General features: G+C 58.0%; 53 protein-coding genes and 2 pseudogenes. 31 read left to right on the top strand and 24 right to left on the bottom strand.

Annotated features, from left to right (window positions below; all coding sequences use genetic code 11):
• Nucleotides 1–138: 138 nt before the first annotated feature.
• A pseudogene (locus QZ268_RS00540) lies at nt 139–233 on the top strand (IS5/IS1182 family transposase); the annotation flags it as partial.
• Nucleotides 234–436: 203 nt separating this feature from the next.
• Here the strand turns inward: QZ268_RS00540 and sigJ are convergent.
• The 6 genes and pseudogenes from sigJ to QZ268_RS00510 form a co-directional block, all read right to left on the bottom strand.
• Entirely contained in the window at nt 437–1312 is an 876-nt protein-coding gene (sigJ, locus tag QZ268_RS00535; protein WP_295446692.1) for an RNA polymerase sigma factor SigJ, read from the bottom strand.
• A complete protein-coding gene (locus tag QZ268_RS00530; protein WP_295446690.1) occupies nt 1309–1851 on the bottom strand; it encodes a hypothetical protein in 543 nt (180 codons plus the stop codon). The genes sigJ and QZ268_RS00530 overlap by 4 nt, the downstream gene beginning before the upstream one ends.
• On the bottom strand, nt 1848–2234 hold the full coding sequence (locus QZ268_RS00525; RefSeq protein ID WP_295446688.1) for a hypothetical protein: 387 nt from the start codon (nt 2232–2234) through the stop codon (nt 1848–1850). The genes QZ268_RS00530 and QZ268_RS00525 overlap by 4 nt, the downstream gene beginning before the upstream one ends.
• A 159-nt stretch (nt 2235–2393) precedes the next feature.
• A pseudogene (locus tag QZ268_RS00520) lies at nt 2394–2771 on the bottom strand (transposase); the annotation flags it as partial.
• Between the two features lie 140 nt (nt 2772–2911).
• A complete protein-coding gene (locus QZ268_RS00515; RefSeq protein WP_295446686.1) occupies nt 2912–3424 on the bottom strand; it encodes an ATP-binding protein in 513 nt (170 codons plus the stop codon).
• Nucleotides 3425–3455: 31 nt separating this feature from the next.
• A complete protein-coding gene (locus QZ268_RS00510; RefSeq protein WP_295446685.1) occupies nt 3456–3878 on the bottom strand; it encodes an ABA4-like family protein in 423 nt (140 codons plus the stop codon).
• 86 nt (nt 3879–3964) lie between these two features.
• Between QZ268_RS00510 and QZ268_RS20140 the strand changes: the two genes are divergently transcribed.
• Both QZ268_RS20140 and QZ268_RS00505 read left to right on the top strand, forming a co-directional pair.
• Nucleotides 3965–4411, top strand: a complete 447-nt coding sequence (locus QZ268_RS20140; RefSeq protein WP_353399175.1) for a MarR family transcriptional regulator — start codon at nt 3965–3967, stop codon at nt 4409–4411.
• A gap of 376 nt (nt 4412–4787) precedes the next feature.
• Nucleotides 4788–5033, top strand: a complete 246-nt coding sequence (locus QZ268_RS00505; RefSeq protein WP_295446683.1) for an EF-hand domain-containing protein — start codon at nt 4788–4790, stop codon at nt 5031–5033.
• Between the two features lie 241 nt (nt 5034–5274).
• Here the strand turns inward: QZ268_RS00505 and QZ268_RS00500 are convergent, their stop codons facing one another.
• A complete protein-coding gene (locus QZ268_RS00500) occupies nt 5275–5823 on the bottom strand; it encodes a TetR/AcrR family transcriptional regulator (protein WP_295446681.1) in 549 nt (182 codons plus the stop codon).
• 70 nt (nt 5824–5893) lie between these two features.
• Here QZ268_RS00500 and QZ268_RS00495 point away from each other — a divergent pair, with 70 nt between their 5' ends.
• From QZ268_RS00495 to QZ268_RS00445, 11 genes are all read left to right on the top strand, one after another.
• Nucleotides 5894–6940 carry an alcohol dehydrogenase family protein gene (locus QZ268_RS00495; protein ID WP_295446679.1) on the top strand — a complete coding sequence of 349 codons (1047 nt, stop codon included), beginning with the start codon at nt 5894–5896 and terminating at the stop codon, nt 6938–6940.
• A 46-nt stretch (nt 6941–6986) separates the two neighbouring features.
• A complete protein-coding gene (locus QZ268_RS00490; RefSeq protein WP_295446677.1) occupies nt 6987–7373 on the top strand; it encodes a nuclear transport factor 2 family protein in 387 nt (128 codons plus the stop codon).
• A 494-nt stretch (nt 7374–7867) separates the two neighbouring features.
• Complete coding sequence (locus tag QZ268_RS00485) at nt 7868–8830, top strand: ABC transporter substrate-binding protein (protein ID WP_295446798.1); 963 nt, start codon at nt 7868–7870, stop codon at nt 8828–8830.
• A gap of 1 nt (nt 8831) precedes the next feature.
• Nucleotides 8832–9863 (top strand): iron chelate uptake ABC transporter family permease subunit, encoded by a 1032-nt coding sequence (locus QZ268_RS00480; protein WP_295446675.1) that lies wholly within the window; start codon nt 8832–8834, stop codon nt 9861–9863.
• Nucleotides 9860–10876 carry an iron chelate uptake ABC transporter family permease subunit gene (locus tag QZ268_RS00475; RefSeq protein WP_295446673.1) on the top strand — a complete coding sequence of 339 codons (1017 nt, stop codon included), beginning with the start codon at nt 9860–9862 and terminating at the stop codon, nt 10874–10876. The genes QZ268_RS00480 and QZ268_RS00475 overlap by 4 nt, the downstream gene beginning before the upstream one ends.
• Nucleotides 10877–11659 carry an ABC transporter ATP-binding protein gene (locus tag QZ268_RS00470; protein WP_295446672.1) on the top strand — a complete coding sequence of 261 codons (783 nt, stop codon included), beginning with the start codon at nt 10877–10879 and terminating at the stop codon, nt 11657–11659.
• Between the two features lie 9 nt (nt 11660–11668).
• Nucleotides 11669–12721, top strand: a complete 1053-nt coding sequence (locus QZ268_RS00465) for a siderophore-interacting protein (protein WP_295446670.1) — start codon at nt 11669–11671, stop codon at nt 12719–12721.
• Entirely contained in the window at nt 12718–13809 is a 1092-nt protein-coding gene (locus QZ268_RS00460) for a MotA/TolQ/ExbB proton channel family protein (protein ID WP_295446668.1), read from the top strand. Before QZ268_RS00465 ends, QZ268_RS00460 begins: the two co-directional genes overlap by 4 nt.
• 4 nt (nt 13810–13813) lie before the next feature.
• Entirely contained in the window at nt 13814–14191 is a 378-nt protein-coding gene (locus QZ268_RS00455; RefSeq protein WP_295446666.1) for a biopolymer transporter ExbD, read from the top strand.
• Between the two features lie 8 nt (nt 14192–14199).
• Nucleotides 14200–14583 carry a biopolymer transporter ExbD gene (locus QZ268_RS00450; protein WP_295446664.1) on the top strand — a complete coding sequence of 128 codons (384 nt, stop codon included), beginning with the start codon at nt 14200–14202 and terminating at the stop codon, nt 14581–14583.
• Complete coding sequence (locus tag QZ268_RS00445) at nt 14580–15434, top strand: energy transducer TonB (RefSeq protein WP_295446662.1); 855 nt, start codon at nt 14580–14582, stop codon at nt 15432–15434. The genes QZ268_RS00450 and QZ268_RS00445 overlap by 4 nt, the downstream gene beginning before the upstream one ends.
• 93 nt (nt 15435–15527) lie before the next feature.
• Here the strand turns inward: QZ268_RS00445 and QZ268_RS00440 are convergent, their stop codons facing one another.
• The 7 genes from QZ268_RS00440 to QZ268_RS00410 all read right to left on the bottom strand — a co-directional run bounded on the left by QZ268_RS00440 (nt 15528) and on the right by QZ268_RS00410 (nt 23990).
• On the bottom strand, nt 15528–17627 hold the full coding sequence (locus QZ268_RS00440) for a TonB-dependent siderophore receptor (RefSeq protein ID WP_295446660.1): 2100 nt from the start codon (nt 17625–17627) through the stop codon (nt 15528–15530).
• A gap of 249 nt (nt 17628–17876) precedes the next feature.
• On the bottom strand, nt 17877–19847 hold the full coding sequence (locus tag QZ268_RS00435; RefSeq protein WP_295446658.1) for a TonB-dependent receptor: 1971 nt from the start codon (nt 19845–19847) through the stop codon (nt 17877–17879).
• 155 nt (nt 19848–20002) lie between these two features.
• The gene (locus tag QZ268_RS00430) at nt 20003–20755 is read right to left on the bottom strand and encodes an ATP-binding cassette domain-containing protein (protein ID WP_295446656.1); all 753 of its coding nucleotides are present in this window, start codon (nt 20753–20755) and stop codon (nt 20003–20005) included.
• Entirely contained in the window at nt 20752–21696 is a 945-nt protein-coding gene (locus QZ268_RS00425; protein ID WP_295446654.1) for an iron chelate uptake ABC transporter family permease subunit, read from the bottom strand. Before QZ268_RS00425 ends, QZ268_RS00430 begins: the two co-directional genes overlap by 4 nt.
• Entirely contained in the window at nt 21689–22645 is a 957-nt protein-coding gene (locus QZ268_RS00420; protein WP_295446652.1) for an iron chelate uptake ABC transporter family permease subunit, read from the bottom strand. Before QZ268_RS00420 ends, QZ268_RS00425 begins: the two co-directional genes overlap by 8 nt.
• 3 nt (nt 22646–22648) lie before the next feature.
• Nucleotides 22649–23548 (bottom strand): siderophore ABC transporter substrate-binding protein, encoded by a 900-nt coding sequence (locus tag QZ268_RS00415; RefSeq protein ID WP_295446650.1) that lies wholly within the window; start codon nt 23546–23548, stop codon nt 22649–22651.
• A 124-nt stretch (nt 23549–23672) separates the two neighbouring features.
• Nucleotides 23673–23990 (bottom strand): DUF2218 domain-containing protein, encoded by a 318-nt coding sequence (locus QZ268_RS00410; RefSeq protein ID WP_295446648.1) that lies wholly within the window; start codon nt 23988–23990, stop codon nt 23673–23675.
• A 94-nt stretch (nt 23991–24084) separates the two neighbouring features.
• Here QZ268_RS00410 and QZ268_RS00405 point away from each other — a divergent pair, with 94 nt between their 5' ends.
• A complete protein-coding gene (locus QZ268_RS00405; protein WP_295446646.1) occupies nt 24085–24564 on the top strand; it encodes a MarR family winged helix-turn-helix transcriptional regulator in 480 nt (159 codons plus the stop codon).
• Nucleotides 24565–24607: 43 nt separating this feature from the next.
• Here the strand turns inward: QZ268_RS00405 and QZ268_RS00400 are convergent, their stop codons facing one another.
• From QZ268_RS00400 to QZ268_RS00390, 3 genes are all read right to left on the bottom strand, one after another.
• Entirely contained in the window at nt 24608–26578 is a 1971-nt protein-coding gene (locus tag QZ268_RS00400) for a TonB-dependent receptor (protein ID WP_295446644.1), read from the bottom strand.
• A 407-nt stretch (nt 26579–26985) separates the two neighbouring features.
• Entirely contained in the window at nt 26986–27567 is a 582-nt protein-coding gene (locus tag QZ268_RS00395) for a hemerythrin domain-containing protein (RefSeq protein WP_295446642.1), read from the bottom strand.
• Between the two features lie 184 nt (nt 27568–27751).
• Nucleotides 27752–28639, bottom strand: a complete 888-nt coding sequence (locus QZ268_RS00390; RefSeq protein WP_295446640.1) for a LysR family transcriptional regulator — start codon at nt 28637–28639, stop codon at nt 27752–27754.
• 113 nt (nt 28640–28752) lie between these two features.
• On the opposite strand from QZ268_RS00390, the gene QZ268_RS00385 reads away from it, so the two are divergent.
• From QZ268_RS00385 to QZ268_RS00365, 5 genes are all read left to right on the top strand, one after another.
• Nucleotides 28753–29910 (top strand): ABC transporter ATP-binding protein, encoded by a 1158-nt coding sequence (locus QZ268_RS00385; RefSeq protein WP_295446638.1) that lies wholly within the window; start codon nt 28753–28755, stop codon nt 29908–29910.
• Nucleotide 29911: 1 nt separating this feature from the next.
• Nucleotides 29912–30892, top strand: coding sequence for a sugar ABC transporter permease (locus QZ268_RS00380; protein WP_295446636.1), 981 nt, complete (start codon nt 29912–29914; stop codon nt 30890–30892).
• Nucleotides 30892–31854, top strand: coding sequence for a carbohydrate ABC transporter permease (locus tag QZ268_RS00375; protein ID WP_295446634.1), 963 nt, complete (start codon nt 30892–30894; stop codon nt 31852–31854). Before QZ268_RS00380 ends, QZ268_RS00375 begins: the two co-directional genes overlap by 1 nt.
• Before the next feature lie 122 nt (nt 31855–31976).
• Nucleotides 31977–33224: an extracellular solute-binding protein gene (locus tag QZ268_RS00370; RefSeq protein WP_295446632.1), complete on the top strand. Its 1248-nt coding sequence runs from the start codon at nt 31977–31979 to the stop codon at nt 33222–33224.
• Nucleotides 33225–33287: 63 nt separating this feature from the next.
• A complete protein-coding gene (locus QZ268_RS00365) occupies nt 33288–34118 on the top strand; it encodes a metallophosphoesterase (RefSeq protein ID WP_295446630.1) in 831 nt (276 codons plus the stop codon).
• A gap of 102 nt (nt 34119–34220) precedes the next feature.
• Here the strand turns inward: QZ268_RS00365 and QZ268_RS00360 are convergent, their stop codons facing one another.
• Entirely contained in the window at nt 34221–34802 is a 582-nt protein-coding gene (locus tag QZ268_RS00360; RefSeq protein ID WP_349376360.1) for an SDR family oxidoreductase, read from the bottom strand.
• A 441-nt stretch (nt 34803–35243) separates the two neighbouring features.
• On the opposite strand from QZ268_RS00360, the gene QZ268_RS00355 reads away from it, so the two are divergent.
• The 3 genes from QZ268_RS00355 to QZ268_RS00345 all read left to right on the top strand — a co-directional run bounded on the left by QZ268_RS00355 (nt 35244) and on the right by QZ268_RS00345 (nt 38890).
• Nucleotides 35244–36656, top strand: a complete 1413-nt coding sequence (locus QZ268_RS00355) for a deoxyribodipyrimidine photo-lyase (RefSeq protein ID WP_295446628.1) — start codon at nt 35244–35246, stop codon at nt 36654–36656.
• Nucleotides 36657–36873: 217 nt separating this feature from the next.
• Nucleotides 36874–37659: an HAD-IIB family hydrolase gene (locus tag QZ268_RS00350; RefSeq protein ID WP_295446626.1), complete on the top strand. Its 786-nt coding sequence runs from the start codon at nt 36874–36876 to the stop codon at nt 37657–37659.
• A gap of 10 nt (nt 37660–37669) precedes the next feature.
• The gene (locus QZ268_RS00345) at nt 37670–38890 is read left to right on the top strand and encodes a glycosyl transferase (protein WP_295446624.1); all 1221 of its coding nucleotides are present in this window, start codon (nt 37670–37672) and stop codon (nt 38888–38890) included.
• A gap of 17 nt (nt 38891–38907) precedes the next feature.
• Here the strand turns inward: QZ268_RS00345 and QZ268_RS00340 are convergent, their stop codons facing one another.
• Complete coding sequence (locus tag QZ268_RS00340) at nt 38908–40656, bottom strand: sugar phosphorylase (protein WP_295446622.1); 1749 nt, start codon at nt 40654–40656, stop codon at nt 38908–38910.
• Between the two features lie 404 nt (nt 40657–41060).
• Between QZ268_RS00340 and QZ268_RS00335 the strand changes: the two genes are divergently transcribed.
• Nucleotides 41061–41936 carry a hypothetical protein gene (locus QZ268_RS00335; protein ID WP_295446620.1) on the top strand — a complete coding sequence of 292 codons (876 nt, stop codon included), beginning with the start codon at nt 41061–41063 and terminating at the stop codon, nt 41934–41936.
• Nucleotides 41937–42039: 103 nt separating this feature from the next.
• On the opposite strand, the gene QZ268_RS00330 is transcribed toward QZ268_RS00335, so the two are convergent.
• On the bottom strand, nt 42040–42360 hold the full coding sequence (locus tag QZ268_RS00330; RefSeq protein WP_295446618.1) for a hypothetical protein: 321 nt from the start codon (nt 42358–42360) through the stop codon (nt 42040–42042).
• A gap of 260 nt (nt 42361–42620) precedes the next feature.
• Between QZ268_RS00330 and QZ268_RS00325 the strand changes: the two genes are divergently transcribed.
• Both QZ268_RS00325 and QZ268_RS00320 read left to right on the top strand, forming a co-directional pair.
• The gene (locus tag QZ268_RS00325; protein ID WP_295446616.1) at nt 42621–43610 is read left to right on the top strand and encodes a hypothetical protein; all 990 of its coding nucleotides are present in this window, start codon (nt 42621–42623) and stop codon (nt 43608–43610) included.
• Nucleotides 43611–43801: 191 nt separating this feature from the next.
• The gene (locus tag QZ268_RS00320; protein ID WP_295446614.1) at nt 43802–45094 is read left to right on the top strand and encodes an O-acetylhomoserine aminocarboxypropyltransferase/cysteine synthase family protein; all 1293 of its coding nucleotides are present in this window, start codon (nt 43802–43804) and stop codon (nt 45092–45094) included.
• 81 nt (nt 45095–45175) lie between these two features.
• Here the strand turns inward: QZ268_RS00320 and QZ268_RS00315 are convergent, their stop codons facing one another.
• Nucleotides 45176–45892, bottom strand: a complete 717-nt coding sequence (locus tag QZ268_RS00315) for an SIMPL domain-containing protein (protein ID WP_295446612.1) — start codon at nt 45890–45892, stop codon at nt 45176–45178.
• A 173-nt stretch (nt 45893–46065) separates the two neighbouring features.
• Here QZ268_RS00315 and QZ268_RS00310 point away from each other — a divergent pair, with 173 nt between their 5' ends.
• The gene (locus tag QZ268_RS00310; RefSeq protein WP_295446610.1) at nt 46066–48798 is read left to right on the top strand and encodes a hypothetical protein; all 2733 of its coding nucleotides are present in this window, start codon (nt 46066–46068) and stop codon (nt 48796–48798) included.
• A 188-nt stretch (nt 48799–48986) separates the two neighbouring features.
• Here the strand turns inward: QZ268_RS00310 and hppD are convergent, their stop codons facing one another.
• Nucleotides 48987–50087 (bottom strand): 4-hydroxyphenylpyruvate dioxygenase, encoded by a 1101-nt coding sequence (gene hppD, locus QZ268_RS00305; RefSeq protein ID WP_295446608.1) that lies wholly within the window; start codon nt 50085–50087, stop codon nt 48987–48989.
• A gap of 158 nt (nt 50088–50245) precedes the next feature.
• On the opposite strand from hppD, the gene QZ268_RS00300 reads away from it, so the two are divergent.
• From QZ268_RS00300 to QZ268_RS00290, 3 genes are all read left to right on the top strand, one after another.
• A complete protein-coding gene (locus QZ268_RS00300; protein WP_295446606.1) occupies nt 50246–50701 on the top strand; it encodes an Lrp/AsnC family transcriptional regulator in 456 nt (151 codons plus the stop codon).
• 62 nt (nt 50702–50763) lie between these two features.
• Nucleotides 50764–51984 (top strand): PAS domain-containing protein, encoded by a 1221-nt coding sequence (locus tag QZ268_RS00295; RefSeq protein ID WP_295446604.1) that lies wholly within the window; start codon nt 50764–50766, stop codon nt 51982–51984.
• Between the two features lie 199 nt (nt 51985–52183).
• Nucleotides 52184–54067, top strand: a complete 1884-nt coding sequence (locus tag QZ268_RS00290; RefSeq protein WP_295446601.1) for a cation:proton antiporter — start codon at nt 52184–52186, stop codon at nt 54065–54067.
• Nucleotides 54068–54155: 88 nt separating this feature from the next.
• Here QZ268_RS00290 and cobT read toward each other — a convergent pair whose 3' ends face one another.
• On the bottom strand, nt 54156–55172 hold the full coding sequence (gene cobT, locus QZ268_RS00285) for a nicotinate-nucleotide--dimethylbenzimidazole phosphoribosyltransferase (protein ID WP_295446599.1): 1017 nt from the start codon (nt 55170–55172) through the stop codon (nt 54156–54158).
• Between the two features lie 100 nt (nt 55173–55272).
• On the opposite strand from cobT, the gene cobS reads away from it, so the two are divergent.
• Entirely contained in the window at nt 55273–56031 is a 759-nt protein-coding gene (gene cobS, locus QZ268_RS00280) for an adenosylcobinamide-GDP ribazoletransferase (protein WP_295446598.1), read from the top strand.
• A gap of 81 nt (nt 56032–56112) precedes the next feature.
• On the opposite strand, the gene QZ268_RS00275 is transcribed toward cobS, so the two are convergent.
• A partial coding sequence (locus QZ268_RS00275; RefSeq protein ID WP_295446596.1) for a CarD family transcriptional regulator occupies nt 56113–56489 on the bottom strand: 377 nt, incomplete at its 5' end.

The following is a 56489-nucleotide window of genomic DNA, read 5'->3' as shown; positions in this document are numbered from 1 at the left end:
ACCTATTAGGATTTGGTTGAAAATCCTGTCGCAAATCCCAGTCGTTTTCTGTTCCACGACGGCCCACCACAGGATGGCTTTGTCGCACAAATTCCGGCAGGGATTCATTTTGTGAATCCAACGTGATAGCTGGGAGAGATGAGCAGCTGGTCCCTGACGAAGTATCAGACAAAGAACTGGCCCTCCTACAACGCTGCGCGAAAACCGCTCGGTCATTTTCAATCTGGTTTGACTCAGCCATGATTTGGGTGCCACCGCCAAGCGGTCTCATTCCACGACCGCTATACCGCCTTTGGCATTCCCATCACAAAAGCCGTAGACCAAATCTTGGCATGTCTCCGATGTTAAATTGTCCTTTGGGCAGCACGGTCATTGCTTTCATATCCATGGCATCCATCGATTAGAGCGTTCTAATCAATTGCTTTTGACGGGTCAGTTATGGGGCGCCCAGACCTAATTTGTCAGGGTTTCTCATGATATAGAGCCAGGCAATCTTGCCGTTTTGGTCCGGGGCAAGCGTTGTGATGGAATCCAAAACGCCAAACTGGCTGCGCAGGATCGCGGGCTTGGCGTTCACCATCGACACCTGGGTTGTCCAGCCCTGTTCTGCTTTTGCCTTTTCGTACAGCGCACGGAACACCTGTATGATTTCGCTGCCGCCAACCAACGGGCGACGCGCGGCTCTTTTATTGGCCCCACCATCTGACAGCGCAACAGAATTGGGTGTAAGAAGCGACAGCGCCTGATCGAAGTCTTCCGACATAACCGCCGTGAAAAAGCGTTGGCTCAAATCGGCAACATCCTCTGGGGAGGCATCGAACCGTGGTCCAGAGGTTTGTAGTTTCTTCTGGGACCTGCTGACCAGCTGGCGACAGGCAGCCTCGCTTGTGCCAAGCGTGTCCGCTATTTCCGAATAGCTGGCATCAAAGGCTTCTCTCAGAATGAAGGCTGCGCGCTCGCGCTCGGTAAGGCGCTCCATGGCCCAGAGCAATGCCAACTCACACTCCTGCGCCAGCTCAAAATGGTTGCTTGGATCCTGAACCTCCATTTGCAAGAGAGGTTCAGGAAGCCATGGACCCACATAGACCTCGCGCTGTCGATGGGCTGAACGCAAGGTGTCGATGGCAATATTAGTCGCGACGCGCCGCAGCCAGGCCGATGGATTTTCAATTCGGCTGGTGTCTGCCGCCGCCCATTTCAGCCAGGTGTCCTGCACCGCGTCCTCGGCGCCTGCACGTTCGCCAATCATGCGATAACACAGGGAAATCAGTTTCGAACGCTCGAACTCAAAAATATCTGTGGCCACGTTCATGTTTGATGCCGGACCCGAATGGTCGTGCTGTCAATCTGAACACTTTGACAGGTTTGCCCATGTCCCAGACCGCGTTTCAATACCGGAAAAATTCGCCCGCTAGAAGCTGCGAATGAGGCCGCAATTAGCGCCGTTGCGCCGAACCGTTCTTCAATCGTTTCTCGCAGCTCGGCCAAGTCAGGGGTATCGGCGATGGCGGCCTGCGCAAACCTATACCCAAGGCCGACGTCACCTGCCCTACCGGCGTTGCCTTCAAGGCAAAGTACAATCAGCTTTGCTGGTACATTCGATTCAAGCGCCATATCAACGACCAATTGCACGCATGGCCCACAGTCCCCCTCTTGCGTCGATCCAAGCATCGCCCCAGCCCAGACGTCGCGGGCCTGTTTTGGGCCGCGAAACTGACTGTAGAGCGGTAGCGTAGATAGTCGCAGGCCCGCTGCCGTAGAGGTATCAACAATATGCGACATGTAAGCCGTATCATAGTTGTAGCGTTGCGCGAACCGTCCGGCGCCCATTTTTAACAAAGCGCGTATCATGCTGTTGCCCTTTCTGTTGGAGCGCTGATGGTCGCCCACATCGCCAGAAAGGCAGGCACTTGAATGCCAGTCAGGTTTGTTAAGGCAACAACGTCCATGGGGCTACCGCGATGTATCCAGATCCAGATGTGAAATACCGCATGAAGCACAAGCCATGACGCGCCACATACGCCTGCTGACCTGTCATGTTTCACACCTGCCCAAATCAACGCCGCACCACTAGCCAGGTAGGCAAGCGCGACATCCCTGGCAAAGTGAAAATTGAGCGGTCCGGTCAGTGATACACCGGGTACACTGGTATACCAGTGATTTGTGGCGGTCCAAATGTAGGCAGCTGTTCCAAGGGAAAGCCCGCCAACGGCTATCAGAACGGTGTGTCGCATATCATCTCCAAAGGTAAGTGTTCAGTGATATGACGATCCGCATGCAGAGTTTGTGACGAACTCGGGCAAAAAACAGACTTTGGCACACCTAAAGGGAACTTACACTCAGTTCGCTCATTCGCCATTGTCACTCGGGCCAATGGCGTGACCTGGCTCATTCTCGAACAGGTGCCGCAGTAGTTCGCTGTCGCGGAAACGGCCGTGCCGGTTCTTGGAAAAGGTCGAGTGGTCAGGCGCGCGATCGCTGAGATCGAGACGGCAGAACCAGCGATATGCCAAGTTCAGATGGACCTACACGCAAAGCCGCCGCTCTGACCGGATACCAAAGCAATACCCCACCAGCAGCATGCGGATGAGGAGCTCAGGATCGACGGAAGGCCGCCCTGTATGTCTGTAGAAATCGGCAAGGTAGCTGCGGATGCCGGACAGGTCCACGAACCGGTCGATGGAGCGAAGCAGATGGTTCTGCGGGACATGATCCTCCAGCGAAAACTCGTAAAACAGCGCTGGCCGCGCCTCCTGCTGCGGTCCTGTCATCGCCAATCCTCCCACCCTGTACTGGAATTGAATCAGCCGACGGCCCTTCGAGCAAGGGCGAGTTTTTCAACAAAATACGCCCAAAGTGCATGATGCAGCATGCTGTACGAACGACCGCTCTATGAAGTAATTGATAGACGCTAATCCAAATCTGCCAGTGATATCGAGGCCACCTCATCATCGCTGGGCAGTTCCCAAGTCGTTTCGATATAGTCAAACATGCCGCGTGTGATTTCCATATGGAAGCTCTCACCCTGGTGAGTATTGCGCGCCTCAATACGTTTCCACCGCTCTGAAGCATCGACATTCAGGACATGCAGCTTTGCCGTAAACTGAGCCTGCTTCGCGAGTCTGCCATACTTCTGACGGTGTTCTTGCCGCTGAAACCCAAAGTCTAGGATCGACGGAACGCCCAACTTGCCAAGCTGCAACGCCATTGCCCACATTTGCGTCTCGCAACGATGGACGCGTGGGAAGATCCATGCGGGGTCCAAGGCGTCCGGTGCGTCCTCCCCAAACAAGGATACCATCCATTCATCAATCGAGAATACAACACCGCCGTTGCGGTTGGCCAACGCGCGGGCATATGTCGTCTTACCCGCGCCCGTTGAGCCGCAAATCAGGTGAACTTGCTGTGTGTCATCGTCCTGCATTGGGAAAATCTTTTTTTTAGTGTGAATCAGTTTAGGCCGCTTTTTTCGGCGCAAAGATGCGAACGATTGAAAAGGCAAGGAAACCCGCTGGACCAAAAAGAAATGTGACTGGAAGGCAGGGCGCGACCAGCCAGAAGCTAAGTCCATCGCGCCTTGATGTTCTGCACATCCAGGCCCCGATCAACAAGTCAAACGCCAGATAATGCACCCACCCGGCCATCATCGCATTGGGGTTCGCAAACAGGTCGATAACTTCGGCGAGACTACCAAATCCGCCCCCGCCGTTTGATGGAAAAAACAGAATGAGAGTAACGTAACCTAATGAGAGCAAGGTCGGAATGACATAACCAGCAATCAAGTCAGACCAATGTGGAATGAGCGGAGATGCGAGCAAAACAAGCCAGCCTGCCATCGCAAGTAAGCCAGCAATAGAGAAAATAACTTCAAGGTCCATGACGTCACCCATTGTTGATCAGGATAATTCGCGCATCAGTATTGCAATGTACTTGCAGATGCAAGCAATGTGAATACAATGTCCACATGAATGATTTATGCCTCACAAATACTCTTCGCCTTCTACAATCAGCGGACCAGATCAAAGCACGACTTTCGGGCGATTTCGCTTCGGTCCACGGTCTCTCGGTGAACGAGGTTTTTCTCCTCATGCACTTGGAACAGGCGCCTCTACATCGCCTGTCCCGTGTCGAAATTGCAAAGCGGATGCACGTGAGCGCGTCGACGGTAACGCGTATGGCAGCGCCCTTGGAGAAGATCGGGGTGGTAGCGCGGCAAACGGACGAAAGGGACGCAAGGTTGGCATTTGTAGTCCTGACAGAATCTGGGTTGGAGAAAGTTCACGAGGCGCGTGTCACATTCACAAAACAGGCAGGCTATGTTTTTCGTGACCGCTGGACCGAGGGAGATTTGGAGCAGCTTTCCGGCCTGCTTCATCGCTTGATCGCAGATGCCCCTGGTAATCTGACTTAGAAGTCGGCCTTTGCTAAGCAGCCATTGGCGCAGCCGAAGCGAAAGCTCACTTTGTCCGCTCAGCCGCCTTTGGCGTCACAGACTCGCTGAGTTTCCCTACCAGACTTGTCGGGTGTCCGCTCTGAGCCCCAAAGGGAGCTGCATCGGCAGGAAGACGCGGGTTTGGGTGGGGAGTGTCGGCGGGAAAAAACTCAATTAGAAAGAGTGGCGGCAAAGCGCACACAATGGATGGCTGTTTTGGCGGCACGGCGCCGGAAATCCCACCTTTGCCACCTTGGGCTGGAGGCGCGCGAATACTGGGCCTATCCCTTGTTCACGGCTCGCCGAGATGAAGGCGCACCGCAGAAAACACAGTAAAATGAATGGAGTGTACAACATGACCAAGATTTCCCTGACAGCCGTTGCCCTTGCAGCTCTGACCGCATCCCCCCTTGCAGCACAGGCAGCAAGCGCTGTGGATGCTGACGGAAATGGCACCTTCTCCCTGGCGGAGCTTCAGACAGCCTATCCAGACCTTACCGCCAAAGATTTTGTCGAGATTGACACCAATGCAGATGGCAATGCTGATCTGGCAGAGGTGCAGGCGGCCCAGGAAGCAGGTATTCTGCCCACGGCAGGCTAACCAGCGCCCCACTTACCGATTACCACTCACGAGAACGCCCTAGCCCTGCAGACGCAGGGCTAGGGTCCTATGTCGGCGACGGTTGGTTTTGTCCCGCACTTACCAGTTCGGCGACGGCTCTTTTTTGCACCCACAGCGAATAACGGCAAAGCGGGTCGCGGCTGCAGCATATGACAGCCGCGCTCACGGTCGGCTCTCAGCCCTTTGTGCCAGATGCTGCGCACCAAACCCATGTCCGCTCTTACGAAGTCTCAGCCTCTGCGCTACGAACATGCCCCTCGCCCAGCAGCGCACACAGCGCCTTTGCCGCTCTCACCGACTCATCGCCGCGCAAGGGCCAGCTTTGCATCAGCCCCTCGATGATGAGCGAGATTTCACTTTCCTGGCCGTGCAAGCCCGACGCCTTGGCAGCACGGTCGGCCATTTCTGCCTTGTGACGGCCCAGAAGCGCGCGCAACTCTTCATCCTGCGGTGCTGAGGCGACTGCCGCGTGAAACAAGCAGCCATGCGTGGTCTCTGCCTTCATCCAGTGCGCAACGCGATCAACGATGGTCGCCAAAGCCACTTGGTCCGCTTTTTCGGTTTCGGGAAAAACTTGCACCATATAGCGGCGATGTCGATGCTCCAACGCCCGAAGGATCATCCTTTCGCGTGAGGGAACATATTTGTAGAGGGTGCGAAGGCTTACCCCCGTCGCTTTGCGAAGCGTTTCAATATTGGGTTCGGCGAAACCATGTTTTGCAAAAGCCCGCTCCAACCCGGCGTCAATCTGGTTCTGTAAATCAGTCATTCTTGACTCAGTAGAGTGGTTCCTCTACCCCGGCAAGTAGAGTTATCATTCTACCCATAGGAGCCCACCAATGCCACTGCCTAGCAAAATGAGCGGTGTCGTGTTGACCGGACACGGCGGACCCGAGAAACTGGAATGGCGCGACGACCTGCCCGTCCCGACGCCCGGCGCGCGGGACGTCGTCATCAAGGTCAGCGCCGCCGGTGTCAACAATACCGACATCAACACCCGAACGGCCTGGTATTCGAAAGGCGACGGCGAAAGCGACGATGCCAGCTGGTCGGGCAAGGCGCTGTCCTTTCCGCGTATTCAGGGTGCCGACGTCTGCGGCCATATTGTTGCTGTGGGCGATCAGGTTGATGCCGCGCGTGTCGGCGAACGGGTGCTAATCGAACCCTGCATCCGGGAAGCAAACGGCGAGATTTTGGAAACGCCCTGGTATTTTGGTTCCGAATGCGATGGTGGCTTTGCTGAGTACACGCGGGTCGCGGCGCGACATGCCCATCGGGTGGAAAGCAACCTTACCGATATCGAACTGGCTTCCTTCCCCTGTTCCTATTCGACGGCCGAAAACATGCTGACACGTGCTGTCGTCAAATCAGGCGAAACCGTGCTCGTGACCGGGGCTTCCGGCGGGGTGGGATCGGCAGCCGTGCAATTGGCGTCGGCACGTGGCGCAAGGGTTGTCGCGGTCACAAGCGCCAACAAGGCAGACAAGCTGAAAGCCCTTGGTGCGGATGAGACCCTCGACCGGGATGCAAATTATGTCTCGGCCCTCGGGGCGGGACAGGTTGATGTGGTCATTGACCTTGTCGCCGGTCGGAAATGGCCGTCACTGCTGGATGTCTTGCGCCCCGGTGGGCGCTACGCCGTCGCGGGCGCAATTGCAGGGCCGCTGGTCGAACTGGACGTGCGCACGCTCTACCTCAAGGATCTGAGCTTTTACGGATGCACCGTGCTGGAACCAGAGGTCTTTGGAAACCTTGTCACGCGGATTGAGCGTGGCGACATAGCCCCGCTGGTCGCCGAAACCTATTCACTCCACGAAATCGGTGCTGCTCAGGACGCCTTTGGCAGGAAGGGTCACATCGGTAAGATCGTTCTAAGTTTGTCTTGATCCACCAGCGTCAGGATCGCGAAAGCTTTAACAGGAAGGATAAGATATGACCCGCAGTTCCGAGGCCGACAAGGCAAACGTCATCGCATTTTACGAGATGATGTTCAACGACTGCGACCCGGCGAAGGCCATCGCGCGCTATGCCGGGGACGACTACATCCAGCACAACCCCCATGTCAGCGATGGCAAAGATGGGTTCATCAGCTATTTCGAACGCATGGCTACCGAGTACCCCGGTAAACGCGTCGAGGTGAAACGCGCCATCGCCGAAGGGAACCACGTCGTGCTTCACTGCCACCAGATCTGGCCCGAGGGTCTTGAATACGCGGGCATTGACATCTTCCGGCTTGATGATGCCGGAAAGGTCGTTGAGCATTGGGATGTGTTACAAGAATTGCCTGGCCACAGCAAAAACGACAATGGGATGTTCTAGTCTGCCAGCGGGAGAGCGGACATCTAGGGACGAAAGGGCCATATCCGCTTCGTCCGCAGAGCTGCCCTCCCCGCCGAAATCTTGCTGTAAACCTCACCGCTGATCGGTCATTACGCAGCCGCGTAGCGTTTCAGGCCGTGCTTATAGCGAGATTGCCGGGCGTTGCGGAGGTCGCTTTCCAGAGCAGCCCAGTTTGAGAGAGTTTTGAGCCAAATGAATTTTGAATTCTGTGTCCATCACAATTCTTGACAAAACTCGTAAGGAAAAATATGGGTCCGTCCTATACCTTTTCCTCGAAGCAAGGTGTTGTGGAGTCTCCCTCCTCCTTAACGCCCAGCCATACCATTCAATAGCTGTGTAGGTTCGCGCCTTTCGCAGCGCGTTGGAGCAGTATGGTGCGCACAAGCTTCGTCTCAATGACACCTCTCTTTTCCGCCTTGGCGTGTTGGTGTTTCCCAAACCGGCGCTGTTGCGCAGGCCTGTTGGCCGTATTTCTGGCTGTGGCAACCACGCCAGAAGATGCACAGGCCGATCGCTTTCCGGTGTTGATCCAGCATCAATACGGCAAGACCACAGTTCAAAGCGAACCAAGCCGCATCGTTTCTCTCAGCTTTATTGGCCACGATTTTTTGTTAGCGCTGGGAAGACCACCGCACGCGCTGCGCAAATGGTTTGGCCCGCATCCTTATGGCATCTGGCCCTGGGCGCAGGAAGCTTTGGGAGAGGCCACGCCCATCGTCATGCAGGGCGAGATCGATATCGAGGCCATCGCGGCCATGCAGCCGGATCTGATTGTTGGCCAATGGTCTGGAATGACCAAGCGCGAATATCAGCTGTTGTCTCGAATTGCGCCAACTGTTCCGCCGCAATTGCAGTATGGCGACTATGGCACCCCCTGGCAGGAAATGTTGCGGACCCTAGGGCGCGCCACGGGACGTCTGGATCAGGCTGAAGAGATCATCGCCGGAATTGACGCGCGTTTTCACGGCATTCGTCAGGCCCACCCGGAGTGGCAAGGGGCCAGTTCCGTTATGGTCTGGGCAGGTCAGAATGGCGCCTATTCCGCCCGTGACATCCGCGGCCAGTTTATCCAAGCCCTAGGTTTCGAGGTGCCGGATGCCATCAATACCCGGGCGTCCTTCAACAATTACTACGTGCTGATCCCCCCGGAAGACCTCTCCCCCATCGATGTTGATGCCCTCATTTGGCTGGACGCGGGTGGCTCAATCAGTCGGCTGCAACGGATGCCGCTGCGCCCAACCCTGCGCGCTTATGCCGAAGGCCGCGAGATCTATGCCGATTTGCTCCTCTCGGCGGCCCTGTCACATTCCAGTCCACTTAGCCTGAACTATGCGCTGGATCGCCTGGTGCCCTTGTTGGAGGCGGCCATAGATGGCGACCCCGCCACCACTGTTACCAGCACCGCCAAGGCTGGCCTGCTGCCCGAAGGCTTCTGACATGACCATTCTCGAGGCTACATCTCCCCGCTCTGACCACCGTGCATCAGCCCGCCAGATCTGGCTGCTGACGGTCGTCCTAAGCCTGCTATTGCTGTCGGCCCTGTCGCTGCGTTTTGGCCTGCGCCCAATCAGCTGGCATAGCATCTGGGATTCCTTTGTGGCCTATGATGCCACAAACGCCAATCATCTGGTCCTTCAGGGGATGCGACTGCCCAGATTGCTGGCTGCCTGGCTGGCCGGAGCTGCCCTGGCCGGTTCCGGGGCTTTGATCCAGAGCCTGACAAGAAACCCACTGGCGGACCCTGGATTGCTGGGCATCAATGGCGGGGCGTCGCTGGGGGTGATCCTCTGCATCTTCCTGCTGGGCATTTCCGACCCGGCCTCCTTTGTCTGGGTTGCCATGGGCGGCGGGTTGATCAGCACGGTTCTGGTTTTCTTCCTGGGCGGCGCCGGTCAGGGCACCCCGCTGCGGCTGATCCTGGCAGGTGCCGCCCTCAGCGCGCTGTTCCTGGCACTCGGGCGAAGCCTGTTGCTGATCAGCCAGCGCAGCCTGGATGTTTATCGCTTTTGGGTGCTGGGCGGTCTGGACGGGATTGAGATGGCAACCCTTGCGGCTTTGCTGCCCTTCTTTGCCTTGGGCGCGGCGCTTGCCGCGGTTTCTTCCTTTAACCTGAACGCCATGATGCTGGGCGAGGACACCGCCCGCAGCCTGGGCCTGCGGGTTGGGCTGGCGCGGGGGCTTGCCGTTTGTGCCATTGTCTGCCTCTGCGGTGCCACGGTGTCGATGGCCGGGCCCATCGCCTTTGTTGGCCTGATCGTGCCCCATATGGCGCGGCGTTTTTCGGGCGCAGATATGCGCTGGTGCATGTTGTTTTCCGCACTTTTAGGGGCGGGGCTGATGATCCTTGCCGATCTCATGGGGCGCTTGCCGGTCTTTGGCGGCAATATGCAGGCCGGGGTTATGGCAGCACTCCTCGGCGGGCCAGCTCTGGTCTGGTTGATCCGCCGCAATGGGCGAGCGGCGCTATGAGCTGGAGCCTACGCCTGCCCTTCCTGTCCCTGTCCGTCTCACGGCGCGCCGTTGCTATCGGCTCTGTCCTCATGCTGCTGCTCACCCTGGGCGCGGTTCTGGCCCTGCGTCTTGGCAGCTATACCTTCACCGAGACCAGCTGGCTCAGCGTGTTGCTGGGCGCGGGCTCAGACATTGACAGAATGATCCTGATGGATCACCGATTGCCACGGATCCTGACAGCCCTGGGGGCTGGTGCTTGCTTTGGCCTGTCCGGGGCGATGTTTCAAACCATGATGCGCAATCCGCTGGCATCGCCGGATGTCATTGGCTTCAACGCAGGCGCCAGCTGCGGCGCGCTGCTGGCGATCATTTTGACCGGCGGCAATGTGTTGCTGGGCGCACTTGTTGGCGCGCTGTTCACAGCAGTTCTGGTTGTAGGCCTCGCCTGGAAAGACGGCTTGCATCCCCAGCGCCTGGTGCTGATCGGGCTCGGCATTGGCTTTGCCCTGGCGGCCCTGTCTGATTTACTGCTGAGCCGGACCGATGCCCGGACCGCCGCCGATATGGCCGAATGGCTGATTGGCACTCTGAACGCGCGCGATTGGCAGGATGTCTGGCTTGTTTGGTCCGGGTTGCTGCTGTTGGCTCCGGCGGTTTTCTGGATCCATTTCCCCTTGGCCCGGCTTGGCCTGTCGGATGATCTGACCAGCAGCCTGGGCCTGCGGCTATCGCCGCTGCGCCTGGGGATCACGGGTCTGGGCATTCTGCTGGCGGCCCTTGCCGTCTGCACCGCCGGCCCCCTGCCCTTTGTGGCCTTTGCCGCCGGACCAATTGCGCGCGCCCTGGTGCCCAATGGCAGGCCAGCCCTGCTGGGCGCGGCCGTGATCGGCGCCCTGCTGGTGCTGGCAGCAGATACGGCCTCCCGCTTGGTTCCCAGCATTCAACTCCCCGCAGGCGTCTTTACCGCCCTGATCGGTGGCCCGGTGATGATCTGGCTGCTGATGGTTCAATTTCGCAAAGGAAAGCTCTGAATGACCGCCCCTGCCCGCCTGCACGCCAAAGCCCTGTCGGTTGCCTTTGCCAATACGCCCATCCTAAAGGCGCTGAGCGCCGATATTCCGGATGGCAAGATTACCGTCATCGTCGGACCCAATGCCTGTGGCAAATCCACCTTTCTCAGATCCCTGGCGCGGCTGCAAAAGCCCGGCAGTGGTGAGATTTTTCTGGATGGCAAAAGCATCCATAAACAGGCCAACCGCTCGGTTGCGCAACGCCTGGCCATCCTGCCGCAATCACCCAGCGCCCCCGAAGGGCTGACCGTTCGGGATCTGGTGACGCGTGGCCGCACACCACATCAATCGGCGCTGCGGCAATGGTCCCATCAGGACGCCGAGGCCGTTGGGCGCGCACTGAAACTGACCGGCATGGCCCCCCATGCCAACCGCCCCCTCGAAGCCCTGTCTGGCGGTCAGCGACAACGGGCCTGGATCGCAATGGCCCTGGCACAGGACACCGAGATCCTGCTGCTGGATGAGCCGACGACCTACCTGGACCTGCCACATCAGATCGAGCTTCTGTCCCTGATCCAGTCGCTCAACCAACAGAGCAATCAAACCGTGGCCATGGTTCTGCATGACATCAATCTGGCCGCCCGCTTTGCCGATCACATCATCGCCCTGCACGCAGGCGCAATCTTCACCACGGGCAGCCCCGCCGAGGTCGTCACCCGAAACAATATGGAACAGGTCTTTGATCTGAAATGTCAGATCATCTCCGACCCGGTGCACGGCACCCCACATGTCATCCCCGAATAGGACTGTAGCATGACGATAAACCCAAGTTTCCCAATTGATGCCACAGCCCTGCTGACCGGCCTGTCCCATGCCGCCATGCGGCAGGTGATGCTGCACCAGGCCCAGGAGCACGAACTGCGGGTCGTGGAGGACAGCGAAAGCGCTGTCAGCATTGAGGTGCCCTCCTTTGGGCAATACCGTTTTGAACCCGCAGAAGGTGGCATCCACATTCGGATTTCAGCGGCGCTGCCGGACCGCTTGTTCATGCTCAAAGACAGTTTTAGCGAAACCCTGTCCCAGCTGCTGCCCGAGGCGGCAAAGGACCTGCGTTGGTCGGATAGCGCAACCCTGCCCAACCGCCCGCCAAATCTGCACTTCACCCGTGTTGTCTCTGTCACGCAGGTGGGAACCACCTTTCTTCGGGTGCGCATCCAAGCCGATGATCTAAGCAGTTTCCAGGATGACGCCATCCACTTCCGCCTGCTCTTGCCCGCCCCGGATTGCACCAAACCGGAATGGCCCAGCCTTGCGGAAAATGGCGCCACGGTCTGGCCCAAAGGCGAAAAGGCGCTGCATCGCCCAGCCTATACCACCCGCTGGATCGACCGGCAGGCAGGGTTGCTGGATTTTGACGTTTTCCTGCACGACGGGGGCCGCGTTACCAACTGGGTGCGCGGCGCCAGCATTGGCGATCTGTTGGTCATCGCCGGGCCAGGCGGCGGCGGCATTCCAGAAGGTTCCAAGATCTGCATCTTTGCCGATGAAACTGCTTTCCCGGCGGTCGCGCGTATTCTCGAAGCCCTCCCCGCCAATAGCACCGGCCAGGTGACCCTGATCGCCGCACAGGGCGCCGACTGCGCCTATCCCATCACCGCGCCTGCAGGGGTCACGCTCACCTGGCTCACCCGCGAAGAGGCCCAGGATGTACCGCGGCAGGCTTTGGCGGCGCATCGAGAACACCCGGATCACTTTTTGTGGCTGGCGAGCGAAAAGTCAGATGTGACGCCAGTGCGCGAAGCCCTGAAGGCCGACAAACCAGCCCCCGGAACCAGCTACATCGCCGCCTATTGGAGCAAGCCATGACCCTGCACATCTCTCTTTCAGCTGTCCTGTTGTTGGCCGCGACGTCCTATGCCGCAGCGCAAGAATCCGCCCAGGCCCCTGCCCCTGCGGCCCCCGTCCTTGCCGCGCCCACTGTGGACAGCACGGGCAGTGGCCTGGTGACGCCCCCTATGGCACCAACCGATTTGAATGCGGCGCGTCCGGCCCTGTCCCCCCCGGTCGAGGGCGCAGCGGCGGAAGCCACCGCGCCGATGGCAGCACCTGCGACACCTGTTTTCGAGGCAACAGCCAGCGACAGCCCTACCACAGCTGCGCCACCTTCCACCTCTGCAGTCTCGCAAGAGGTCTCGGACCCCGCCGCAGCACCTGCCGAATTGGGCGATGGGGCCGCCCCAAATGCAGCTGTTGAACTCCCCGCCCTAGAACCACTTAGCCGACAGGAAGAAATGCTGCAGCTGGCAGAAGAGACCTCTGGCAAAGCGATGAAATTCCTGCGCGACGGCGGGCCTTCGATCTGGGCTATCGCGGCGCTTTCGGTGATCACCCTGGCGCTGATCCTGTGGAAAATCTGGCGCCTGGCGCTGATCGGCGCCTGGTCCCGTGGCAAGGCCAGCAAAGCGGTCTTGGCCTATGAGGCCGGTAATCCAGCGGCGGCTCTGGCCATTGTTGAGGGCCGAATGGGCATTCGTTCCAAGGTGGTCAGCGCCGGGTTGACCGCCCTGCGTCAACTGCCCGAAGACCGCGCCCGGGAAGAAACTGCTAGAATTGCCAAAAAACATCTCGCAAAGGCGGGCACCGGGCTGGGCGCGCTGGAGCTGATCGCGACAATTGCACCGCTTCTGGGTCTGCTGGGCACGGTTCTGGGCATGATCGCTGCCTTCCAGGCGCTGCAACAGGCCGGCTCCAAGGCCGACCCTGCGCTGCTGGCCGGGGGCATATGGGAAGCCCTGCTGACCACGGCTGCAGGCATGGCTGTGGCCATCCCGGCTTCGGCGGCCCTTACTTGGTTTGAATCGGTCATCACCGGCATCCGTCAGGATATAGAAGACAGCGCCACCCGGCTGTTTGTAGCCGAGGTTCCCCAAGACCTCCCCATGGCGGCCGAGTAAGGTGATGCAATTCACCCAAGCCAGGCGCCCAAGGCGCAAACCCAGCCTGACCCCGATGATCGACGTGGTCTTCTTGCTGCTGGTCTTTTTTATGCTGGCATCACGATTTGGCAGCGATGCGGTGCTGGAACTGCCCCTTGCCGGGCGCGGCGGTGAATACACCGGACCGCCACGGCTGGTGGGGATTGGGGCGGGTAATCTGGATCTGAATGGCGTTCCGATCGCCGCCAGCCACCTGCCCCTGGCGCTGGCGCCGCTGATGTCCTCGCCGGAGGATATTCTCATCCTGCGCGGCCGCGATGGGGCCGATCTGCAACGTATCATCGACGTGACCACCCTGCTGCGCGACGCCGGGCTGGTCAACGTCGTACTGGTGGAGTGAGACGCGCAATGGACCTGTCCCCTGCTGTGAAACGCCCTCGCGCGGAATCCATTGTGCCGATGATCAATGTGGTGTTTCTGCTGCTGATCTTCTTTCTGATGACCTCGCATCTGGCGCAGCCCGAACCCTTTGAGGTCACGCCGCCCGGTGCCAATCTTGAGGCAGAAGCCGAAGCTGAACCTGTGCTCTACATAGATGCCGAGGGGCGGATGCATTTTGACGGGGCCGAAGGTGAGGCCGCGCTAGAGATGCTGGCGCGCGTGAGTGCCGACACTCCGATGGTGCTGCTGCGGGCTGACGCCAAACTGGAAGCCACCACTCTGGCGGGTATTCTGAAAAAGCTGGCGGCAGCGGGGCTTGCCCGTGCCGAATTGGTGGTGACACCACAATGAAACGTACCGCAGAAATAACCCTGTTTGCAGGCCTGGCCGCGCTTATCCATGTCAGCCTTTTTGCCTCGGCCCCGAAATCTGGCGTGCAGTCCAGCGGCGCCGGGGGCGAGGCCATGGTCTCAATCGAAGCCGCCAGCGCCACGGTTGCTGAAATGGTCGAGGCCTGGGAGCGCCCGCCGCCGCGTCCGCAGATGGTGAAACCGGACCTGGAACAACCGCGAACACCAACAGATGCGCCGCAGATGCCCCAGTTTGAACTGACCGATGCCCCCCGTGCCGCTGTGCTTGTGGCCCTAGAGGAACCAGAAGAGGCGGATGTGGTGGAGATTGATCAGTCAACGCCTCCCCCACCCCCGCCGCCAGAACCGGAGCCCAAACCCGAACCAAAGCCGGAACCAAAACCGCGCCCCAAGCCAGCGCCCAAACCGGTGGAGACGCCGCCAACAGCGCAGACCTCCAATCAGACCTCTGCTGGCCGCGCAGCACAACGTGCTGCCGGATCTGGTGGAGGGGCTCAGGCCGGCGCCGCGGGCGGTGCCACAACGGCCACCAGCTCCGCAGGGCAAAGGGCAAAGCTTCAGTCGATCTGGGGGGCAAAGATCCGCTCCCGGATTGAACGGCGCAAACGCTACCCATCCGGGACACGCGGATCTGGCCGGGTGGTTTTGCGCATTACGGTGGCCGCCAACGGTACGCTGGTCAACTACCGGGTCGCCAAATCTTCGGGCGTTGCCGCCTTCGATCAGGCGGCGCTAAAGGCCGTCAGCCGGGCCGGAAAATTTCCCAAAGCTCCCAAGGGTATTGGTGCCTCTCAGTTCACCTTCAACCTGCCGATGAGCTTTGCCAAGTAGCGCCACGCCCTTCCCCCAACATCACCCCACAAGAAACCCCGCGCCCTATCAACAGGGCGCGGGGTCTTTGTTTACGTTGCATCTGGGATGGTTTTAGAATTTGGAGGTCAGGGTCAGGGCAACATTTCTGCCTTCGCCAAAGTAGCAAGAGCCGGACTGGCAGGTTGCCATGTAGCGCTCATCTGTGAGGTTGCGTAAATTCAGCGCCACCAGCCAATTGTCCCGGCCGTAGGATACTGCCGCGTCATAAAGCGTATAGGACGGCGTCAGATAGGTGCTGGCACCACCCCAGGCCTCGCCGTTGTAGCGCATCCCCGCGCCCAGCTTCCAGCCCGCCATCGCTCCATCCAGCGGTTCGTAGTTCACCCAAAGCGAGGCTGCGTTTTTAGGCACCTGAGCAATGTAATCCCCGTCGGCATCCTCGGTATCGAGATAGGTATAGGCAAAATTGACCAAAACATCGCCAAAGCGGTGAAATGCCTCAAATTCAAAGCCCTTGGCACGTGCCTCTCCGGTTTGCACCTGAAAGCCGGGGTTGGCGGGATCTGCCACCGTCAGATTGGATTTGGTCAGATCAAAGGCCGAGACCGTCAGCAGGGTATCTGTGCCCACAGGTTGGTACTTCAGACCCAGCTCGACCTGCTCTCCCTCGGTTGGCTCGAAGGGGGTACCATTGACATCCGCCCCAATGGCATCCTGCCGGAAGCTTTGAGCATAGCTGAGGTAGGGCGCCAGCCCGTTATCAAAGCGGTAGAGCACCGCCGCGTTTCCGCTCCAGGCGCTGTCCTGTGCCGCCACTGTTGTGGCACCAAAGCTGCCATTGCTGGTGCCGGTCTCGATATCGCCGTAGCGCAGACCAAGATCCACAAAGAGCCGATCCTGAAAAACCGCACGCTGCTGCAGATAGACGCCCCATTCGGTGATGGTATTGCCCGCCGTGTCTGTGACCGTGATTGGGTTGAAACCGCCATAGGTTGGATTGAACGGATCAATGGGGGCGACCTGGGTTCCATAGCCAGTATCGCTGTCATAGTAGCCCTGGGTATAGCTGGCTCCGAGAATGGTGCGCATCTCGATGCCGCCCAGGCCGTATTCAGCTGTGGCATAGCTGTCCAGCCCCCAGGTCTTCAGCTCGTTTTCAGCCCGGTAAAACGTCCGGTTGATGGTGCCATCCGGGTTGTAGCGCCCGTTGCCAGTGTTATCAAAGGCCCACCAGGCGTGCTGATACAGGGACTCGCCCTCCAGGTAGCGCGCACTGGCATTCATGCTCCAGGTCGCATTGAAGCGGTGCTTGAACATCGCTGTGATCGCGCGCTGCTCGGTGTTATAGGTGTCAAAGCCCGGCTCACCGATAAAGGTATCACTGTCCAGATATGTCCCGGTGCCAAAGCCGGTCGCCGGCAGTAATGTCCCATAGATCGAGGCAAACTGGATCAGCGGGCTGCCATCGTTCTTCTGATAGTTGGCCAGCACAGTTAGCTCAGTGCTTTCACTGGGCCGCCAGGTAATCGAAGGCGCCAAAGCAATGGCATCATCCTGGGAAAAATCAACGGAATCCTTGGATTCCCGCAGCAACCCGACAAAGCGATAGCGCAGCGTGCCTGCCGCGTTCAAATCGCCGCTAACATCCCCGGCGATTTGCATGCGGTCATTGGAGCCCGCCTGAACCTGCACCATGTTATCGGCATCCTGCGCCGCTGTTTTTGAGGTGGTATTGACCACCCCACCAACAGAGCCGCTGCCATAAAGCCCGGAGGCCGGACCTTTGAGAACCTCAACACTGTTCAGCATAAAAGTTTCAGGTCTGGTATCGTTGTAGTACCCATAGCGCGAGGGCAGTCCGTCGTGCAGCGTCGAGGGGGAAAAGCCACGGATCAGGGACCAATCTGAGCGGGCATCCTGGCCCCACTGGCCGCCAACAATCCCGGCCGAGTACTGCAGAACCTGGTCCACACTTTGCGCGCCACGCTCGGCCATTTGCTGCGCGGTGATCACGCTGACAGAGCGAGGTGTTTCCAGAATACTGTCGCCGGTCTTTGACACGGTTCCAGTGTCGAGCGCGACGCTCTTGCCAAAGTAGGCTTCCTCGGTCTCGCCCGAGACATTGATTTCTTGAAGGTCAACAACCTGGGCCATAAGAGGCGTTGCCGCCATCAAAGCCCAAATCGAAACGGTCGTTCGGTGTAAAAGCATATCCCATCTCCGCCTATGCTGCGGTTATTGTTTTTGCCTGACGGAGAGCTGGGTATCGCTGCGCTAAGTATTCCCGCAGGCAAGGTCAAGAGTGACAGGGGCGGCGCGTCTTCTTGTTGCTGATTTGCCATGTTTTTATGCGGTTTATCGGCGCCTGCTGCTTCAGGCCTGCCTGCGTTTTCCCTTAGCAAAAGCAAGAACGGCCCCGGAAAATCCGGGACCGTTGATTTCGCCGCCCAAGCCTGTGGCTTAAAATGCCAGCCGTGCGGTGACTGCAAGCGACCGTCCAGGCTCGCCATAGGCCAGAACCCGACCGTTGTCGCTGCCCTGTGTGGCGCGTGAGATGTAGTAGCTATCGAACAGATTGTTGATCTCGGCACGCACGGTAAGTCCCTGAACACGGGCTGGTTTATACTCGGCGAACAGATTGACCACCTCGTATCCCGGCAATGTGACATTGGCGAGGTCCAGCGACAGGGCCGCCTCCGCGGTGCCGCCAACTCTCCAATCGGTCGCCACGTCAAAAGCCCCCTGGATCGCCAGGATATGCCCCATGGGCTGCGCCGCATAGTAGTTGGTGGTAGTGGAGATCTGGCCGTCTTGGGTCACGTCGGCATAGCTATAGGTGCCGCGCAGATAACCTGACGCAAAACTATAACCCAGCGCCGCATCGACGCCTTCAGTGACAATATTGCTGGCGCTCGCCTGATCGGCACTGTTGCGGGTGCGAATATTCTCGGCATCGGTGCGGAACAGGGCAAAGCTCGCATCCCAATTGCCTGTGTTCACCTTGAGCCCAATACGCAGGTTCTCCGTCTCTTGCGCCTGCATCCCCGCGTAGTTCACCCAAGGGTAAGAGTAGTTGATGATCGCGGTTTCACCCAGCTCAAAGCCGCCCCAGACCTGGGAATAGGCGGCCTCGAGTGTCACCGCATCGCTGAGTGCATAGCTGCCCGAGATATTGTACGAGAAGCCGTCATCCGAAAGCTTGGTCCCGTCCCAGCCAGTAAAGTTCTGGTGGTCTGCGCGCAGACCATAAGACAGCGAGAACACATCCGAGAGCTCTGACCGCATCTGGGCAAAAATCCCGACATTTCTGGTTTTTTCGCTATAGGGTCCAAAAGAGCCCCCCACCAATGCAGGGTCTGTATATCTGCCCTGAATGGCCCCACCGGCGCCTTGCTGTTCAAAAAAGTCGATCCCGGCTGTCAGGCTGTGGTTGCCAAACAGGAATTCATTCTGGATCTTACCATTCCAGGTCTCGACCTCACCGCCCCACAACGGCCGCGTGTAGCTCGGGTCGACCGGGTCGCCCTGATCCAGCAAGCTGGAAGAAAAGCCAAGGTGGAACTCAGGAGAAAACCCGCCGGTGGCGTTTTCATTCTTCAGGGTCAGACTGTAGTTGCTTTGTTCGACCTTGGTGTCAAACAGAGGGAACACCGCCGTGGTCAGATCGCCAAAATTCGGCCGCGCCTGTCGCCAGCCGCTATCTTGGCTTTCGGACCCCGAAAACTCCAGACGGTAGCCATTGTCCCACTGATAGGCGATTTTACCCAGAAACGAGGTCAGGTCAGCGGCAGAACCGCGATAGGTCGTGCCCGCGCCGTCCTGATAGTCATCGCCTGTCGCCTTGGATCCATAAAGAATATATTCAAAGGCGCCTTGGCGACCATAGAGGGTCAGGTCTCGGCGGAAGGCGGCGCTGTTGCTGTCATAGGACAGGCTGGCCACGCCGCCGAAATTATCGCCCTCCTGCAGCAAATCCGCCGCATCCTTGGTTTCGTAAGCGATCGACCCCGCGTTGGCCCGTGGCCCATGATCTGCTGTGGTAACCCCGGGTTTGATGGTGGCAGCTTTAAACAGGGCCGGGTCATACATGCCGGTGGTGGCATGGTGGAACACGCCATCGCCCTGCAGGGTGCCATCGATGGTCACGTTCATCATCGAACTGTCCAGACCATTCACATAGGTCTTGTTGCCAGTGGGGATGACCGAGCTCATCACCGAGGCTTCACCGGCAAACAGATCTGACATCTCGCGGGGGGACAGATCTTCGAGGGTTTCCCCCGACAATGATACAGTACCGTGTTGGTTTTCCACGTCGCCAGTGACATTGATTGGGTCCAGCAGAATATCATCAGCCGCGGCCAGTTCAGGCGCGAGGGCAGGCACCAGGGCTGTGCTCATCAACAGAAATAGAGAGAGTTTTTTAGTGGCCATTTTCGCCTCCTAAAGGATGGGTTCAATGGCTTGGTCCCTGCGTGCATGGGGTGCAGAGAATGGCTGGCACAAACTGTTAAGGGCTAGGGGATGAGTCTTCAAGACCTGGCAAAAAATACTTTTTTAACAGAGCCCTGCTGTCGCAACGGCGCGCGTTAAACGATCACCAGCGGCCTTTCATCGGCCATTATCACCCTGGCATCTGTGTCAAAGACCGAATGCAAAAAGGCTTCACTGACCACCTCCTGCGGCGGGCCCGCCGTGACAACACGCCCCGCCTTCATGGCGACAATATGATCGGCATAGCCCGCTGCGTAATTGATGTCGTGCAGGACGATGACAATCGTGCGCCTCTGCCGTGCAGCCAGGCTTTTGAGCCGCGACATCAGACTGCGCGATGCGGCTATGTCCAAATTGTTCAACGGCTCATCCAGCAGCAGATATTCGGTATCCTGCGCCCAGGCCATGGCGGTATAGGCGCGCTGACGCTGACCGCCCGACAGGGTATCCAGGAACCGGTGTTTGATCTCTTGCAGCTCAAAGCTCTCCAGAACCTCGGCGATAACCGCTCGGTCCTTTGGTCCCAGACGCCCCCGGCTGTAGGGATAGCGGCCAAAGCCAACCAGATCTTCGACACTGATGCGATGGGTGCTGGTCAGGACCTGCGGCAGGATGGCCAGCAACTGCGCCAGATCGCCATGGCTAATCTGCTGTAAATCCTGGCCGTTGATCTCAATCTGGCCTGTTTGCAGGGTCTGCAGGCGTGCCACCAGCGACAGCAGCGTTGATTTCCCCGCGCCATTGGGCCCCACAAGCGCCGTCAGCCCCCCATCCGGGATATCGAGGTCTACACCTTGCAGGATGGGCTGCCCGGCAATCTGATGGCTGACATTGCGGATGCGGATCATGTGCTGCCCTTTCGCAGGATCAAAATCAGAAAGACCAAACCGCCAAGGCATTCCACCACAACGGCAAGCGGAGTTTCAAAGTGCAAGATGCGCTCCAGCACCAATTGCCCGCCCACCAATGTGATGCCGCCAATCAAAATGGCCGCAGGCAGAATATGGCCATGGTGCCAGCTGGGGATCACGCGGTACGTCAGGCTGCTGACCAAAAGCCCCAGGAATGCCACCGGCCCCACCAGCGCAGTCGAGACCGAAACCAGCACCGAAATCAGCATCAACACCGTGAGCTGCCCCCGCCGCGGATCCGCCCCCAGACTGACCGGCAGCACCTCACCCAGCGCCAGAACATCAAGCCGATGACGCATCCGCCAAATAGCGCCCCCGGCCAGACAGACCAGAACAGCGCTCACCAGTAAAAGATCCGGGTCGGCCTTGTTAAAGCGTGCAAAGGAGGCCGACTGCAGCACCGCAAACTCGTTTGGGTCAATCAGCCTTTGGATAAACAGAACCAGCGAACGGAACAGCACCCCCAATATGATGCCGGTCAGCACCATGCGCATCAGATCACTGCGTTGGTCGCGCAGCAGCAGGGTAAACAACGCAACCGAAGCCAGCGTCAGCAGGATCAGATTGATCAGGAACAGCGTCACCTTGGGCATCTGCGCATAGCTCCCTGCCCCCATCCCAAAGATCATCAAGGTCAGGATCAACAGGAACAGCGCATCAAACCCCATGATGGAGGGGGTCAGAATACGGTTATGGGTGATGGTCTGAAACAGGATGGTCGCGGTTGAGACCGCGGCTCCAATAAGCAAAAGACTGGCCAATTTTTGGCCCCGAAACCATAGGGTAAAGCTCCAGCTTCCCTTGGCCTCAAGGGTCAGAAACAGCGCCGAGACCACAACAAGAGCGAGGATCAGCCAGAGGAAACGGAGCCTAAGCATTGCGCGGCCTCGCATAGATCAGCCACAAAAAGGCCAGCGTGCCCAGCACCCCAAAGATCGTGCCCACCGGCACCTCATAGGGATGGCGCACAATCCGGGCCAGGATATCGCAGCCCAGCACAAAAACCCCGCCCAACAGCGCCGTCACCGGCAGGGTCGCCCGCAGGTTATCGCCCAGTTGGCGGCTGATCAGATTGGGAATGATCAGCCCAACAAAGGGCAACATGCCCACTGTCACCACCGTAAGGGCAGACACCACCGAGACACAGAGCAGCCCCATGGCCATGACTTGGCGATGGTTGAGGCCGAGGCTCAGGCTCATGTCGCGCCCTAGCCCCAAAATGGCAAATTGATCAGCAATCAGATAGCTGACAAAGGCAGCGATCCCCGCTAGCCACAACAGCTCATATCGGCCTCGCATCACGCCAGAAAACTCGCCCAACATCCAGACATCAATGTATTGGAGCAGATCCACCTGATAGGCGATGAACACCATCACCGCGCCCAGGATCCCGCCATAGACCAGCCCCACCAGCGGCACCAATAGGGGCTCGGTTGGGGGCAAGCGCTGCACCAGGGCCAAAAACCCAAGCGTCCCCAGCAGTGCGGTGACGGCGGCCAAGCTCATCTTGACCGCAAGACCCGCGGCCGGGAACAGCAAGACAGACAACAATATGCCCAGCGCCGCCGCCTGCCCTGTGCCTGCACTGATGGGCTCGACAAATTTATTGCGTACCAGGATCTGCATGATCTGGCCGCTGACCGCCATAGAACAGCCGGTCAGCACCGCCGCAGCGGTACGCGGCAGGCGGCTGACCGCCAGCAATTGCAGCGCCTCTGGATCCCGCAACAGCGCCACCGGGGTAAGGTCAATCACCCCGACAAAGATGGACAACACGGATAGCAGAAGGATCAAACAGAGGCAGATCAGCAGCCAGAGACGCGGCATGGGTTAGCCATTCGCCTCAAAGGTTGCGATCAGCTGGTCCAGCACCCGGTTCATCGACTGAATTCCACCACCCGCAATATAAAGGCTGGCTGCATCCAGATAGATCACCTGACCTTTTTGCCAGGCTGTGGTCTGGCGCACCAGATCATTGTCCAATGTGGCCTTTGCATCCGCGCCGCCCTGGCCAATGGCCGACAGGCGGTCGACGACAAACAGGTAATCCGGGTTGGCATCACGGATGAACTCTGCCGAAACCGCCTCCCCGTGGGCATTCAGCCCCAGATCTGCAGCGGCCTGCGGCACCTCCAGCGTTGTGTGCAGCCAGCCAAAGCGACCATTGGCGCCAAAGGCGGAAATCTTGGGGCCATTTGTCATCACGATCAGCGCCGAGCCTTTGCCACGGGCCAGGGATTTGGTCTGCTCCAGTTTGGCCTGAAAATTGTCCCGCAGCACTGTCGCCTCAGCCTCCTTGCCAAACAGGCGGCCATAATCCTCGAGCCTTTGCAGCGCCACCCCCATCAGATCATCGCCATAGATGGTCATGTCCAGGGTCGGGGCAAACTCTGCCAGTGCTTCTGTCTGGGTAGAGGAGCGTCCACCCGCCAGGATCAGATCCGGCGCCAGCGCATTGATGCTTTCAAAATCGGGCTCAAACAAGGAGCCAACAACCTCTGCTCCCTGCGCCACCTCGTCCAGGTAATTGACGTAAAGATTGCCGATGACCCCAGCGGGTTTCACCCCCAGCGCCGCCAGCGTATCCAAAGTGGCAACATCAAAAACGGCGACCTTTTGAGGCAGGGGTTCAACCTGTTGCAGCCCACGATAGGTCCGCACCTCGATAGGAGCGGCAAAGGCGGCAGTGCAGCAGGCCAGCGCCGCCAGGGTAATCAGCGGTTTCAACATTGATTTCTCCATCAATATTGCATGGCTGACCGAAGCTGGCTCTGCAGGGGGTTCGTCATGTGACTATTGAATTGTATTTGCCCTGTCCAGCGCTTCTGGGTCGCAGGTAAAGGCCAGAACACCATCACAGTTTGCGCCAGACCAGTGGTTCAGGATTTTCGCGAAGGGCAAAGCGCAAAAGATGGCTTTCGACCACCTGGCAGGTCTGCTGCATCTCCTCCTTTGAGGGCGCCTCAATGCACATATGCAAGCCGTCCGTGGTCGTGCGAAGCACCGCAAGCCCGCAGACGAACCGCAGATGCACCGCGCCATCGATTTCAGTAACTTCGATTTTATGCGAGAAATGACTCGCCATCGTGGCGAGGTATCCCGAAGCGCGCGCAGACCGGAATTCCGCTTCGGTTCTCAAAATATCACCCTGGCTTGGATTGGCTACTAACATTCTGGGTTTCCCTGTTTTTTTCCTTCACTCTGGGTGTTGAAATCTGCCTTTGCAGCCGATTAGAATAACTCCGGCATTCCCAGCAGGTTCCCCTATGACGGCCAGAGATGAACACTCCAGCAGTGCAGATTACTTCGGAGACAACACCCCTGTCGTTTCCTACAACCGTGTTTGGTTCAACATCATGCGCGCCCAGCGCAAATTTCTGCCGCGCATTGCCAAGGCGCTGAAAACCTGCGGCATCAATGATCCGATCTGGTATGAAATTCTGCTTGAGGTCGAGCTGGCTGGCCCCGGCGGCCAACCCATGGCGGCGCTGGAGGATAAGCTCTTTGTCGCTCAATATGCCCTGTCGCGCCACATTTCCCGGATGGAAAAAGCTGGGCTGTTGCGGCGCGAATTCATTGCGGACGGTCGGCGCAAGCAGATCCTTTTTCTGACCGAACAGGGCAAAGGCATGCACGCCCGGATCTGGCCGGTCTACTGGGATGCAATGCAAGATGAGATTGGTCCTCATATGACAACGGACGAGGCCTACACCCTGTCCCGCCTGTTGATAAAACTGCTGCCCTGAAACCATTTGGTTCTAGGGCAGCCAGCACAATCTGGGCAGAGTTTTAGAACTTCATCACCGCTTCGACGACAAAGTTGCGGCCCGGTTCGTTCATGGTTTGGAAGCCAGTGAATTCACCGCCATAGGTCGCCCGGTCCGCATAGGTTTCATCAAACAGGTTATTGATGCTGCCCCGAATGCTCACACCGTTCCACGCCGGTGGCGTGTATTCGGCAAAGACATTGGCAACAACATAGCTTGGCAATTCTTTGCCTGCGTAAGATCCGCCGGCGTCATAGGATGCTGCCGCTTCAATACTGCCGCCCAGCAGGGTGTTATACTGCATCAGTTCCTGCTGCACTTCCACAGACAGGACATGCCCCAAAGGTGCGCCAAAGTCCCGCAGATCGAAGCTGCTCGACGGGGCACCATCGAGTGTGGCATCGCTATAGGCATAGCTCAGACGCGCAAAACCACTGCCCCAGCCATAGGTCGCGCCGATGTTGACGCCCTGGCTTTCAAAATCCACCACGGTTGTACCGTCTCGCGCATCATCAAATTTTGTCTTGAACAGCTCGCCGCTGATGGTCCAGGCCCCCGGCGTCCAATCGGCCCCGATGATGATGTTCTGAGCCCGCGACGGCCGCAGGCCCGAATAGTCCCGCGTCAACCAGAACTCAAAACTGTCGCCAAGGTCCAGCCCCCCAAAGACATTCGAGTACCCCGCCCGCAGCGAGAAGTCATCCGTCACCTCATAGGTCACTGACAGGTTCCCACTGGCGCCGCTATGGGAGGAGGTATGAATACTATCCGTTGGGAGCCACTGATAGCCCGTAAAGTCCTGCCAGTCATAGCGCATACCGGCAGAAATATTCAGACGGGCTGTCGGCTCAAGTCGGGCCTGGGCAAAGACGCCGATATTGTCGGATTCTTCCGATGCAAAGTCCGGTGTCACCCAAGAACCCGAGATCGAGGTTTTACGGTTCTGGAAATCAACACCCGCGGTAATTTTGTTGCTGTCAGACAGGTGGAATTCATTTTGCAGCACCAGGGAGTAGGTGCGTGAGGTCGAATTGGTAGAGCCAGCCCAGGCATCATTGGGGCGATCGACATCAGTGCCTGAATAACCAAGGGTTACAGCAGGGTCCCACAGGCCCGTGTTGTTCACATTTTCATAGCGCAAAGAGTAGTTATAGCGCTTGATCAGATAGGCATAGGTGCCGCCTGAGCTTGGCCCAAAGTTCGGCTTATCGTTGCGCCATTCCTCATCTTCAATCTGCTGCGCCGAGAACTCAAGCCGGTGCCCCTGCGCTGACTCGTAGCCCAGCTTCAACAGAGCTGCGGTCATGTTGGCTGCGGTTCCGGTCATTTCGGTTCCGTCGCCATCCTCAAAATTGTCACCCGTGGCGCGTTTTGCATAGGCGACGATTTCAAAACCGTTGCTTTCGCCGGCCAGGGTGAGCGAGCCCTGTGCCGTCCCGCCGTTGTCCCCATAGCTCATACGTGCGGTGCCGCCGACGCTTTGACCTTCGGTCAGGATATCTTCGGCATCCACCGTTTCCATCACAACACGTCCCGCCATGGCCCGCGGGCCGGCATCTGCAGGCGCGACACCGGGATCAACGCGCACAGATTTCATCAGACCAGGATCAAAAGCATTGGCACTGAGATGGTGGAAAACCCGGTTATTCTGCGACACGCCATCCACTTGGATCGCCAGGTTCAGCATGTCGACACCGTTGACAAAAATCTTCTGCGCAACCGGGATTGCACCACCAACCGAGACACTGGCGATACCCGCAAACAGATCTTTGACATCCCCCATACGGGCGCGTTCCAGCTCCGCATCGGCCACATAAACCGATGAGGACCGGTCAGCGGCATTGCCCTTTTCATCCTGCTGGCGCACCAGGATCGGATCAAGAGAGATGACATCTCCCTCAAGCTCCTGCGCGGTGGCAGGCAGAACAGAAAGTAGAGTAAGCGCTGTCCCGCACAAAAGGCGAGCGCGCAGCGCGTCAGTTTGGATAGCCATGGTAGTCCCCAAGATTCAGGTTGGTGCTGGGCTTGCCCTGAATCGGGGCTGGCGAGGCGTTATCGTCGGCGTTTTTACGCCCACAGACCTAGGCATGCAAGTGCATGTTATAAATTTTCAACCCGTTTCCCGCGCGCTTCAGATAGAAAAGTGGCTCACACCTGCTTAGTGCAGTTCACGTGATGGGCTAGCCTTTGCCCCTGCGCATAGCAAAGATTCCCGCGCATACCGCCCAGAACCTGGCCACCTAACCTCAAGACTTTAACGAGGTTAGTTGCGCCCAGGGAGCAAGCTTTGCAAACCAAGCTCTTTGCTGCGTCGAGGGATGAAACACGTTAGTGCGCCTGGTGGTTTTCTGGGGGCATCTATCTGGCGGGCGTCTATCCTGTGGCGCCGCAAGAGCGCCGTCAGATCGACCCGAGGTAATACCCGATGGCCTCGGCCAATTCGGTTTCCTCATAGCCAAAATGGGAGCGGACGACCTCTTCCAGTTTTCGAAAGGTGGCAGCGGCCTGAACAAAATTTGCATCGCTCGGAACCTCTGCCAGCACCTCCGCTGCACGACCAAGGCGGATGATTAGCTCATGGACCACCTCGTGCTCTGACTTCAATTTGGCCACAACCTCGCGGAACTTTCCTCCACCCGAGGCCTCGATCCGGGGGAACATATCAGCGCTTTCGATGTCGTGGTGAAACTTGAGAATCTGGCACTCGCGCCCGCAAAGCGAACCAAAGGCTTGAAAATTCTCAGCCATGTCGAGCGAAAGCACGATTTTCTTCAGGTGCTCAGGAGGCGTATCTCCTGCTTCGATCCGTGCCAGGACCGCGCCGATTTGGGCCATCTCCATCAAATACTGCCGATGGATGGCCGCCAGTTGCCGCCCTTGGCGACGATGCCTGTCCGTTGCCGCCGGCACCAGCGGCGCTTTTGGTCGTGCGGCCTCGTCGAGGCTGAGGTCATCCAGAGATTGTGTCGAAAGGTCTGTCATGGTGGACAAAAACCGCCATAGGCGCGCGGTGTCAAGGACGTTTACTTTGGGTCTGAAACTGCCCTACTGCAAGGCAGCGCTTTGGGAGGGGAGGATTTCATCGCGACTTTGGCCGTGGTGCGAACTTTTCCAGTGGTCAGGCCCAAGGTCTGTCCCGCAGATCAATAGGCGTTCAAATTCGATTTCACAGCTCGGGCTCGGTAAAGGCCGAAGAGGACGCCGTATCAATAAACGCTTTCACCAGATGCAATCGCGCCCGGTCCTTTGGCGCCACCACAGCAGTTTCATGGGTTTCTGAAAGCTCAGCGATAGGCACCTCAATCAATCCCCGCGAGATGAGACCGCTGTTGCCGAGAAAGATTGCAATGCCAGCGCCCTGCAGAACCGCCTCGCACATGAGAGGAAAGGTGGTCATTTTTATGATACGTTTTAACGGGATGCGGTGTTTTGCCTGCGCTTCACGTACAACCCGTTCGGTCAATGAGCCGTTTTCCGGCAGGATGATCGTCTCGTGTTGTAGATCTTCAAACCGCAGCAGATCACGATGCGCCAAGGGTGAACTCGGCAGCAGATAGGCGACATAGCGGGTTTTTTGCACCGCCACCCGCACCCAATCATCTATGTTTGGTGGATCCGTGATCAATCCAACATCCGCCCGCCTTTCACGCAATAATCGCGTCGCGGTGGTCCAGGCATAGAGCGAGAAGTCAATTTCCACGTCCGGATAGATTTTGCGAAACTGGCTGATGGCCCGCAGCGCCGGAAGCGGCGCATTGGCGATGATCTTGAGATGCCCCCGCGACATCGCTTCATAGCCTTCCAGGCGCTCCCTGATCGAAGAATCCAAAGTGACCAGACGGTCCGCCAGGTCATATAGCTCCTGTCCCGTGCGTGTCAGGGCAACACCGTCGCGACTGCGCAACAACAGTTGTGATCCAACCTGTTTTTCGAGCTTGGCCACATGCTGAGTGACCGCAGATTGCGTGACCCCAAGCCGGTTCGCGGCACCGGAGAAACTCCCTTCACGCACAACATAGGCAAAGGCCACAAACTGGTGATGGTTGGCGCGCATTGGGCCTCTCATTGCTATTGGCCAAGGCTTAGCTGCCATTAGTTTCACTAATATGACGTCACAAAAGTGAAGGCTGTGGTTTCTAAACCATCCCTGTCAGATGGAGGAATCAGATGGCCGGATTGAGCATCGAGAACATCAATAAACGCTTTGGAGAGACCGAAGTCCTCAAAGCCGTGTCCCTGGATATCGCAGATGGCGAGTTCGTTTCTCTGGTCGGACCATCGGGCTGCGGCAAATCCACTTTGCTAAGGATCATCGCAGGCTTGGAGACACAGACCTCAGGCGATGTTCGCATTGATGGCACAACTGTAGCCGGGCGGCGGGCGGCAGATCGAAATCTGTCGATGGTGTTCCAATCCTACGCGCTCTACCCGCATCTTAGCGTCGGTGAAAATATTGCGGTGCCTCTCAAGATGCGCCGGATGAACAGCTTGCAACGCCTGCCCCTCCTGGGCGGTCTTCTCCCCGGGACAGGCCGCCGCGCCAACGAGATCGGTAAAGACGTCATACAGGCGGCTGAGATGCTGGAAATCGGCCACCTTCTGGACCGCAAACCCGGTCAGCTATCTGGCGGACAACGACAGCGCGTGGCTTTGGGGCGGGCTTTGGTCCGTGATCCGGCGGCGTTCCTGCTGGATGAGCCCCTGTCCAATCTGGATGCAAAACTACGGGTGCAGACGCGCGCCGAAATCGCGCAGTTGCACCGCCGCCTGCAGGCCACATTCATCTATGTCACCCATGATCAGGTCGAGGCGATGACCATGTCGGACCGCATCGCCGTCATGATGGGGGGGCGTATATTGCAATGCGCGTCACCTGAAACCGTCTATGATGATCCTGACCGGATCGAGGTGGCGGAGTTCATCGGCTCGCCGAAAATCAACCTGTTGCCGGTAGAACTGAGTGAGACCGGACAAATCCATTTGTTTGGTCACGTTCTGCCCCTCACAACCAATTGCCGGACCAGAGGGGTTGCGTCGCTTGGGCTACGCCCCGAAGCCCTGCACCTTGCCGGGGAAGACGCGCCAATTCAGGGCCGCGTGGTACATAGCGAAAACCTTGGCTCTGAAATGTTTATCCAGATTGAGGTGATGGGGCTGGAACCACGCATCACCTTCCGTGCGACGTCCGACAAACGCGCGTCATTGACCCTGGGGACTTCGGTCGGTCTGACTTTTGACATGGCCAAGGCGCTGATTTTTGATGCCACTGGCGCACGCCTGCGTGAGATCAGTCCAACACGGGCGCCGAAAGCCGAGGTGGCCTGACATGTCGCTGACAGATACCCAGCCGGGCAAGGCCGTCGCGTCCGAAGCCTCGTCTTACAACACCAAAGAACGCCGCACCGCCTGGATTTTGACCGCCCCTGCCCTCATCCTGATGGTGATCATCCTACTTGCTCCGATCGCGATCGCCGGGCTCTTGTCCTTCACCAATTATTCGCTGGGCAACAGCGGCTTCGACTGGGTCGGCACAAGTAATTATGAAAAGCTGTTCACCCGCTCGACCTATGAAAAAATGTTCGTCGCCACGCTGACCTATGTGGTGACGGTTGTGCCAATTTCGGTCGGTTTGGGGCTGGGGGCGGCATTGCTGATCAACTCCCTTGGGCGGTTTCGCGAAATCTATAAGACGATCTATTTTTTGCCGGTCATGGCCACGCTGCTGGCGATGGCCATCGCCTGGGAGTTCATGCTGCATCCCTCCATTGGCATGATCAATCATACGCTCGAGATCGGCTGCGGAACGTTTCTGGAACGCATCTGGCCCTTTATGGCCCATGGCTGCGCCGAGCACTTCCCTGTCTGGCTCGGCGACAAACGTTATGCGATCTGGGTGATCAGCTTCATCGGCATCTGGCAGGGCTTTGGCTTCAACATGGTGCTTTATCTTGCAGGTTTGACCGGTGTCCACCGTGAGCTGTATCACGCCGCCGAAATGGACGGAGCGCGCTCTGCCTGGGACCGGTTCCGCCTGGTGACCTGGCCCGCCCTTGGGCCAACCACTGTGTTTGTCGTCACCATCTCCTGCATCCGCGCCTTTCAGGTTTTTGACACCATCGAAGCCTTCTGGCCGCAGGGTGGCGGTCCCAATAAATCCACCTACGTGATGATGTTCGCCATCTTTGAGAAAGGCGTGAAGCAGAACCTGATCGGTATCGGCTCGGCCATAACGATGGTGTTCCTCGCATTTGTCATGTTCCTCACCCTGATCCAGCGCTGGCTGGTGGAACGAAAGGTTCACTACTGATGACCCGCGATTGGTGGAAACATCTGCTTCTTATCCTCGGTGTGATTGTCGTTATCGCCCCCTTTTACATGATGGTCAGCTACTCCTTCAAATCCCCCGGAGAAATCGACCGGGGCGAAGGTGGCTTTTTTGGACATCAAGACATGATGGTGGATGAGCGCTGCGTGGCGCTGAGGGATCCAAGCCGGGACGATATCCTGGCTGCAGCGCCTCGGTTTGTGGGCCAAAGCGACCGCAGCATCCGCGAGGCCCTGGTTGCCGAAGCCGAAATCGACTGTTCCATGCGCCCGGTGGTGTTTAATTACACCATGGCTTTCAGCGAGGCGCCGCTGCTGCGGTACTTGCTGAATGGCCTGCTGGTCACCGCATCGATTTTTCTGATCCAAGTGGTGGTGGCCCTGCCAGCGGCCTATGCCTTGGCCAAGCTCAAGTTCTGGGGGCGTGATGCGGTATTTGCGCTGGTGTTGTTTTGCCTTTTGATCCCCGTTCATGCGATCGCCCTGCCGCTCTACATCCTTTTGGCCAAACTGGGATTGACCAACACCTATGCCGCCCTGGTGGTGCCCTGGACAATTTCGGTCTTTGGTATCTTCCTGATGCGTCAGTTCTTTATGACGGTGCCGGACGATCTGATTGATGCCGCCCGCATGGATGGCATGGGCGAGTTTGCCATCGTCTGGCGGGTGATGTTGCCCACAGCCATCCCGGCGCTGCTTGCCTTTGCGATCTTCTCGATCGTGGCCCATTGGAACGACTATTTCTGGCCGCGTATTGTCGTCACCGGCAACCGCGACCTGTTCACGCCTCCCCTGGGGCTGCGTGAATTCAAAGGCGGCGCAGATGGTTCGTACTTTGGCCCGATGATGGCAACAGCCACGGTCATCGTCACACCGCTGATCGTCGCCTTTATGCTAGCGCAAAGGCGCTTCATCGAAGGCATCACCCTAAGCGGCATGAAATAGCGGCATGAAATGAACGTGGGGGCGCCCGCAAAGGCACCCCCTCCCGTAATCCCGCAAGGGACAACCCCGGAGCCCCCGTCTGCAAACATCGGCTCCTAGATCCGGCAAGAGAGGACTATTCCATGAAACTGACTGCCACCGCAATGGCCTTGGCCCTGAGCGCCACCGCCGTTTTCGCCGAAGACACTGTAACCATTGAGTTTGCCTACCCCTACAGCCATCTGTTTGATGTCACGTATGAAGCCATGATGCCGGCCTTCAAAGAAGCCCATCCAAACATCGAGGTGAAGTTCCGCGCCACCTATGAATCCTACGAGGACGGCACCAATACCATCCTGCGCGAAGCTGTGTCGGGCAACCTGCCGGATGTAACCATGCAGGGTCTCAACCGCCAGCAGATCCTGGTCGATAAAGGCATTGCCAAATCACTGGAGCCCTTTATCGCCAAGGAAGAAAATTTCGCCAAAGAGGGCTATCACGATGCCATGCTGTCGCTTTCCACCTTTGGTGGCGCGGTGCACGGCCTGCCATTCTCTGTGTCCCTGCCGGTTGGATATTACAACATGGATGTCCTCAACGCGGGTGGCATCGAGGCGCTGCCAACCACATGGGACGAGGTAATCTCCGCCTGTGAAACCATGAAAGCCAACGGCGTTGACAACCCGGTCTTCTGGGGATGGAACATCACCGGCAATTGGTTCATGCAGGCCCTGATGTGGTCCCAGGACAAGGCCATTGTGGAAAATGGCCATGTGACCATCGACAGTCCCGAAGCCCTCGCTGCGATGGAGCAGATGCAGGCGATCTTCAGCAAATGTGAGATGCAGAACCTGGAGTGGAAAGCCGCCCTGTCGTCTTTCTCGGCGGGTGAGATCGGCATGATGTTCTGGTCCACCTCTGCTCTGGGGGCGGTGGAGCGTTCCCAGGGTGATTTTGAGCTGGTCACCGGACCGTTTCCTGGCATGGGCGAAACACCCAAAGGCCTGCCCGCAGGGGGCAATGCCGCCTTGCTGACCTCGACCTCAGAGGATCCCAAGGTACAAGCGGCCGCATGGGCCTGGCTCAAGTTCATCACCTCCGGGGAAGGCGCGTCAGAGGTGGCAAAAACCACAGGCTACATGCCCCCCAACAAGGCTGCCAACGAAGTGATCCTGGCCGATTTCTATGAGCAGAACCCAAACAAGCAGACTGCCGTCGACCAGTTGCCGCTGCTGCGTGACTGGTTGGCCTATCCGGGGGACAACGGTCTGGCGATCACCCAGGTGCTTTATGACGGGATCGAGCGCATTGTCACCGGCGATGCCACCGACATGAAAGAGCTTCAGCAAGAGCTGGTGGAAGAGGTCGCCGATCTCCTGCCGAACGGCTAAATCATCTGATCAACGGTCGCGTGAAATTGCTCACGCGGCCGCCCTTATTCTGGACAGGCACCCATGAAAATAATCCACATTTCTGACATCCATCTGACAGTTCCCGGCGAAAAAATGGGCGGGCTGGATCCCCATGCGCGGTTTGCACAGGCCCTGGCGGATGTCGCCACACATCACCCGGATGCCACACGCGTCATCATTACGGGCGATCTGACCCATTGGGGGGAACAGGCCGCCTATGAAGCGCTGCAACAGGCTGTCGCAGATCTGCAAATTCCGGTGCGCTTGCTGATCGGGAACCATGACAACCGCAAAACATTTCTGTCTGTATTCAACGACCACCCCACTGATGGGGCGGGATTTGTCAACTACGCTGAAACGCTGGAGGGCGTGCGCTTTATTTATCTCGACAGCGTGGGGGAACGGACCCACGCAGGTCATTTCTGCGAGACCCGCCGTGCCTGGCTGCACAACGAGCTTGCCAATTGTGACCGCGCCCGCATTTTTCTGCATCACAACCCGATGCTGTTGGGTCTGCCAGCTGAAGACAAAATTTCATTGGTTGAAAGAGACCGCGCCCCGTTCCGGGATCTGATCGCTGCCCATTCAGCCAAAATTGACTACATACATTTTGGCCATGTTCACGCACCGATCCACGGGTGTTTTGCCGGGGTTCAGTTTGCCAGCGTCGCCTCGACGGGCAACCAGTCGATCCCGGATTTTAACGAAGCAGATCTGTTAAAGGGAGCGCCCATGGCTCCGTCTTACTTTGTGCTTTTGATACAGGGATCCGACACAACGATCCACCAGATGCCGTTTACTTGGGAAGGGCCGATTGTCACCACTGGCACCCGTTGGGAGGACTGGGCCAAGCCAGATGAGGCAGCACAATAACCTGCACCACTAATTGATCCGGTTTGTTCCCGCGATCAGAGCGTCAAAGATCAACGCAGCCGGTGCTGCGCTGGTCTAGAAGCTCAATACAAAACAGCGGCTTCACCATGGAACGGGTTTTCCTGCCCAGTCAAAGAAGCCTCCATTCTGGCTGGGAGACAACTGATCAAGAACCGCAACAAGGTTTGCAGCCGCCTCACTTGGAGCAACCTTTTGGTGGCCGGGATAGGCTTTGGTGAAGGGGGTCTCCACCGTGCCCGGATGTAAGGACACGACAATGGCGTTTTTGCGCTTTCTCGCGATCTCAATGGCTGCCGTGCGCACAATTTGATTGGCCGCAGCCTTGGCCGCGCGGTAGCTGTACCACCCCCCGAGATGGTTATCACCGATCGAGCCGACACGAGCGGTGATAACCCCCACGACGCAGCGCCGGTCTTTTGGCAGCAGCCGTGGCACGTTTTGCAGAACCAGCGCCGGGCCGATCGCATTTACAGCCATGACCTGCGCCATGTTTTCTGCGGATATTTCCGAAAGCGATTTTTCGGGGCGCGCGCCCTCAGTCGCAAGGATACCACTGGCAACCAAAACAGTATCGAAGGGGCCATGGAAGGCCGCAAGAACACGCTCAACACTCTCGGGGTTGGTTAAGTCGAACCCGTCTGCGGTCCGCGAAATTTGTGTCACCTCAGAGCCATGTTTTGCCAGGGCGGTACAAAGCGCAGCACCAATACCCCCCCGACGCCCCGATGACAAGTGCCCGGCGTGTCATACGCGCCCACCCGATCGTGACAAGCTACAGTGTGGGGACCGCAACCCCGTGCCCCTCCACGATCTCAGCCCATCCTGACGGCCCTCACGGCGCAAGGCCCGCTGTATAGAAGGCGACCGGGTAGAAGGCGGCCGGATTTTTGTTGGCATCTCTCTGTTTTGCATTGAACGCGCCTCGATTTCACCTGTCCTGAATATCGGATCAGTCCCCAAAAAACGGTCAGGCCCTTTGGTTTCCTTGTATAAGTGATACGGTCCAATTCTGAGTTCAGATCACCGCAATAATCCAAGCACGATAGTGAACCATTCCCGGCCAGCCTTCGTATAGGGTAAAAGAGAATAAACAAGTGAAGTAAGATGCTAAGCTCAAAACCCATCATTTTCTGGTTCCGTCGAGATTTCAGGCTGGCGGAGCACGCGGCGATTTTAGCTGCCAGCCAGAGCCAACGCCCAGTTATTCCAGTGGTCTTGCTTGATGAAGTTGCCGAAACCTATGGGGCGGCCTCCAAATGGCGGTTGTCGCAAGCGATTGAACAATTTGAACACCGCCTAAAGGGCGTTGGATCCCGACTGATCCTGCGGCGGGGAACCGCTGCAGAGGAACTGCTGGCCCTGGCGCGCGAAACCGGTGCCGAGGATATTTGGTGGACCCGCGCCTATGATCCAGACGCGATTGCACGCGACACAAAGGTCAAATCAACACTGAAAGACGCAGGTTTCAAACCGCGAAGCTGGCCGGGTCACCTGCTCTTTGAACCCTGGGCGGTCAAGACCAAACAAGGCGGTTTCTTCAAGGTCTACAGCCCCATGTGGCGTGCTGTAAAAGATCTGGATGTTGCCCCGCCTGAGGCTGCCCCCCAGCAGCTTTTGGCTCCTGATAGCTGGCCGCAATCTGATCGGTTACAGGACTGGGCGCTGGAAACGGCAATGCACCGCGGAGCACGGATCTTGGCGCCACATGCCAATGTGGGTGAGCAGGCGGCAAATGCGCGTCTTGCCGATTTCATGAGTGCGCGAATTGGAGACTACAAAGACCGCCGCGACTTCCCGGCCCAAAACGCAACTTCCCGTCTTTCCGAAAACCTGGCCTGGGGTGAAATCGGCCCTCGTACGGTCTGGCATGCGGGGCTACGTGGATATCTAGAAGGCCAGCGCGGGGCGGAACATTTTCTGCGGGAACTGGTCTGGCGCGAGTTTGCCTACCATCTGGTGTATCACACCCCGCAGATCACCCAGGAAAACTGGAGATCACAGTGGGATGACTTCCCATGGTCGGAGCACGAGGATGAAGCGGTTCTGCGATGGAAACAGGGGCGCACAGGGGTTCCACTTGTGGATGCCGCCATGCGAGAGATGTACGTGACCGGCCACATGCACAATCGGGGCCGCATGATCGTCGGGTCTTTTCTGACGAAACACATGCTAAAACACTGGCGCATTGGGCAGAAATGGTTTGAGGAATGCCTCATTGATTGGGACCCTGCGGCGAACGCCATGGGATGGCAATGGGTTGCCGGGAGCGGACCAGATGCGGCGCCCTATTTCCGGATTTTCAATCCTGAAACGCAGGCGCAAAAGTTCGATGCCGAACAGGCCTACATTCACCGGTTTCTGGCAGAGCGCGCACCAACCCCCGGCCCAGAGGCTTTGGCGTTTTTTGATGCCTGCCCGCGTGCCTGGGGCCTGTCAAAGGACGATCCATACCCAACCCCGGTTGTCAGCATTGGTGAGGGCCGCAAAAGAGCGCTGGCAGCATATGACGCCCGTTGAACCTGAGAGGTAAAACAAACCCCCATGACTGATCGCCATTGAAGCTGCAAACCATAGCTGAGACGTGACAAACGCTGTTCTGCCCAGCACTGATACCGGCACTACAGAATGCGCCTGCGTCTAAAAAATCATCACTGCCTGCGCTTAGGCGCGCCAAAATTCGAACACCGGTCTCAGCCACCTTGTCCTGACCAATACGGCTGGGCATAAATAGCCTATGACAAATCCCCTTAGCGTGATGGTCTTTACCGACCTGGATGGTACATTAATCGACCATGACACCTATCGGTGGGACGCTGCGCAAGAGGCTTTGACAGCGCTCAAACGCATCTCCGCTGCAGTTGTCCTGGCAAGCAGCAAAACCGCCGCTGAAATTGGCGCTTTGCGGTCAGAACTGGGGCTCGAAGGCTGGCCAGCCATTGTCGAGAATGGCGCAGGCATTCTCTCGCCCCATGGCACAACCGCGCATCAGGGGGCGCAGTATGATGCGGTTAGATCTGCCCTTGAGACACTGCCCAGAGCGCTTCGCGAGTGTTTTCGCGGCTTTGGCGATATGACCGCCAATCAGCTGGTTGAAATGACCGGTCTGGCCCTGCCGCAGGCGAAACTGGCACAGCAGCGCGCGTATTCTGAACCCGGGCAGTGGCTGGGCACCGCGCAACAGCAAGCGGATTTCCTGGCCTGTCTTCTGGAGCACGGGGTGACAGCGCAACAGGGCGGACGTTTTCTTACCCTCTCTTTTGGAGGCAACAAGGCCGATAAACTGTTAAAAATTGTGCAAACATACCAGCCACAGCATACAATCGCGCTGGGAGACGCCCCCAACGATATTCAAATGCTGGAAAACGTGGATTTTGGTATTGTCGTGGCCAATCCACATCGCGCTCCATTACCAGTGCTAAAGGGAGAGGCGCGGGGTCAAATATTACGCACCAAAGAGGCAGGCCCCGTGGGGTGGAATACGGCGGTCCTACAGTTACTCGACCGGTTGCACATGAAGTAGGATCAAACTCATGGCCGATTTCCATCAAAACGGAAACATCACAACCCTGCATAACCTGCGCACCCGGTCCGCTGATGAATTGGAGCACGAGCTTTCGGTCTTTGCCCAATCGCGCAAAATTTCACTCATTTTGCCCTGCCTGTATTCCGAACTCGAAGGTCAGGCGATGCCGCATATTCTGTCGGAACTGGCCAAGGTCAGCTATCTGCACAGGATCATCATTGGCCTGGATGCGGCCAATGAAGCCCAGTTTCGCCATGCAAAGACATTTTTCAAAGGCCTGGGCCAAAATCATATCGTGATCTGGAACGACAGCCCGCGCATGCTGGCGCTGGGGGCGCGTCTGGAGGCAATGGGACTGGCGCCTACCGAGCAGGGTAAGGGCAAAAATGTCTGGGCCTCATTAGGCTATCTGATTGGCTGCGCCGACAGCGCCGTCATGGCGATCCATGATTGTGACATTCTGACCTACAACAAAGAAATGCTGGCCCGGCTGGTCTACCCGATGGCCAATCCAAACTTTCCCTATCAAGTCGCCAAAGGCTATTATCCGCGCATCGGTGGCAACAACATCAATGGCCGGGTGACCCGGCTGCTGGTCAGCCCTTTGCTGATTGCGCTCAACCGGGTGATCGGCAGCCGCGACTATATCGACTACCTGCGCAGCTTTCGCTATCCGCTGTCCGGCGAATTTGCCATGCGCACCTCTATCCTGCCTGACCTTCGCATCCCTTCCGACTGGGGGTTGGAAATCGGTGTCTTGTCTGAGGCCTGGAGAAACCTCGCGCCCAAAGCCGTCTGTCAGGTCGATATCAGCGATGCCTATGATCACAAACACCAGTCCCTGAGCCCGGAAGAATCCAATGCCGGGTTGAACCGCATGTCCACAGATATCTGCAAAGCAATCTTTCGCAAGCTTGCCGCCGATGGAACCGTGTTTACACCCAATGTTTTTCGAACCCTTAAGGCCACCTATTACCGCTGCGCGCTTGATCTGCTCGAAGCCTATTACAACGACGCAAAAATGAATGGCCTGTCCATTGACCGCCATGCCGAGGAAAGCGCGATCGAGCTGTTTGCGGAAAATATCATGCGGGCTGGGCAGATCTTTTTGGAAAATCCACATGAAACGCCGTTCATCCCCACTTGGAACCGCGTCCATTCTGCGGATCCGACCTTTCTGTCGGATATGACCGCAGCCGCCAAGGCGGATGAGGCTGAGTTTCAGTAGGCCTTAGGGTCAGGACGCTAACCCCGATTGGTGATCCAGCGACATTGGTAAGGGGCCAGGGTAATGGCCTCCTGCATCATATCAATCTGCTCACCGGTCAGCAGATCCACCCAGGGTTCGTCATCAATCAGGTTCATCGACATATGCGGCACCTGTGCCGGCTGATTGCTGACATTGTGCAGGGCAAAGATGGATTGATGACGGTCAAGGCTTTGACGCCAAACGCCAAAGACTGCGTTGTCCAGCGGCATGGTGAACTGGGTGGCATTGGGGTGAAAGGCGGGTTGTTTGGATCGGACCTGCAAACGGTGTGACAATGCCGCAAGAACGCGTGCCTGTACCGACGTGGGATCATCCAACAAGGCGTTCAGCCTGGGGTAGTCCCAGCGATGACGGTTGATCGCGCGGTTCATGCCGCGCCGTTCGACCTGAGCGTGATCATTCGGCGTTGCCAGCATGGAATGAATATAAAAGGCGGGGATGCCCTCCAATGACATCACGATGGTTTGCGAACACAGAAAGCGGTCAAAATGGTACTCGTCCGCCCCGTCAAAGGTCTGCCCGGTTGCCTCGTAGAAGGTTGTATTGATCTCATAGGGGGCTTCGCCACCGTCCGGCAGTGCCCGCATCGAGACAAGCCCACCGATATCCTTGATCGTTTTGATCATCTTGGCCTGTTCCTGCTCTGGCAGGATGCCCTCAACAGGGCGCATGCCGATGCCATCGTGGCTGGCGGTGAAATTCAGATAGGCACATCCCAGCTGGGCTGGTGGCATGCCGCTTTGCCAGCGGCGCAGGTACTGTGCAGACCCGGACATCACAGCATGCAGGATCAGCGGCGGCAGCGGAAAGTTGTAGATCGCGTGGGCTTCGTTGCGATTGCCAAAATAGCTCAGGTTTTCGGCCTTGGGCACATTGGTTTCCGTGAGCAGAATTATGGTCTCAACCGCGTAGTCACACAGCAGCCGCATCAGTTGCACGATGGCATGGGTCTGCGGCAGATGGATCGAACTGGTGCCGACCTCTTTCCACAAGAAGGCCACCGCATCCAGCCGGATGATGCGCACGCCGTTGTCCACATGCAGCCGAATGATGCGCAAAAACTCTAGCAAGACCTCGGGGTTGCGAAAATCCAGGTCGATCTGATCATGGCTAAAGGTGCACCAGACATGGCGGGGGCCGTCCACGGTCTCGACCTCCTGCAACAGCGGGGTGGTGCGTGGACGGACAACGCTGCTCAGGTCATCTTTGGGGGAGGCCTCAAAAAAGAAACCGTCAAAGGGGGATTGCCCCTGTCGGTAGCTATTGAACCAGGCGCCCTGACTGGAGACATGGTTCAAAACCAGATCCGACATCAGATGAAAATCTTCGCTGATGCGGTTGATGTCCGGCCAGTCTCCCAGCTGCGGGTTTACCGCCCTGAAATCCGAAACAGCAAAGCCGTCGTCAGAGGTAAAGGGAAAGAAGGGCAAAATATGCACGCCATTGACCAGGCCTTTCATGCGACGCAGCAGAAAGTCATGCATCAGATCCAATGGTTTGTGAGCGCCGTCCAGGATCGAGTTGCCATAGGTTATCAGCAGCGCGTCCCGTTCGGTCCATAGGTTGTTGCTGGGCAAACGCCCGCGCTTACGCGGCTGTTGGTTCTCTGGCCAAAACGCATCCATGATTTTGTCCACCAGAAGACTGGCGTCCTGATCAGGATAGATGGTCTTCAGGAGCGTCGTGAGCCGGGTGGTGAAAGTGCGTGTCTTGACTGTGTGCATAGGGAAAGAAAATCTGAAAACCGGCGAGACACAAGCCCATCCATTGGTTTTGAGACCTGTCACGGCCACGCGGTGGCCAAAGCGCTGCCTGCTCTACAGTTTTTATCCCGATCGCCCATAATTTGACCACTTTGTGCGCAAGACCTAAGCCGAACCGTGATGGCCACGCAGCAAGGACAAGGAAACCCCCAGCAGCGCTGACGGTGGCACGGCCTATTCTTCCAGGGTCCCATGGCAGATCGGGTGATACCATCAAAGAGCAGCGCAGGCGCATGTCCTCTCGCCCCACCTGTTTCCGCGCCCTGTCATCGCACCCTGTCACCGCACCCTGCAGATCATTTGACCTATATAGCCCAGAGGAGTAAGCCTGAGGCAATTCGAGCAGACAAGAGATAGGCGACCCGATGCAGGTCATTTTTCATTGCGGTGCACATGGAACCGAAGAGGACCGTCTGCTCAAGACCCTGCTGCGCAACAAAGACCGCTTTCGCCTGCACGGCACCGTTGTACCCGGCCCAGGCAAATACCGCTATTTGCTCAAAGATTGCATGGCGGCGCTGCAGGAAGGTCAGGCCACAACCGAAGCCCGGGACGTGTTGTGGGATGCGATCCTGGAAGAAGAACAGGCAGACAGAGTCCTGTTGTCCAATGCCAATTTCTTTGGCTCGCAGCGTCAATCAATCGAGGGCAGCCAGTTTTATCCTGAAGCAGAGGCGCGGCTTTTGTCCCTGCAGCACCTGTTCGCACAGGACAAACTGGAACTGTACATCGGACTGCGAAACCCGGCGACCATTCTGCCGGGCCTGCTTGAAAACGCCCACCCCGATCGCAAGGCCCAGGTGCTGAGCAACCTCGATCCTTATCACCTGCGGTGGTCAGATCTTCTGACGCGCCTGCGACGCGCCGTTCCCCAAGTTCCTCTCACCGTTTGGTGTTTTGAAGATATGCCTCTGATCTGGGCGCAGATCATCCGTGACATGTCCGGGCTGGAAATGAACCAGCGTCTGGATGGTGGCATGGATTTACTGTCGACCATCATGAGCCGCGAAGGCATGCGGCGACTGCGCCAGTATCTGGCACAGCACCCTGATATGTCAGAGACGCAACAGCGGCGGGTCATGGCAGCTTTTCTCGACAAATATGTGCGCGAGGACGAGTTGGAAGAGGAGATCGATTTACCTGGCTGGAGTGAAGCCCTGATTGAATCGGTCACCGCCCTCTACGAAGAAGACATGCAAATCGTCCAGCGCATCCCCGGTGTGACGATGATTACACCCTAATCCAGCCTCCTTGCACTCCAGCCCCCTCAGCCCGCCCTAGCCAACCGTCTCACCGGCCTTCTGCTCAGCCTTTTGCGGCAAACAATGGGACACATCTCGCTGTCTAAGGTGAAATCGGTTGTCCTAACCGGTTAACCCTGAGCGTTTCCATCGTCATGTCATCATAAAACACATCAATGGTAATCTGCTGGATAGAGCCCAGGGGAAAAGTAGCATAGGGCAGCCCATCTTCTGGCAGGATGGCATTGGGGGCGGCCTGATCTTCATGGCAGGGCGGCATCGGCCAGGTCACCGGCTCGGCGCCGTTGACGCCGATGCGCATACCGTTCAAGCCACAGCGCCAGGACCACAGATGCGTAACATAGAGCAGATCCTGCCCCTCATATTCGCGCACGGAAACCCAATTGGCCTTGGTGGCCGACAAAATGGGCTTAACCTCTGCGGCTGTGGTAAAAGGCGCAGATGACCCCCGACGGGCAGGCCTGCTCCCCACAGCGACAACATAATAACAGACATAATTCTTCGCATAAAAAAAACCTCACTTAACTGATACAAACAAGTCGCGCTCTAGGCCAAAGGCCCCTCAAATTTGGGGATTTCCTTTTGCCCAAAGCCCATATTGAATATAGACCATAAAATACCCAAGCCCCAACCGCTCGCAAGAGGCGGAAGACAGGAAATACAATGGCGCAGCAGTCTTTCAACGTCATGATCATCGGCCAGGCGGGGCGCCTGCAGTACGAGGCGCTGCTGTTTGCCGCCTCTCTGCGCCACAGCTGCCCCAACTTTTCCGGTCGTTTGTTTGTCGCGGTGCCGCAGCCAGGGCCGCTTTGGCAAAAAGATCCCAGCATTCACAACGCCGGTGTACTAGAGGCCTTGGCCCGGCTTGGGGTCGAAATCCTGCCGTTTGAAAACGAGATTTTTGGTCAGAGCTATCCCTATGGCAACAAGATCGAGGCGCTGCAGGCCATGCCCGAGGGCGAGCCGTTTGTGTTTTTTGACAGCGACACGCTGATCACCGGCGACCTGGAAGCGGTTCCCTTTGACTTCAATCGCCCCTCTGCCTCGCTGCGGCGCGAAGGCACCTGGCCCAAGCCAACGCTTTATGGGCCCGGCTATACGGACATCTGGCGCTCTCTTTACGACCGGTTTGGACTGGACCTTGATCCAACACTGGATCTGGAACAACCGGATGAATTCTGGAAACGCTACCTCTACTTTAATGCCGGCTTTTTCTACGGCACCTGCCCGCGCGCCTTTGGCAAACGATTTGCGGTCTACGCCCAGTCCATCCTGAAGGATCCGCCAATTGAGCTGGTCGGCCAGTCGCTGGATCCCTGGCTGGATCAGGTTGCACTGCCCCTGGTGATCCACTCCTTTGGCGGCGGTCGCGACGCCCTGCCTGCGGGCTACCTGGACGGGAAAACCAGTTGTCACTACCGGCTGTTCCCGCTGCTCTATGCCCGCGAAAGCGACGCAGTGATTGACCTGCTGGAAACGGTGGCTGCGCCAAACTGGATCAAGAAGGTTTTGAAAACCTATGAGCCGATCAAGCGGCTTGTTTATCAAAACCGGGGTGCCCGGGTACGGGCGCTGTTTGATCAGGATCACCTGCCCCGGCGCGAACAGGCCATTCGCAACAAAATCAAATCCGAAGGCCTGTGGCTGCGCTAACAGGCTGGCCACTTGTGGTCTGGCCTCATTCCCAACCCAAAAGCCAGGTTGCCGAGGGTCAGGTCCCTAGAACGATTTCCCACGCGCTGCTCTTTGCCAGTTTGTTTGTTCCAATTTGCCACGCCTGCGTTGTACCGGCGGGCAAGCTGTCCTAAACATTTGGTAAGAAAACTGATGAGGGAGAAAACCAGATGAGTGATGCACCAGCCTATGGCTTTGACACATTGCAGATCCACGCAGGCGCCAAACCGGACCCGGCAACCGGCGCCCGTCAAACACCGATCTACCAGACAACCGGCTATGTCTTTCGCGATGCCGATCACGCCGCTGCCCTGTTTAACCTGCAGGAAGTTGGCTTTATCTACTCACGCCTGACCAACCCAACCGTCGCTGTGCTGCAAGAACGCCTGGCAACACTGGAAGGCGGCGTTGGCGCAGTCTGCTGCTCATCTGGCCATGCGGCACAGATCATGGCGCTGTTCCCGCTGATGGCGCCTGGCTGCAATGTCATTGCATCGACGCGACTGTATGGTGGCACCGTCACCCAGTTCAGCCAGACCATCAAACGCTTTGGCTGGTCGGCAAAATTTGTCGATACCGATGATCTGGAGGCCGTCGCAGCCGCAATCGACGAAAACACTCGCGCGGTGTTCTGCGAATCCATCGCCAACCCCGGCGGCTATGTCACCGATGTGCGCGCGCTGGCCGATGTGGCAGATGCCGCTGGTGTGCCGCTGATTGTCGACAACACCACTGCCACGCCCTATTTGTGCAACCCAATTGCCCAAGGCGCCACTCTGGTAGTGCACTCCACCACAAAATACCTCACCGGCAATGGCACCGTCACCGGTGGCGCGATCATCGACAGCGGCACCTTCGACTGGTCCGCCAGCGACAAGTTCCCCTCCCTTTCGGCGCCAGAACCCGCCTATCATGGGCTCAAATTCCACGAGACCTTTGGCGGCCTGGCCTTTACCTTCCACGGTATCGCCATCGGGCTGCGTGATCTGGGTATGACCATGAACCCGCAGGCGGCGCATTACACCTTGATGGGCGTTGAAACCCTGTCGCTGCGGATGCAGCGCCATTGTGAAAACGCAATGACCGTGGCCAGCTGGCTGGAACAGGACGACCGGGTTGATTATGTGACCTACGCCGGCCTGGAAAGCTCGCCTTATTATGAGCGCGCCCAGGCGAACTATCCCAAAGGCGCGGGCGGTTTGTTCACCTTTGCGGTCAAGGGCGGCTATGACGCCTGTATCAAACTGGTGGATTCCCTGGAGATCTTCAGCCATGTGGCAAACCTCGGCGACACCCGTTCGCTGATCATTCACTCTGCCTCCACCACCCACCGTCAGCTGTCCCCGGAACAGCAGGAGGCCGCAGGCGCGGGCGCCAATGTGGTGCGGATTTCCATCGGCCTGGAAGACGCCGCTGATCTGATCCGCGATCTGGACCAGGCCCTGACCAAAGCCTGCAGCTGACCCCAAAGGCCAATCTGTAAAACAACAAAAAGGCCGGGTGTTTACCCGGCCTTTTTGGTTTCAAACCTGGCAGAGCCGCGGTTATTCGGTTGGCACCACCAGGTCAAACACCACCTGCACATTGTGCGAAAAGCTCAGCTCGCCCGCCTCGATCGGCATGGCACCGCTGCGCGACATCTCCATTGCCATCATCGGGCGGCCACCGCCATGATCCTGATCGGTGATGGTGCGAACCGGCCCCAGGGTGACCCCGGCGGCCGCCGCCAACTGTTCAGCCTTGTGGCGGGCATCCGCAACGGCGCTTGCGCGCATCTGGTCCTGTAGCAGCGCGTGATCCGCCACATCAAAGCGCAACCCCTGGAACTGATTGGCACCGGCGCGCAGCACCCGGTCAAGCACCTCGCCGAGTTGATCGAGGTCGCGCACCCGCAAATTCACCGTATTGGCGGCCAGGAACCCGGTGATCCGCCGCTCTCCCGAACTGTTATAAGAACCGCCATTGGACCAGACCGGCTGCAGCGAGATCTGCTGAGTCTGCAGGTCCTTATCCGCAATGCCAACGGCCCGCAGCTCTTGCACGACGGCGAACATATCTTCAGAGACCAGCGCCATGGCTTCGCCCGCCTCCTCGGCCTCTTTGCTGACCCCCAGCGTGATCACCGCCAGATCCGGTGCCACCTCAACCCGGCCCTCGCCGCTGACCAGAATCTGCCGATCGGTGCGCGTGTCTGCCTTGAGCGCAGTGCCCAAAGTTAGCGCCATTGCCAGGGCGGTTACCAAAACTGTCTTTGTTTTCATTGTGAAGTCTCCTTTGCTTTGCCCTAAGATGGGGACGGCAGATCGCCGCTGACAAGGGGAAAGCGCGCTCTTTTCCTTTCACTCGGCGATGTCCTGCTTTATGGTCTGCTCTGACGGCCTGAAAGGACTCCTCGCGGTCCGGGCACTACAGATTTGGATGGTTTGACCGCATTATGAAACCGGAGTTTGCTCTTTCTCTTTCCGCAGAGGGTATTGTTCTGCTGCATCGTGCAGCCGGAGGTTGGCGAAATGTCGGCACTGTGTCGCTCGACAGTGCTGATTTGACAGCAGATCTTGCTGCGCTCAAAGCCAAGGGAGACGCCCTGGCGCCCGAGGGGCTGTGCAAACTGATCATCCCCAATGAGCAGATCCGCTATCTTACCATTGAGACTGGCATTTCCGATCTGGAAAGTCGGCGCCGCCTGGCCCGCGCCGCTTTGGAAGGCGCCACGCCCTATGCGGTGTCGGATTTGGCTTTTGACCTGTCTGAGGACGGCGACCAAACCCATATTGCCGCCGTCGCCTATGAGACCTTGGCTGAGGCCGAAAGCTTTGCGCTGGAAAATGGCTTTGCGCCCGCTTCCTTTGTGGCCATCCCTGGTGAAAGTGGTTTTCTCGGAGAACCCTTTTTTGGCGCAGTCCCCTCGATGGGCGAGACTGAGATCACACCTGATGGGATCGTTGTTGTGGACATCGGTCCAGCTGCACTCCCAGACCCCACCCCCGCCGAACCGGTTGAAAAACCCGCCCCCAAAAATGACGCACCTAAGGCCGCAAAGGATCAGGTGGCGGCTGAGCCCACCATGCCCAAGGCACCCGCCGCTTTGGACCCGGACAGCGCCCAGCCCGATCTGGATGAGGATACCGATTCAGACGCCGAGGACAGCGGTCCAATTGCCGGATTTACCAGCCGCCGCAGGAAGTCACCGCAGGCCAAAGGCTCAGAGGCTGCAAAACCTGCATCTGCAAAAAAACCATCTGACAAATCCGCAGCGCCATCGCCCGGCAAGCCTGCCCCCTCTGTTGTCGCAGCAGCACCTGTAACCACACAGGCACCAAAACCGGGCCCCAAACAGGCCGCAGCCACAGCGGCCAAGCCTGTCGCCGCGCCCGCTGGCAAATCCCCAACCACAGCAGAGCCGACAAAGTCTGCTGGCCATGCCCAGTCTGCCGGTCCCGTCCCAGAGACCGGCGCCCCCGCGGTGCACAGCCCAGCTGCCCCAGCCGGAGCACAGGCCGCGGCCAGTCCAAAGTCGGCCAGTCCAAAGTCGACCAGCCCAAGCGCTGCCAGTTCAGGTTCCGCCAGCTCAAGTTCAGCCAGTGTTAAACCTGTCGCCACTGCCCCTGGAAAAACTGCAAAACCCACAGGGTCAACCAGTGCACCAGCCGCCCCTGCCACTGTTCACCCCAATGCCCCAACCATCAGCGGCGCGGCTGCACAGGCGGCGAACAGTCTCAACAGCTCGGTTGACGACAAACCGGGCACCATAAAGGGCAAGCCGCGCTTCCTGGGGTTGATCCTGACGGCAGGGCTTTTGTTGGCCATGGCCGCGATTGCGGCTTTTGCGATGTTCTCCGAAGGCGGGTTGTTCTTTTCCTCCGAACGCCCGCCGCTGGAACAAAGCCTTGATACCCCGCTGGCGCCCCCCGCTGCTGGCTCCACCGATCAAGATCCGGCCCTTGCGGAAACACCGCCGACCGGCACCAATGCCGAACCAGCCAGCCCAGTGGATATTCCCATAAGCGAGGTGGAAACCGAGCCAGACAGCATCGCCCCACAGGTGAGCGCGATACCAAGCCACCCTGACCCAGGCGTTGTGGAGTTGGACGATCAAGCCGAGCCTTCTGAGACCACCAGCCTTGACCCTGCCGGCGCCGAAATCGACACCCCATTGGATGCAAGCACGGGCCAGCCCGTGCTTGATGCGTTAGAAGGGGAGGCTGCCGATCCGGACCAAAGCGACGCGCTGAGCGAAGCCGCGCTCTACGCCGCCACTGGAATCTGGCAGCAGGTTCCCCAAATCGCAGAGGCCCCTGCCCTGGTGTCTTTGGATGACATCTATGTCGCCTCTATCGACAATAGCGATCTCTCCCAGGATGCCGTCGCCCTGCCCCAGGCACCGCTGTTGACCAGCGATCCCGAGCCAGACGCGCTCAGTTCCCCGGCGGCAGCGGGTAGCGACTTTGACCTCGACCACCAGGGCCTGGTGACAGCAACACCCGAAGGCACACTCAACCCGGATGGCATCATGGTCTATCTGGGGCGCCCAAGCGTCGTCCCCCCCCCGACCCCGGCCCGCACAGCCCCCGAAGATGCTGGGGAAGCCGCCGAAAATGCCCGCCTGGCGAGCCTATCGCTGAAACGGCCCCGCCCGCGTCCCTCCGATCTGCTGGAACGGGCAGAACGCGCACTTTTGGGAGGGCTCAGCCGCGCCGAGCTTGCCCGGGTTCGCCCCCGCGCCCGCCCTGCCAGCCTGAAGACGGAAGAACAGGAAAACCAGCCTGTCAGCGCTTTGGCTATTGCCACGTCAAAAGCGCCGCGGGATCGGCCTGCGAATTTTGCCAATCTGGTGGATCGTGCCACCCGGCAGCGTGCCACAACAACCGCCACGACAGCGGCGGCGGCAGTAGCGCCGCAATCCGTTACCCCCAGCATTCCCAGCTCTGCCTCAGTGGCGCGCCAGGCAACAGTCACCAATGCAATCAACCTGCGGCGGGTAAACCTGATTGGTGTCTCCGGAAAACCGTCTAACCGCCAAGCCCTGATTCTGATGCCCAGTGGTCGGACCCGCCAGGTCCGGGTGGGCGATCGGCTGGATGGTGGCACCGTGGTAGCCATCAGCGAAAGCCAATTACAGTATCAAAAGCGCGGCACAAATAAGACACTGAAGCTGCCCGGAAATTAACCACCTGCAGGCAGATCCAAAGACAGGACATTGACGGCCCCTCACCTGTCGTTTGCCCGTCCCATCCCTTGGCGCGCAGGTCCCATCAGGTCGGCCAGTTCGCCCACAGCAAAACCGCTGACATAAAAAAGTGCCGGACCTCCCTAAGGCCCGGCACTTTTGTGCGCATTTCTGTTGGGGCTTAAACCCTATTCAGCGGCGTCCAGCTCTCCATTGGCGATCTGTTCGCGTTCGATCGATTCAAACAGCGCCTTGAAGTTTCCTTCCCCAAATCCATCGTCCCCTTTACGCTGAATGAACTCGAAAAAGATCGGGCCAATCACCGTCTTGGAGAAAATTTGCAGCAGGATTTTGGTCTCGCCACCATCGACGACGCCCTCGCCATCAATCAAAATGCCATGTTTCTGCATCCGCTCCAGCGGTTCATCATGGCCCTTCACCCGGTCGTGGCTCAGCTCATAGTAGGCCGCAGGCGGTGCAGGCATATAGGTGATGCCACGATCAGAAATCTCATCCGTGGCGCTATAAATGTCCTCGGTTCCAACCGCGATATGCTGAATGCCCTCGCCTTTGTATTTCTTGAGATAAGCAACAATCTGGCCGGTCTCGCCGCGATCTTCGTTGATAGGAATACGGATACGACCACAGGGAGAGGTCAGCGCCCGGCTCAGCAGCCCGGTAAACTTGCCCTCGATGTCAAAGAAACGGATTTCCTTGAAGTTGAACAGCTCGCCGTAGAACCTGAACCACTTGTCCATATTGCCTTTGTAGACATTGTGCGTGAGGTGATCGAGGTAGTAAAAGCCAACGCCGCGCGGTTTTGACTGTTTGGTCCACTCGAATTCCCCATTGTAGGGCGAGGTCTCATAATACTGGTCGATAAAATAGATCAGCGAGCCACCAATGCCTTTGATCGCGGGCACATCCATGGTTTTGTCGTCGCCGTCATAGGCTTCGGCCCCTTTTGAAACCGCGTGTTCAAAGGCCTTTTGTGCATCGACAACACGCCATCCCATGGAGGGGGCACAGGGCCCATGTTCGGCAACAAACTTGTCAGCATAGCTGCCTTTTTCCGCATTCAGGATATAGGTGATATCCCCCTGCTGCCAAAGTTCGATGCCCGGTTTTGTCTTGTGATGACCGACCTGTTCATAGCCCATCTTGGTGAAAAGATCCCGCAACTCCTGCGGTTCAGGGCTGGCGAACTCGACAAACTCAAAGCCATCGGTGCCAGCGGGGTTTTCATCGCTGATCACGGATTTCGGGGCGTTATGCGGAAATGGACCCATGCTGGTTTCCTTCTTTAGTCGCGTGATGCGGGCTAGATTTCTGTTCTCGATCACAATACCGCAAATGAAATGCATATTTCGCGCGTTCTTTGTATGGCTATCGCCTTTCCGCGCGAGAACTTCGCGCCTAATGTGATAAAAACAGGAAAAACCCGCATATGCTAGATTCAACAGACACCAAACTGCTCGCCGCCTTGCAAAAGAACGCACATCTTACCGCACAGGAGCTGGGAGAGCTGCTGAACCTGTCGCCCAGTCAGGCCGGGCGGCGGCGACAGCGGCTAGAATCAGAGGGCTATATCCAAGCTTACTGCGCCCGACTGGACCCGGCAAAACTGGGATTGACCGTTCAGGGGTTCGTGCATGTGAACCTTGGCAGCCACGGGCCGGAACAATCCCAAAGCTTTAGCCGCCTGGTCAGCACCCGGCCCGAGATCACCTCAGCCTGGACCATGACAGGCGAGGCAGACTATCTATTGCGGGTTTATTGCAGCGACTTACAGGCGCTCAATCAGCTCATCCATGAAATTCTATTGCCGCATCCAGCCGTCGCCAGGGTGCAAAGCCAGATCGTAATGGCACAGTTAAAACGTGATGCGCCTTTGCCAACTTAATAATAATGGAAGGTTTTGATTTTATAGATTTTGACTGTATCTTTATGAAGTGGAGCGCCTCCTTGTCCTTTGTAGACCGTCGCATAGAAGCCCGCCCCTCGACTGGTGAAGCCCCCTTCGCCCTGAACGAGGTTTTCTTTTCACGCACCGATGACCGTGGGGTGATCCAAGCCGGAAACTACGTCTTCAAGCGCGTAGCAAACTACGAATGGGAAGATCTGATCGGTTCGCCCCATAAGATCATCCGCCATCCGGATATGCCAAAGGGTGTTTTCCAACTGTTTTGGGATACTCTGAAAGCAGGCGACAGCATGGGGGCCTACGTCAAGAACAAGGCCAAGGATGGGCTGTACTACTGGGTCTTTGCAGTGGTGGTCCCCTGCCAGGGCGGATATCTCTCGGCGCGGATTTCCCCCAGCAGCGCCTTGTTTGATGAGATTAGAGCCATTTATAATGAGATGCGCCAGGCTGAACTCAACGAAGGAGTCAGCGCGGAAGACAGCGCTGAAAAGATGCTGGAGTGGATTCGAAAGAAAGGTTTTGAAAACTACCACCAGTTCGCCACCCATGCCCTGAGCGAAGAGCTTTTGTCCCGCGATGTCGGACTGGAGCGCCCGAAAGATCCCAAAATCGCGGATCTGCGCAGAATGATGGCAAACGCCGAAACCCTCGTTGAAGAAACCCAAGGTCTGGTCAAAGATTTTGACGCTATGCACACGATTCCGCATAATTTGCGGGTGATTGCATCGCGGATTGAACCCTCGGGTGGACCGGTCACGGTCCTGTCGCAGAACTATGGTGCGATGTCGCGCGAAATGTCCGACTGGTTTGAAGCACATGTGATGGGGGAAAACAGCAACTTCAACACCATCAAGCTGGCCGTTACCAACAGCCTGTTTGTCGAAGGCATGGCGCGCATTCTGAACGAATGTGATGCGCAACTCCAAACCGAAAGACGCGGCCTGGGCGACATCGACATGGCCGCAGAGCGCAAAATCCTGAACCAACTGGTCACAGAGGAAACAGACCGGGCCCGCAAAGGCGTCGAGGAAGTCGACCTTGAGGCCGAGCGCATCATGCGGGCCTGCCAGGTCATGCACCGACAATTCCTCGGGCTCAGCTCCACCCGGGTCCTGTGTAAGATCGAAAGCGCCCGCCTGCCGGAATCCGGTGAAACGCTCTCTGACATCATCGACCAGCTTGGGGTCTTCCAGGAACGCATCTCGCGCCGTCTGGACGTTATCACCAAACTCAGCAATGAGATTCGGCAAATGGATCAATAGGCAGCGGCTGACCTGCACTGGCAATCGCCAGAGCGTCGAAACCAAAGCGCGGCGGCACGGGGAAACCTGGCCGCCGTTTCCCATTGAGCCGCCGATCTCCCGGCTCCCAAGCGCCCGGTAAAGCGCAGCAGCAATATGACCCACTCAAAATGCTGCTAAAACCGTTGCCAAGGTGCAAACCACTTGCGATACCAGTTGTATGGACGCATTTCTGTATCAGGCAACAATCTATCTCGCTGCTGCTGTTATCGCCGTTCCCCTGGCCGCGCGTCTCGGGCTTGGGTCGGTTCTGGGCTATCTGGCTGCCGGCATTATCATAGGCCCGGTGCTTGGGCTGGTCGGGGCTGAAACCCAAAACCTCCAACATGTTGCGGAATTTGGCGTCGTTATGATGCTGTTTCTCATCGGGTTGGAGCTTGACCCGCGGGCGCTCTGGGCGATGCGGCATAAACTGATCGGACTGGGCGGCTTACAGGTCTTGCTCAGCACTCTGGCACTTATGGTCGCCGCCCTTATTGCCGGCGAGACCTGGCAGGTCAGCCTGGCCGTTGGCCTGACGCTGTCGCTCTCCTCGACAGCGATCGTGCTGCAGACGCTTTCAGAAAAAGGCCTGATGCAGACCGGTGGCGGGCGGTCGTCCTTTTCGGTGCTGTTGACCCAGGATATTGCGGTCATTCCAATTCTGGCGCTTCTACCGCTTCTTGCCATCAAGAACGGACCGCAGTTAGGCTCGGATGGCTCCATTGAGCGGGCAGAAGTCGCAGGCCATATGGCTGCGGCCCATGACGGGCTTTCCTTGGTTGCTGGTCTGCCAGGATGGGCCGTGACCCTGACCACCCTTGGCATGATCGGCGTCATCGTGCTGGCTGGCATCTATCTGACCCAGCCGCTGTTCCGCTTTATCCATGCGACCAACCTGCGTGAAATGTATACTGCGCTGGCCCTGCTGATTGTGGTTGGGATCTCCTTCTTGATGACCCTGGTTGGGCTCTCCCCTGCGCTGGGGGCATTTTTGGCGGGCGTGGTTCTGGCCAACTCCGAATTCCGCCATGAATTGGAAAGCGATCTCACCCCCTTCAAGGGGCTGTTTTTAGGATTGTTCTTTATTACGGTTGGGGCCGGGATCAACTACCGGCTGCTGTTGGCCAACTTCGGAGACCTGCTGGGCCTGGCTCTTTTGGTGATCCTCGCCAAGGGCACAATCCTGTTCTTTGTGGGTCGCGCCTTTGGTCTCAGACGGCGCAATCATTGGCTTTTCACCCTCAGCCTGGCGCAGGCGGGTGAATTTGGGTTTGTCCTGCTTGCCTTTTCCCGCCAACAAGGCGTCATACCCGAACCATTGGCCGAAAAGCTGCTGCTTGTCATTGCCCTGTCGATGCTGATCACCCCGCTGTTGTTCATTTTGTATGATATGTTGTCTCACTTCATGGGCGAGCAAGGTGTCGAACAGGAACCTGATGAGATTGACGAACAAGGACCCGTTATCATCGCCGGGATTGGCCGCTTTGGGCAGATCGTCAACCGGCTGGTACGCGCCAGCGGTTTCAAGACCGTGCTGCTGGACAATGACATCCGCGCAGTGCAGCTGATGCGCCGTTTTGGGGTCAAAAGCTTCCTTGGCGACCCGACACGGCCAGAGCTGCTCAAGGCGGCGGGCATCGCCAAAGCCCATGTGCTGGTGGTGGCGCTGGACGACCCAGAAAAAACTGTCACCATGGTCGCCTATGTGCGGCGGACCTACCCGGATCTGCACATCATTGCCCGCGCCTATGACCGCAACCATGTCTTTGAGCTGTATAAGGCCGGCGCCGATGACATCGTGCGGGAAATGTTTGACAGCTCCTTGCGGGCCGGGCGCTACGTGTTGGAAAAAATCGGCCTCAGCGAATATGAAGCGGCCCAGGCCGAGCAGACTTTTTATGCGCACGACCGTCTTACGGTGCGCGAGCTCGCCTCGCTGTGGAAACCCGGAACACCTGCCAGTGAAAATCAGGCCTATATCGCCCGCGCCCGAGAACTGGAAAAGGATCTGGAAACCGCCCTGTTGGAGCTGGCCGAGAAAAAAGATCAAAGCAAATCCTGACCTGAGCGCCATTTTAGGCAGACAAAACAAAAGCCCCGAAGTCACCTTCGGGGCTTTTGTTGTTCGCTCGCCTTTCATGCAGCAGCAATCAGCCGTCTGAAACGCCTGCTTCTGCAAAGGTCGCCATGCCGCTGTGACAGGCGATTGCGCCTTTCAAAACCTGAATGGCCAACGCCGCCCCAGAGCCTTCACCAAGACGCAGACCCAGCGCCAAAAGCGGCTCTTTACCCAGCTCTTTCAGCAGGGCGGGATGGGCGTTTTCAGCGCTTTGATGCCCTGCAATGGCATGATCCAAAGCGCCGTCACAGCTGCGCTGCAAACAGGCGGCGGCAGCACAACAGATAAATCCATCAAGAATAACCGGAATATGCAGCAGCCGTGCCGCAGCAATTGCGCCGGCCATGGCCGCAATCTCGCGCCCACCCAGGCAACCGAGCGCATCCAGGCCATCTTTGATTGCAGCGCCATGCCGCGCCACGCCTTCGGTGACGACACGGGTTTTATTGGCCAGCCCGGCGTCATCAACCCCAGTGCCGCGCCCGGTCCAGTCTGCGGGTTCGCCGCCAAACAGGGCAAAGGCCAAAGCCGCCGCTGGGGTGGTGTTGCCAATCCCCATTTCACCAACCACCAATAGATCCGCTGTAGGGTCAACGGCATTCCATCCGGCCTGCAAGGCGGCCAGCAGCTCTGCCGCGTCCATCGCTGGGGCTTGGGTGAAATCCTGCACTGGATTGTCCAGATCAAGCGCATGAACATCCATCCGCGCACCTGCCAGTTTGGCCAGCTGATTAATTGCCGCGCCGCCATGTTCAAAATTGATCACCATCTGGGCCGTCACCTCGGAGGGAAAGGCTGACACCCCCTGGGCGGTGACACCGTGGTTGCCGGCAAAGACAATAACCTGGGGCGATTTGATCTCGGGGCGATCGGTGCCGCGCCAGCCGCCATACCAGATGGCGAGATCTTCCAGTCGGCCCAAAGCCCCGGGAGGCTTGGTCAGCTGCCCGTTGCGGGTGGCAGCCGCGTCAATCGCGGTCTGGTCTGCACCCTTGGCCTGCGCCAGCAGGGAGCGGAAATCATCAAGGGAAGTCAGAGATGGCAGCATGTAAAGCCTCGTTGCATCTGGGCGGCGGACGCGCGTAAATCAGGGTCCAATCTGTTTAGCGGCTCAAAACTGCTTCGCAAGTCCCGCAAGAGGCTCACACATGCGAAAAAACGACATATCTTTGGTGGACATCCCACTGGCGCTGGTCCTGTTGACCCGGCTGCCCCTGCCGCAACTGGCAAGCAGCAGTTTTCAGCGCCAATCCCGGGCGGTATGGGCCTTTCCGCTGGCGGGGCTTGCGATGACCCTGCCCGCCTGCATGGCGGCCTATGTGGGCCAGGCCCTGGGCCTGTCTGCGGCGCTAGCTGCTGGGCTATTTTTGATGGTTCAGGTCCTGCTGACAGGGGCGATGCACGAAGACGGGCTGGCGGATTGCGCCGATGGGTTTTGGGGCGGTTTCGCACCTGCACGGCGGTTGGAGATCATGAAAGACAGCCAGATCGGCAGCTATGGCGTGCTGGCACTGGTTTTTGCCATTGGCCTGCGCTGGCACGCCCTGTCGCTGCTGTTGGATCTGGGACAGGGCTGGAGTGCGCTGGCTATTGCCCTGCTCAGCCGTGCAATGATGCCCATGCTGATGGTCTGGCTGCCCAATGCCCGCCAGTCCGGCCTATCGCAAAGTGTCGGCCGCCCGTCCCGGCGGGCCACGGCCCTTGGTCTGGGCCTCGCTGTTGCACTGGCGCTGCCCTTGCTCGGGCTTGTCAGCCTTGCCGTTGCCGCGCTGCTTGCCTTGTTGACCCTAGGATTGGGTCTGGTGGCCCGCACCAAGATCGGCGGGCAGACCGGCGATGTGCTGGGCGCCTGCCAGCAGGTCAGTGAAATTGCCGGATTGCTGATGCTGGCGGCCCTCTTCAGCTAAACTGAGGCCAAGACAGCAAAAAGCCCGTGACCATAGGTCACGGGCTTTAAAATTTCTGAGTTCTTGAACAGCTGACGCCGATCAGGCTGCAACACGGGAGGTCAGAACGTCCCCGACCTGTTTCGCGGCCAAGATTTCATCGCCACCGGCAACAGCGGCAACTTCGCGGGTCAGGCGCTCAAGCGCGGCCTCATAGAGCTGACGCTCTGAGTAGCTTTGCTCACGCTGGTCATCGGTACGGTGCAGATCGCGCACCACTTCGGCAATGGCAATCAGATCACCAGAGTTGATCTTTTGCTCATATTCTTGCGCACGGCGTGACCACATCGCCTTTTTGACCTTAGCCTTACCGCGCAATGTTTTCACCGCATGTTCCACGACATCAGGCGTCGCAAGCGCACGCATGCCAACGTCAATCGCCTTATGCGTCGGCACCCGCAGGGTCATTTTGTCTTTTT

This window comes from uncultured Pseudophaeobacter sp. (assembly GCA_905479575.1).
Classification (GTDB): domain Bacteria; phylum Pseudomonadota; class Alphaproteobacteria; order Rhodobacterales; family Rhodobacteraceae; genus Pseudophaeobacter.
This window is presented reverse-complemented; position numbering and strand designations above follow the sequence as displayed.

Coding starts and splice junctions, on each gene's coding strand:
- cobS (WP_295446598.1), top strand. CDS start 55,273: ATGCGAAAAAACGACATATCTTTGGTGGACATCCCACTGGCGCTGGTC.
- sigJ (WP_295446692.1), bottom strand. CDS start 1,312: ATGAACGTGGCCACAGATATTTTTGAGTTCGAGCGTTCGAAACTGATT.
- QZ268_RS00425 (WP_295446654.1), bottom strand. CDS start 21,696: ATGCTTAGGCTCCGTTTCCTCTGGCTGATCCTCGCTCTTGTTGTGGTC.
- QZ268_RS00510 (WP_295446685.1), bottom strand. CDS start 3,878: ATGGACCTTGAAGTTATTTTCTCTATTGCTGGCTTACTTGCGATGGCA.
- QZ268_RS00500 (WP_295446681.1), bottom strand. CDS start 5,823: ATGACTGATTTACAGAACCAGATTGACGCCGGGTTGGAGCGGGCTTTT.
- QZ268_RS00300 (WP_295446606.1), top strand. CDS start 50,246: ATGCTAGATTCAACAGACACCAAACTGCTCGCCGCCTTGCAAAAGAAC.
- QZ268_RS00465 (WP_295446670.1), top strand. CDS start 11,669: ATGACGATAAACCCAAGTTTCCCAATTGATGCCACAGCCCTGCTGACC.
- QZ268_RS00290 (WP_295446601.1), top strand. CDS start 52,184: ATGGACGCATTTCTGTATCAGGCAACAATCTATCTCGCTGCTGCTGTT.
- QZ268_RS00530 (WP_295446690.1), bottom strand. CDS start 1,851: ATGATACGCGCTTTGTTAAAAATGGGCGCCGGACGGTTCGCGCAACGC.
- QZ268_RS00505 (WP_295446683.1), top strand. CDS start 4,788: ATGACCAAGATTTCCCTGACAGCCGTTGCCCTTGCAGCTCTGACCGCA.
- QZ268_RS00400 (WP_295446644.1), bottom strand. CDS start 26,578: ATGGCTATCCAAACTGACGCGCTGCGCGCTCGCCTTTTGTGCGGGACA.
- QZ268_RS00350 (WP_295446626.1), top strand. CDS start 36,874: ATGACAAATCCCCTTAGCGTGATGGTCTTTACCGACCTGGATGGTACA.
- QZ268_RS00470 (WP_295446672.1), top strand. CDS start 10,877: ATGACCGCCCCTGCCCGCCTGCACGCCAAAGCCCTGTCGGTTGCCTTT.
- QZ268_RS00380 (WP_295446636.1), top strand. CDS start 29,912: ATGTCGCTGACAGATACCCAGCCGGGCAAGGCCGTCGCGTCCGAAGCC.
- QZ268_RS00515 (WP_295446686.1), bottom strand. CDS start 3,424: ATGCAGGACGATGACACACAGCAAGTTCACCTGATTTGCGGCTCAACG.
- hppD (WP_295446608.1), bottom strand. CDS start 50,087: ATGGGTCCATTTCCGCATAACGCCCCGAAATCCGTGATCAGCGATGAA.
- QZ268_RS00320 (WP_295446614.1), top strand. CDS start 43,802: ATGAGTGATGCACCAGCCTATGGCTTTGACACATTGCAGATCCACGCA.
- QZ268_RS00340 (WP_295446622.1), bottom strand. CDS start 40,656: ATGCACACAGTCAAGACACGCACTTTCACCACCCGGCTCACGACGCTC.
- QZ268_RS00315 (WP_295446612.1), bottom strand. CDS start 45,892: ATGAAAACAAAGACAGTTTTGGTAACCGCCCTGGCAATGGCGCTAACT.
- QZ268_RS00310 (WP_295446610.1), top strand. CDS start 46,066: ATGAAACCGGAGTTTGCTCTTTCTCTTTCCGCAGAGGGTATTGTTCTG.
- QZ268_RS00415 (WP_295446650.1), bottom strand. CDS start 23,548: ATGTTGAAACCGCTGATTACCCTGGCGGCGCTGGCCTGCTGCACTGCC.
- QZ268_RS00525 (WP_295446688.1), bottom strand. CDS start 2,234: ATGCGACACACCGTTCTGATAGCCGTTGGCGGGCTTTCCCTTGGAACA.
- cobT (WP_295446599.1), bottom strand. CDS start 55,172: ATGCTGCCATCTCTGACTTCCCTTGATGATTTCCGCTCCCTGCTGGCG.
- QZ268_RS00335 (WP_295446620.1), top strand. CDS start 41,061: ATGCAGGTCATTTTTCATTGCGGTGCACATGGAACCGAAGAGGACCGT.
- QZ268_RS00450 (WP_295446664.1), top strand. CDS start 14,200: ATGGACCTGTCCCCTGCTGTGAAACGCCCTCGCGCGGAATCCATTGTG.
- QZ268_RS00410 (WP_295446648.1), bottom strand. CDS start 23,990: ATGTTAGTAGCCAATCCAAGCCAGGGTGATATTTTGAGAACCGAAGCG.
- QZ268_RS00490 (WP_295446677.1), top strand. CDS start 6,987: ATGACCCGCAGTTCCGAGGCCGACAAGGCAAACGTCATCGCATTTTAC.
- QZ268_RS00375 (WP_295446634.1), top strand. CDS start 30,892: ATGACCCGCGATTGGTGGAAACATCTGCTTCTTATCCTCGGTGTGATT.
- QZ268_RS00355 (WP_295446628.1), top strand. CDS start 35,244: ATGCTAAGCTCAAAACCCATCATTTTCTGGTTCCGTCGAGATTTCAGG.
- QZ268_RS00385 (WP_295446638.1), top strand. CDS start 28,753: ATGGCCGGATTGAGCATCGAGAACATCAATAAACGCTTTGGAGAGACC.
- QZ268_RS00365 (WP_295446630.1), top strand. CDS start 33,288: ATGAAAATAATCCACATTTCTGACATCCATCTGACAGTTCCCGGCGAA.
- QZ268_RS00455 (WP_295446666.1), top strand. CDS start 13,814: ATGCAATTCACCCAAGCCAGGCGCCCAAGGCGCAAACCCAGCCTGACC.
- QZ268_RS00390 (WP_295446640.1), bottom strand. CDS start 28,639: ATGCGCGCCAACCATCACCAGTTTGTGGCCTTTGCCTATGTTGTGCGT.
- QZ268_RS00480 (WP_295446675.1), top strand. CDS start 8,832: ATGACCATTCTCGAGGCTACATCTCCCCGCTCTGACCACCGTGCATCA.
- QZ268_RS20140 (WP_353399175.1), top strand. CDS start 3,965: ATGAATGATTTATGCCTCACAAATACTCTTCGCCTTCTACAATCAGCG.
- QZ268_RS00435 (WP_295446658.1), bottom strand. CDS start 19,847: ATGGCCACTAAAAAACTCTCTCTATTTCTGTTGATGAGCACAGCCCTG.
- QZ268_RS00395 (WP_295446642.1), bottom strand. CDS start 27,567: ATGACAGACCTTTCGACACAATCTCTGGATGACCTCAGCCTCGACGAG.
- QZ268_RS00460 (WP_295446668.1), top strand. CDS start 12,718: ATGACCCTGCACATCTCTCTTTCAGCTGTCCTGTTGTTGGCCGCGACG.
- QZ268_RS00430 (WP_295446656.1), bottom strand. CDS start 20,755: ATGATCCGCATCCGCAATGTCAGCCATCAGATTGCCGGGCAGCCCATC.
- QZ268_RS00440 (WP_295446660.1), bottom strand. CDS start 17,627: ATGCTTTTACACCGAACGACCGTTTCGATTTGGGCTTTGATGGCGGCA.
- QZ268_RS00495 (WP_295446679.1), top strand. CDS start 5,894: ATGCCACTGCCTAGCAAAATGAGCGGTGTCGTGTTGACCGGACACGGC.
- QZ268_RS00370 (WP_295446632.1), top strand. CDS start 31,977: ATGAAACTGACTGCCACCGCAATGGCCTTGGCCCTGAGCGCCACCGCC.
- QZ268_RS00445 (WP_295446662.1), top strand. CDS start 14,580: ATGAAACGTACCGCAGAAATAACCCTGTTTGCAGGCCTGGCCGCGCTT.
- QZ268_RS00475 (WP_295446673.1), top strand. CDS start 9,860: ATGAGCTGGAGCCTACGCCTGCCCTTCCTGTCCCTGTCCGTCTCACGG.
- QZ268_RS00420 (WP_295446652.1), bottom strand. CDS start 22,645: ATGCCGCGTCTCTGGCTGCTGATCTGCCTCTGTTTGATCCTTCTGCTA.
- QZ268_RS00405 (WP_295446646.1), top strand. CDS start 24,085: ATGACGGCCAGAGATGAACACTCCAGCAGTGCAGATTACTTCGGAGAC.
- QZ268_RS00345 (WP_295446624.1), top strand. CDS start 37,670: ATGGCCGATTTCCATCAAAACGGAAACATCACAACCCTGCATAACCTG.
- QZ268_RS00325 (WP_295446616.1), top strand. CDS start 42,621: ATGGCGCAGCAGTCTTTCAACGTCATGATCATCGGCCAGGCGGGGCGC.